The organism is Kineococcus sp. G2, assembly GCF_037154035.1.
Lineage (GTDB): Bacteria > Actinomycetota > Actinomycetes > Actinomycetales > Kineococcaceae > Kineococcus.
This window is the reverse complement of sequence record NZ_JBBBEM010000134.1, coordinates 1-46,297: the sequence shown is the minus strand read 5'-3', so window position 1 is coordinate 46,297 and position 46,297 is coordinate 1. Positions and strand designations below refer to the sequence as shown.

46 protein-coding genes are annotated in these 46,297 nt (G+C 76.1%); 18 read left to right on the top strand and 28 right to left on the bottom strand.

The window, feature by feature from the left end:
* Nucleotides 1–383: 383 nt before the first annotated feature.
* The 3 genes from V9U69_RS18435 to V9U69_RS18425 all read right to left on the bottom strand — a co-directional run bounded on the left by V9U69_RS18435 (nt 384) and on the right by V9U69_RS18425 (nt 3,492).
* The gene (locus tag V9U69_RS18435) at nt 384–2,003 is read right to left on the bottom strand and encodes a phospholipase D family protein (protein WP_337063320.1); all 1,620 of its coding nucleotides are present in this window, start codon (nt 2,001–2,003) and stop codon (nt 384–386) included.
* Nucleotides 2,004–2,103: 100 nt separating this feature from the next.
* A complete protein-coding gene (locus tag V9U69_RS18430) occupies nt 2,104–2,799 on the bottom strand; it encodes a hypothetical protein (RefSeq protein ID WP_337063319.1) in 696 nt (231 codons plus the stop codon).
* A 117-nt stretch (nt 2,800–2,916) separates the two neighbouring features.
* On the bottom strand, nt 2,917–3,492 hold the full coding sequence (locus V9U69_RS18425; RefSeq protein WP_337063318.1) for a hypothetical protein: 576 nt from the start codon (nt 3,490–3,492) through the stop codon (nt 2,917–2,919).
* A 68-nt stretch (nt 3,493–3,560) separates the two neighbouring features.
* Here V9U69_RS18425 and V9U69_RS18420 point away from each other — a divergent pair, with 68 nt between their 5' ends.
* Nucleotides 3,561–4,103, top strand: coding sequence for an SRPBCC family protein (locus V9U69_RS18420; RefSeq protein WP_337063317.1), 543 nt, complete (start codon nt 3,561–3,563; stop codon nt 4,101–4,103).
* A 63-nt stretch (nt 4,104–4,166) separates the two neighbouring features.
* On the opposite strand, the gene V9U69_RS18415 is transcribed toward V9U69_RS18420, so the two are convergent.
* Nucleotides 4,167–4,778: a GNAT family N-acetyltransferase gene (locus V9U69_RS18415; RefSeq protein ID WP_442907826.1), complete on the bottom strand. Its 612-nt coding sequence runs from the start codon at nt 4,776–4,778 to the stop codon at nt 4,167–4,169.
* A gap of 98 nt (nt 4,779–4,876) precedes the next feature.
* Entirely contained in the window at nt 4,877–6,571 is a 1,695-nt protein-coding gene (locus V9U69_RS18410) for an alpha-keto acid decarboxylase family protein (protein WP_337063315.1), read from the bottom strand.
* A gap of 103 nt (nt 6,572–6,674) precedes the next feature.
* Between V9U69_RS18410 and V9U69_RS18405 the strand changes: the two genes are divergently transcribed.
* The gene (locus tag V9U69_RS18405) at nt 6,675–7,133 is read left to right on the top strand and encodes an Lrp/AsnC family transcriptional regulator (protein ID WP_337063314.1); all 459 of its coding nucleotides are present in this window, start codon (nt 6,675–6,677) and stop codon (nt 7,131–7,133) included.
* Nucleotides 7,134–7,247: 114 nt separating this feature from the next.
* A complete protein-coding gene (locus tag V9U69_RS18400) occupies nt 7,248–7,547 on the top strand; it encodes a hypothetical protein (protein WP_337063313.1) in 300 nt (99 codons plus the stop codon).
* A gap of 77 nt (nt 7,548–7,624) precedes the next feature.
* Here V9U69_RS18400 and V9U69_RS18395 read toward each other — a convergent pair whose 3' ends face one another.
* A complete protein-coding gene (locus tag V9U69_RS18395) occupies nt 7,625–8,473 on the bottom strand; it encodes an aldo/keto reductase (RefSeq protein ID WP_337063312.1) in 849 nt (282 codons plus the stop codon).
* 244 nt (nt 8,474–8,717) lie between these two features.
* On the opposite strand from V9U69_RS18395, the gene V9U69_RS18390 reads away from it, so the two are divergent.
* Nucleotides 8,718–8,954 carry a hypothetical protein gene (locus V9U69_RS18390; RefSeq protein WP_337063311.1) on the top strand — a complete coding sequence of 79 codons (237 nt, stop codon included), beginning with the start codon at nt 8,718–8,720 and terminating at the stop codon, nt 8,952–8,954.
* Here the strand turns inward: V9U69_RS18390 and V9U69_RS18385 are convergent.
* Nucleotides 8,944–9,144 carry a hypothetical protein gene (locus V9U69_RS18385; protein ID WP_337063310.1) on the bottom strand — a complete coding sequence of 67 codons (201 nt, stop codon included), beginning with the start codon at nt 9,142–9,144 and terminating at the stop codon, nt 8,944–8,946. The genes V9U69_RS18390 and V9U69_RS18385 overlap by 11 nt on opposite strands.
* Before the next feature lie 158 nt (nt 9,145–9,302).
* Between V9U69_RS18385 and soxR the strand changes: the two genes are divergently transcribed.
* The gene (soxR, locus tag V9U69_RS18380; RefSeq protein ID WP_337063309.1) at nt 9,303–9,818 is read left to right on the top strand and encodes a redox-sensitive transcriptional activator SoxR; all 516 of its coding nucleotides are present in this window, start codon (nt 9,303–9,305) and stop codon (nt 9,816–9,818) included.
* Between the two features lie 28 nt (nt 9,819–9,846).
* Here the strand turns inward: soxR and V9U69_RS18375 are convergent, their stop codons facing one another.
* Complete coding sequence (locus V9U69_RS18375) at nt 9,847–11,823, bottom strand: diguanylate cyclase (RefSeq protein ID WP_337063308.1); 1,977 nt, start codon at nt 11,821–11,823, stop codon at nt 9,847–9,849.
* A gap of 83 nt (nt 11,824–11,906) precedes the next feature.
* Here V9U69_RS18375 and trmB point away from each other — a divergent pair, with 83 nt between their 5' ends.
* Nucleotides 11,907–12,614 carry a tRNA (guanosine(46)-N7)-methyltransferase TrmB gene (trmB, locus tag V9U69_RS18370; protein WP_337063307.1) on the top strand — a complete coding sequence of 236 codons (708 nt, stop codon included), beginning with the start codon at nt 11,907–11,909 and terminating at the stop codon, nt 12,612–12,614.
* A gap of 55 nt (nt 12,615–12,669) precedes the next feature.
* Here the strand turns inward: trmB and V9U69_RS18365 are convergent, their stop codons facing one another.
* The 9 genes from V9U69_RS18365 to V9U69_RS18325 all read right to left on the bottom strand — a co-directional run bounded on the left by V9U69_RS18365 (nt 12,670) and on the right by V9U69_RS18325 (nt 26,441).
* Entirely contained in the window at nt 12,670–15,285 is a 2,616-nt protein-coding gene (locus tag V9U69_RS18365) for a DEAD/DEAH box helicase (protein WP_337063306.1), read from the bottom strand.
* Between the two features lie 96 nt (nt 15,286–15,381).
* Nucleotides 15,382–16,893: a hypothetical protein gene (locus tag V9U69_RS18360; protein ID WP_337063305.1), complete on the bottom strand. Its 1,512-nt coding sequence runs from the start codon at nt 16,891–16,893 to the stop codon at nt 15,382–15,384.
* The gene (locus tag V9U69_RS18355) at nt 16,886–17,668 is read right to left on the bottom strand and encodes a glycosyltransferase (RefSeq protein WP_337063304.1); all 783 of its coding nucleotides are present in this window, start codon (nt 17,666–17,668) and stop codon (nt 16,886–16,888) included. Before V9U69_RS18355 ends, V9U69_RS18360 begins: the two co-directional genes overlap by 8 nt.
* A 10-nt stretch (nt 17,669–17,678) precedes the next feature.
* Complete coding sequence (locus V9U69_RS18350) at nt 17,679–19,901, bottom strand: SpoIIE family protein phosphatase (RefSeq protein WP_337063303.1); 2,223 nt, start codon at nt 19,899–19,901, stop codon at nt 17,679–17,681.
* Nucleotides 19,902–20,005: 104 nt separating this feature from the next.
* Entirely contained in the window at nt 20,006–20,455 is a 450-nt protein-coding gene (locus V9U69_RS18345) for an ATP-binding protein (protein ID WP_337063302.1), read from the bottom strand.
* Between the two features lie 210 nt (nt 20,456–20,665).
* Nucleotides 20,666–20,989: a rhodanese-like domain-containing protein gene (locus V9U69_RS18340; RefSeq protein ID WP_337063301.1), complete on the bottom strand. Its 324-nt coding sequence runs from the start codon at nt 20,987–20,989 to the stop codon at nt 20,666–20,668.
* 16 nt (nt 20,990–21,005) lie between these two features.
* Nucleotides 21,006–23,093: a HelD family protein gene (locus tag V9U69_RS18335; protein ID WP_337063300.1), complete on the bottom strand. Its 2,088-nt coding sequence runs from the start codon at nt 23,091–23,093 to the stop codon at nt 21,006–21,008.
* Between the two features lie 160 nt (nt 23,094–23,253).
* Nucleotides 23,254–24,027: an energy-coupling factor transporter transmembrane component T family protein gene (locus V9U69_RS18330; protein WP_337063299.1), complete on the bottom strand. Its 774-nt coding sequence runs from the start codon at nt 24,025–24,027 to the stop codon at nt 23,254–23,256.
* On the bottom strand, nt 24,027–26,441 hold the full coding sequence (locus tag V9U69_RS18325; protein ID WP_337063298.1) for an ATP-binding cassette domain-containing protein: 2,415 nt from the start codon (nt 26,439–26,441) through the stop codon (nt 24,027–24,029). Before V9U69_RS18325 ends, V9U69_RS18330 begins: the two co-directional genes overlap by 1 nt.
* A gap of 404 nt (nt 26,442–26,845) precedes the next feature.
* Between V9U69_RS18325 and V9U69_RS18320 the strand changes: the two genes are divergently transcribed.
* Nucleotides 26,846–27,262: an SSI family serine proteinase inhibitor gene (locus V9U69_RS18320; protein ID WP_337063297.1), complete on the top strand. Its 417-nt coding sequence runs from the start codon at nt 26,846–26,848 to the stop codon at nt 27,260–27,262.
* A gap of 47 nt (nt 27,263–27,309) precedes the next feature.
* A complete protein-coding gene (locus V9U69_RS18315) occupies nt 27,310–27,525 on the top strand; it encodes a hypothetical protein (protein WP_337063296.1) in 216 nt (71 codons plus the stop codon).
* Here V9U69_RS18315 and V9U69_RS18310 read toward each other — a convergent pair.
* On the bottom strand, nt 27,476–30,286 hold the full coding sequence (locus tag V9U69_RS18310; RefSeq protein WP_337063295.1) for a SpoIIE family protein phosphatase: 2,811 nt from the start codon (nt 30,284–30,286) through the stop codon (nt 27,476–27,478). The genes V9U69_RS18315 and V9U69_RS18310 overlap by 50 nt on opposite strands.
* Before the next feature lie 190 nt (nt 30,287–30,476).
* Between V9U69_RS18310 and V9U69_RS18305 the strand changes: the two genes are divergently transcribed.
* The gene (locus V9U69_RS18305) at nt 30,477–31,454 is read left to right on the top strand and encodes an epimerase (RefSeq protein WP_337063294.1); all 978 of its coding nucleotides are present in this window, start codon (nt 30,477–30,479) and stop codon (nt 31,452–31,454) included.
* A 17-nt stretch (nt 31,455–31,471) separates the two neighbouring features.
* Here the strand turns inward: V9U69_RS18305 and V9U69_RS18300 are convergent, their stop codons facing one another.
* Genes V9U69_RS18300 through V9U69_RS18290 form a run of 3 tightly spaced genes read right to left on the bottom strand, consistent with a single transcriptional unit; the run spans nt 31,472 to nt 33,596 of the window.
* Nucleotides 31,472–32,227, bottom strand: a complete 756-nt coding sequence (locus tag V9U69_RS18300) for a ThuA domain-containing protein (protein WP_337063293.1) — start codon at nt 32,225–32,227, stop codon at nt 31,472–31,474.
* Nucleotides 32,224–33,291, bottom strand: a complete 1,068-nt coding sequence (locus V9U69_RS18295; protein ID WP_337063292.1) for a Gfo/Idh/MocA family protein — start codon at nt 33,289–33,291, stop codon at nt 32,224–32,226. The genes V9U69_RS18300 and V9U69_RS18295 overlap by 4 nt, the downstream gene beginning before the upstream one ends.
* Nucleotides 33,292–33,338: 47 nt before the next feature.
* Nucleotides 33,339–33,596, bottom strand: coding sequence for a hypothetical protein (locus V9U69_RS18290; protein WP_337063291.1), 258 nt, complete (start codon nt 33,594–33,596; stop codon nt 33,339–33,341).
* A gap of 275 nt (nt 33,597–33,871) precedes the next feature.
* On the opposite strand from V9U69_RS18290, the gene V9U69_RS18285 reads away from it, so the two are divergent.
* Both V9U69_RS18285 and V9U69_RS18280 read left to right on the top strand, forming a co-directional pair.
* Complete coding sequence (locus tag V9U69_RS18285) at nt 33,872–34,084, top strand: helix-turn-helix domain-containing protein (RefSeq protein WP_337063290.1); 213 nt, start codon at nt 33,872–33,874, stop codon at nt 34,082–34,084.
* Nucleotides 34,085–34,107: 23 nt separating this feature from the next.
* The gene (locus V9U69_RS18280; RefSeq protein WP_337063289.1) at nt 34,108–34,686 is read left to right on the top strand and encodes a Clp protease N-terminal domain-containing protein; all 579 of its coding nucleotides are present in this window, start codon (nt 34,108–34,110) and stop codon (nt 34,684–34,686) included.
* Nucleotides 34,687–34,782: 96 nt separating this feature from the next.
* Here the strand turns inward: V9U69_RS18280 and V9U69_RS18275 are convergent, their stop codons facing one another.
* Nucleotides 34,783–36,207, bottom strand: a complete 1,425-nt coding sequence (locus V9U69_RS18275; RefSeq protein ID WP_337063288.1) for a glucose-6-phosphate dehydrogenase — start codon at nt 36,205–36,207, stop codon at nt 34,783–34,785.
* A 40-nt stretch (nt 36,208–36,247) separates the two neighbouring features.
* The gene (gene gndA / locus V9U69_RS18270) at nt 36,248–37,723 is read right to left on the bottom strand and encodes an NADP-dependent phosphogluconate dehydrogenase (protein ID WP_337063287.1); all 1,476 of its coding nucleotides are present in this window, start codon (nt 37,721–37,723) and stop codon (nt 36,248–36,250) included.
* A gap of 210 nt (nt 37,724–37,933) precedes the next feature.
* Here gndA and V9U69_RS18265 point away from each other — a divergent pair, with 210 nt between their 5' ends.
* Nucleotides 37,934–38,587: a YczE/YyaS/YitT family protein gene (locus V9U69_RS18265; RefSeq protein ID WP_337063286.1), complete on the top strand. Its 654-nt coding sequence runs from the start codon at nt 37,934–37,936 to the stop codon at nt 38,585–38,587.
* Between the two features lie 112 nt (nt 38,588–38,699).
* On the opposite strand, the gene V9U69_RS18260 is transcribed toward V9U69_RS18265, so the two are convergent.
* A complete protein-coding gene (locus tag V9U69_RS18260; protein ID WP_337063285.1) occupies nt 38,700–39,047 on the bottom strand; it encodes a hypothetical protein in 348 nt (115 codons plus the stop codon).
* Between the two features lie 28 nt (nt 39,048–39,075).
* Here V9U69_RS18260 and V9U69_RS18255 point away from each other — a divergent pair, with 28 nt between their 5' ends.
* The 4 genes from V9U69_RS18255 (at nt 39,076) to V9U69_RS18240 (ending at nt 41,451) form a co-directional block, all read left to right on the top strand.
* Complete coding sequence (locus V9U69_RS18255) at nt 39,076–39,258, top strand: hypothetical protein (RefSeq protein WP_337063284.1); 183 nt, start codon at nt 39,076–39,078, stop codon at nt 39,256–39,258.
* Between the two features lie 786 nt (nt 39,259–40,044).
* Nucleotides 40,045–40,335 carry a hypothetical protein gene (locus tag V9U69_RS18250; protein ID WP_337063283.1) on the top strand — a complete coding sequence of 97 codons (291 nt, stop codon included), beginning with the start codon at nt 40,045–40,047 and terminating at the stop codon, nt 40,333–40,335.
* 430 nt (nt 40,336–40,765) lie between these two features.
* Entirely contained in the window at nt 40,766–41,050 is a 285-nt protein-coding gene (locus V9U69_RS18245; RefSeq protein WP_337063282.1) for a hypothetical protein, read from the top strand.
* Between the two features lie 152 nt (nt 41,051–41,202).
* Complete coding sequence (locus V9U69_RS18240; protein WP_337063281.1) at nt 41,203–41,451, top strand: hypothetical protein; 249 nt, start codon at nt 41,203–41,205, stop codon at nt 41,449–41,451.
* Between the two features lie 186 nt (nt 41,452–41,637).
* Here V9U69_RS18240 and V9U69_RS18235 read toward each other — a convergent pair whose 3' ends face one another.
* The 3 genes from V9U69_RS18235 to V9U69_RS18225 all read right to left on the bottom strand — a co-directional run bounded on the left by V9U69_RS18235 (nt 41,638) and on the right by V9U69_RS18225 (nt 43,186).
* Nucleotides 41,638–41,862 (bottom strand): DUF4287 domain-containing protein, encoded by a 225-nt coding sequence (locus tag V9U69_RS18235; protein WP_337063280.1) that lies wholly within the window; start codon nt 41,860–41,862, stop codon nt 41,638–41,640.
* Between the two features lie 366 nt (nt 41,863–42,228).
* A complete protein-coding gene (locus tag V9U69_RS18230; protein WP_337063279.1) occupies nt 42,229–42,669 on the bottom strand; it encodes a hypothetical protein in 441 nt (146 codons plus the stop codon).
* A gap of 85 nt (nt 42,670–42,754) precedes the next feature.
* On the bottom strand, nt 42,755–43,186 hold the full coding sequence (locus V9U69_RS18225; protein ID WP_337063278.1) for a DUF6157 family protein: 432 nt from the start codon (nt 43,184–43,186) through the stop codon (nt 42,755–42,757).
* 741 nt (nt 43,187–43,927) lie between these two features.
* Between V9U69_RS18225 and V9U69_RS18220 the strand changes: the two genes are divergently transcribed.
* Nucleotides 43,928–44,437 carry a DUF1648 domain-containing protein gene (locus V9U69_RS18220; RefSeq protein WP_337063277.1) on the top strand — a complete coding sequence of 170 codons (510 nt, stop codon included), beginning with the start codon at nt 43,928–43,930 and terminating at the stop codon, nt 44,435–44,437.
* Between the two features lie 132 nt (nt 44,438–44,569).
* Here the strand turns inward: V9U69_RS18220 and V9U69_RS18215 are convergent, their stop codons facing one another.
* Complete coding sequence (locus tag V9U69_RS18215; protein ID WP_337063276.1) at nt 44,570–45,124, bottom strand: winged helix-turn-helix transcriptional regulator; 555 nt, start codon at nt 45,122–45,124, stop codon at nt 44,570–44,572.
* 123 nt (nt 45,125–45,247) lie between these two features.
* Between V9U69_RS18215 and V9U69_RS18210 the strand changes: the two genes are divergently transcribed.
* Nucleotides 45,248–45,823, top strand: a complete 576-nt coding sequence (locus tag V9U69_RS18210; RefSeq protein ID WP_337063275.1) for a hypothetical protein — start codon at nt 45,248–45,250, stop codon at nt 45,821–45,823.
* The last annotated feature ends 474 nt before the right edge of the window (nt 45,824–46,297 follow it).

Genomic DNA, 46,297 nt, shown 5'->3' with positions numbered 1-46,297 from the left:
GGCGCTGGTGCTCAGCAGTTGGGAGAACCGCTACCGACAAGAGCTCAGTGATCCCGTCACACGCGGTCCGTTGAGGCAGACCACGTGCAGAAGGGATTGAATCGAAGGTCGATCCGAGTTCGGCCACTTCGAAGACCGCAGCTTCACCGACGGGCATCGACACGTCACCTCGATCAACGCAGCCCTCCTGTTCTGCACTCTTGCTGCGCCTCAACCGAGACCCCGTGGCACAGCTCGGGCTCTCGCGCCGTGCTGCGCCGGCTCCACCGACTGCTGGTCACCTGGACCGGTAGCTGCGTCTCCTGTGGACAGCCCACCCCAGGCCACCCCTCGCACGGACCCGGCGAAGCACCAGTAGAGAACCAGGAGAACCAGGAGAAGATTCAGCGACGCCGGGGCGCGTTGGGGTCGAGGGCGAACCGGTAGACGGGGTCCGCCAGCACCCGCCGCCAGCGCGGGAGCACCGGGTCGCGGTGGACGCGCAGCCGCCCGGGGGGCCGCGGCCCCCGGCGGCCGCCGCCGTACCAGGCGTCCAGCGCGGATGCGCTGCGGTGCAACGCCTCCACGGCGGCACCGGGGTCGACGAGGTCGGCGTCGTCCGCGTCGTCCCGGTCGAGGTGCTCGCGCACCAGCTGCAGGCGCAGGTCGCGCGCGAAGCGGCGCGCGCCGTCGCCCAGCCCGGCCGGGTCGGCGGGCTCGCGCGGGTCGCGGACCTCGTCCAGGACGGCGACGGACAGCTCGGAGTCGTGCGTCCAGGAGCGGCGGTTGAGGTTGTCGCTGCGCACGCAGGCCCACACGTCGTCGACGACGGTGACCTTGGAGTGGACGTAGACCGGTTCGCCCCCGTGGTTCTCCAGGTCGAAGACGTGCACCCGCTCACCGCCGGCCGCCCGCAGCAGCCGCAGCGCGCGCCACTGCCCCAGCAGCAGCGGCGGGGCCGCGATGCCGCCGCGCTTGGGCTCGCGCGGGACGAGCACCACCAGCTGCAACCCCGGCGCGGCGCGCAGGGCGTCGGCGAAGACCCGCACCACCTGCGGCGACCAGAGGAACTGCTCCTCCACGTAGACGAGCCGGCGCGCCCGGCGCAGCGCCTTGGCGTGGGCGGCGGCGATGCTGAACTCCCCGTCGGGGGCGAACGGGTAGCGGGGCCGGCGCCGCGGGTAGGTCCGCAGCAGCTGCACCGCGCAGGAACCTCCCTCGCCCGGCACCGGCGGGGGTGCCGGTTGCTGCGGGGGCAGCGACGAGGACCGGCGCCGCAGCCGGCGCCCCGTGCGGCGCACCAGGTCGCCGAACGCCTGCCAGGGCAGCACCGACAGCGGCGCGCGGTCCTCCCACCGCTCCCGGAACACGGTCTCCACGTCCGCCACGACGGGACCGCGCAGCTCGGTGTGGATGTCGTGCCAGGACGGGTGGGTTCCGTACGCCTTCCCGAAGTCCAGCGGCTGCGGGTCCCCGGCGTGGTCGGCGTCGTCGCGGCGGCTGTACGCCGGGTCCAGGCTGCCGACGAAGGCGACGTCGTCGTCCGGGCGCCCGGCGCGACGGACGACGACGAACTTCTGGTGGTGGCTGCCCGAGTTGCGCACCCGCTGGTCCAGGACGACCTGCGCACCGCCCCGCGTGCGCTGGGCGAGGTGGCGGCGGCGGGTGGGCGACAGGCGCCCCAGCTCCCGCGGCGAGCGCCACACCAGGCCCTTGACCACGGCCCCGCGGCGGGCGGCGTCGGTGAGGGCCTGCGCCATCGTGGGGCCGTCCCCGGTGAGCCGCTGGTCCGGGTCGCCCTGCCAGTCGGCCATGAGCACGAGGTCGCCGGCGCCGGCGCTCGCCAGGGCGGCGGCCAGCTCGGGGAAGTACGTCGCACCGTCGACGAGCGGGCGCACCCGGTTGCCCCGGCTCCACACCGGCAGGCGCGTGGCGTCGTTGCCGCGCTCGGCCGCGGTGAGGAACCAGTCGCGGGGGAAGCCGTCGTGGGGGGAGCCGTCGTGGGGGGAGCCGTCGTCGTGCACCGCGCCATCGTGCCCGGGCGCGGCGGTCGCGGCCCGCCGGGAGCGCTCCCCCGCCGCGCGGGGTCCCCGCCCGCCGGGGGCACCGGCGGGCGGGGGGTGCTCAGACGGCGACGCCGCTCGTGCTGCCGCTCGTGCTGCTGCTCGGTGCTCCAGCGTCCGTCGCGCTGTCCGTCCCGCTGTCCGTCGCACCGTCGGCCGGGCCGCCGCGACCGTCGCGGCCACCGCGACCGCCGCCCGGAGCGCCGGGGAGCTCCGTCTCGATCGCCGCGGCGACCCGCTCGGGCAGGTCGGCGGCCCGCTCGTCGGCCTCCTCCTGCGTCAGCCGCCCGTCGGTGACGGCCTGCGCCAGCCGCTCCTCGCCCGCCGCCACCAGGGCGTCGACGAGCACCTGCTCCTCGACGCCCTCGTCGGCGGCGACGCTCGCCAGCGTGGCGCCGTCGGCCTGCAGGGCGGTGCGCAGCTCGTCGGTGCTCAGCCCCAGCGCCCCGGCCGCCGCCTCCAGGTCCACGCCGCGACCGCCGCCGTGCCCGCCCGGCCCGCGCAGGGCGTCGGAGGACTCCAGCGTCTGCGCGACCGCGTCGGCCTGCTCCTGGGTGATCGTGCCGTCGCCGACGAGCCCGGAGAGAGCGTCGGCGATCGCCTGCAGCCGGTCGCCGACACCCGTGGAGCCGGACGAGCTGGACGAGTCCGTGGTGGCGGCGGACGCGAGCGGTGCGCTCAGCAGCACGAGCCCCAGCCCGCCGGCGGCGACGGCGCCCGCGGTGCCCGCGGCGACGACCCTCTTGGTGATCCTCACGGTGTTCCCCCGATCAGGTGGTGCCGGGCGTCTCCCGGCTCCCTCCTGTGTCGGGCGGGCGGCTGTGGTGGGCCTGTGAGCAGGGCCTCACCCGGCTGCGAACCCGCGCCGGTCGGCTCAGACGAGGGCGGCGGCCTCCTGCTCCAGCGCCGCCAGGTCCACCAGGAGGCTGGCCGCGCCGTGCAGCCGGTCGCTGAGGGCGTCCACGCCCGGGGAGAGGATCGTCAGCTCCCCCCGCTCGGCGAGGTCGGCGAAGATGCCGTCGTTGCTGACGACGAGGAACTCCGCCGGGTCGGGGACCTCCGCGGCGGCGGCCAGCAGCACGTGGTCGGCCACGTCGGGCCCGGCGGCCACCGCCTTCGCGCGCGGCGCGAACTCCGCCAGCCACGGCCGCGAGCGCGCGACCGCGCCGACCTGCCCGGCGAGGGTGACGTGGTCGGCCTGCCGGGCCAGCTCCACCACCACGCCCAGCCGGGCGCGCAGCCGTCCCTTCACGGCGCGCAGGTTGTCCAGGTCCACCAGCAGCACGCGGGCGGCGCCCTCGGTGCCGGACCACACCGGGTAGTCCCGCGCGAGGAGGCGCAGCGCCTCGCCGAACGGGTCGGGGCCGGCCTCGTCCTCCTCCGGCGGCACGTCCGCCAGGCGGAACCACTCGTACTCGTCCCACTCGCTCGGTCCACCACCCAGTCCCACGGGGTGATCCTCGCAGGCCCGGCCCCCGGCGTCGCGGGAGCCGCCGGGTGCTGCGACAGGATGGGGTGGTGAGCGAGGACCCGGAACTGCTCGGCGGCGCCGTCCTGCACGGCGCTGAGCGCGCGACGCTGACCCTGACGCGCGAGTACCCGCACCCGGTGGCGGCGGTGTGGACGGCGCTGACGGTGCCGGAGGTGACGCGCCGCTGGTGGGCGGCGCTGCGGGCGGACCCGCGCCCGGGCGGGGAGTTCTCCCTGATGTGGCTCAACGGGGACCCGGGTGAGCTGCAGTGGTGGCCGGGCGAGGTGACGGCGCTGGACGCGCCGCGGCTGCTGGAGCACACGAACTCCGAGCACGGCCTGCTGCGCTGGGAGCTGGAGCCCGTCGACGCGGGGGCGCTGCGGGCGCGCACCCGGCTGCGGCTGACGAACGACCTGGAGGGCGAGGACGCCTGGGTGCCGATGTCGCTGGCGGCCTGGCACCTGCACCTGGAGGCCCTGGAGCGCGCGCTGGACGGCGGTGCGGTGGACTGGCTGGACTGGGGCGTGACGTCCAACGCCCGCCTGCAGCGGCTGCGCACCGCCTACGCCGCCGCCCTCACCACCCCCTGACCCCGCTCTCCCCCGCGGTGGTCGAGGAGGTCGCCACTGCCTCGACCACCGCGGCGGGCGGGGTCAGCGCGGGTCGCGGCGCATCGCCCACACGTGCGGGCCACCGCCGGGGACGTCCACCTCGCCGGTGACGCGGAAACCCAGGCCCGCGTAGAACGGCAGGTTGCCGGGCGCGGACGTCTCCAGCACGGCCGGCAACCCGGCCCGGTCGGCGTCCGCGAGGCCCGGCGCCAGCACCGCGCGGCCCAGGCCGCGGCCGCGCGCGGCGGGCAGCACCCCCACGGTGGCGAGCAGGAACGCCGGCTCACCGGTGCGCAGCGGGGCGCACGCCTCCTCGGCCGCCAGCGACGCCGCCCAGCGGTCCCCCGCCAGTTCCTCCTCGCGCGGCGCCGGGCCCGCCGGAACCTCGCCGGGCACGACACGGTCGGGGCGCAGCCAGACGGCGACGGCCGCGGTGCGGCCGGCGGGGCCCGGAGCGCTCCACACGTCGCCGTGCGGGACACCGACCTCGGTGAGGGTGAGGTGGAACAAGCCGGCCAGCCGCTCGCGGTGGCGGTCGGCGGCGACGGTCCACGCCGTCCACGCGTACCCGTCGAACGCCTCGGCCAGCACCTGCGCGGCCTCCCGGACCGCCGCCGCGTCGCCGGCCACCACCCTGCACGCTCCCCCGTCCACCACGCACCCGACCCTGCCACCACCCGCGGTGATCGAGGAAGTCGCCACTTGCTCGATCACCGCGGGTGGTGGCAGGGGCGGAGCCGGTGGGGATCGGGTCAGCGGATGCTGCGGGCCAGGCGGACCAGCGACTCGGGGGCGTCGTCGCGGGGCAGCACCACCTCGACGAGCGCGGGGCGGCCGGCGTCGGCGCGCACCTTCCCCAGCACCTCCACCAGCTCGGCGGGCGTGCCGGCGCGGTGGGTGGCGGTGCCCGGCGCGCCGAGCGCTGCGGGCAGGGCGGTCCAGTCCCAGGCGGTGATGTCCTGGTACGGCGCCTCCGGGCTGCGGATGGCCCGCTCGACCGTGTAGCCGCCGTTGTTCAGCAGCAGCACCGTCAGCGCGCGGGCCTCCCGGAGCAGCCGGCCCAGCTCCTGCACCGTGAGCTGCGCGGAGCCGTCGCCGATGACGAGGACCGTCTCGCGCTCCGGGGCGGCGAGCACCGCGCCCAGCGCGGCGGGCAGCGTGTACCCGATGGACGACCACACCGGCTGCCCCATCAGGTCGCAGCCGTCGGGCAGCGTGAGCTCCACCGCGCCGTAGAACGACGTGCCCGCCTCGGCGACGAGCAGCGTGCCCGGCGCCAGCCAGTCCTGCAGCAGCGGCCACAGGTCCGCGTGGGTCAGCGGGGCGTCGGGCTCCGCGGGCGCGTGCGCGGCGGCCGGCGCCACGGCCCGGCGCGGCAGCGGCTCCGGGCGCGGCCGGCGCGCCTCGAGGACCTCCAGCAGCAGCCGCAGGGCGGAGTCCAGGTGGACGCCGTGGAAGACGTCGCCGGCGATGCGGGCGTGGTCCAGCTGCAGGTCCACGGCGGCGTCGGGGTCGAAGCCGTGGGTGAAGGAACCGGTGAGGAAGTCCGTCATCACCACCCCGGCGAGCACCAGCGGGGAGGCGGCGTCGACGCGGGCGCGGGTCTCCTCCGAGCGGGAGAACTCCCCCGCGTACACGCCGAGGTTCGCCGGGTGCGACTCGTCCAGCAGCGCCTTGGACGCGGACTGCGTCGCCACCCGCACCCCGTTCTGGGCGGCGATCTCCCGCATCCGCTCCTCCAGGTGGCGCCGGTGCAGGCGCGGGCCGGCGAGGACGGTGACCTCGGGCGCGCCGTCGAGGAACTCCGCGAGCGCCCGCGCGAACTCCCCGCAGGCCTGCGCGTCGCTGCGCAGCACCCGCAGCGGCCGGGCCAGAGGGGCGGCGGAGACGCGGGCGATCGCGACGTCGGCGGGAACGCCCAGGTAGACGGGCTTGGAGGTGCTCACGGCCGTCAGCAGCGCCTGGTCGATCGCGGTGGCGGCCCCGTGCGGGCGCAGCACCACCGCTGAGGCCGTCACCTCGGCGGCGACGCGGGTGAAGTGGCCGAAGTCGCCGTCGGCGAGGGAGTGGTGCAGCAGGGTGCCGGCGGCCGTGGCGCGGGTGGCGGGCATCCCGACGACGTGCACGACGGGCACGTCCTCCGCGAAGCTGCCGGCGAGGGCGTTGACCGCGGACAGCTCCCCCACGCCGAACGTGGTGACGAACGCGGCGGGCCCGCGGCGCAGGCGTGCGTAGCCGTCGGCGCAGTACCCGGCGTTCAGCTCGTTGGCCGAGCCGACCCAGCGCTGCTCGCCGGCGGCGAGCAGCTCGTCGAGCAGGGCGAGGTTGAAGTCGCCGGGCAGGCCGAACAGGTGGCGCACCCCGAGCTGCGCGAGGCGGCGGGCGAGGTAGGTGCCCACCGTCACCGTCGTCGCGGCCGGCGGGGAGGTGGCGGCGTTCGCGGTCATGCCCGAGATGACAGCGCCCGGCGGCCGATGTGCGCAACAGCCGGTGGCGGAACTGGTCGATCCGCCCAGTTCTCCTGCTCCGGCTGGACGTAGGGTGGTCGCCGTGACCACTCTGGACGCCACCGACCGGCGGGTGCTGGCCGCCCTGGACGCCGACCCGCGCGCGACGGTGGCGCAGCTGTCCACGCAGCTCCGGCTGGCGCGCGGCACCGTGCAGGCCCGGTTGCAGCGGCTCGCGGCCGGGGACGCGCTGCGGCCGAACTCCACGCGGGTGACCGCCGAGGCGCTGGGGCTGCCGATGCGGGCCCTGGTGACCGCGGACGTGGAGCAGGACGAGTTCGACGACCTGGTGGCGGACGTCAGCCGCATCCCCGAGGTGATCGAGTGCGTGGGGATCTCCGGCGACTCCGACCTGCTCATCCAGGTCGCGGCGCGCGACGCCGACCACGTGTACGACATCACCCAGCGGATCACCCGCTGCCGGGGCATCCGGCGCACGTCCACGTCGATCGTGCTGCGCGAGCTGCTGGCGTACCGGACGGCGCACCTGCTGCGCGGCTGAACCCGCACCGCGCACGGCGCGCCGGAGGGGTGGTGGCGACACCCGAGCCCTCGACGGGTCCCACCGGACCGGTGGCGTGGTGATCACGCGATGTCGCGACGAGGGAGGTGCGCCGTGCAGACGGTGTGGTCCGTGTGGTCCGAGAACTTCCTGCTCCTGCTGCCCCTGGTGCTGCTCGCACCCCTGCTCCTGGGGGCGGCGGCCCGCTGGAGGCGGTCGCGGAACCACCCGCACGAGGTCCCCTCCGCGCCCCGCCGCCACGGCGGGCGACGCGTGGACAGCGCGGCCACCCCGGGGTGGGTGTTCGGTGCCGCGGGCGTCGACGGCTTCATCGGCAGCGGTGGCCTGAACTCGTTCGACGCCGGGGGCGCCGCCGGGGGTGCTGCCGGCGGGTGCGACGGCGGCGGCTGCTGACCCCGGCGGGGTGCCCGGTGACCGGCTCGGCCGGCGCACCGGGCACTCCCCGCGGGGCGGGGTGAACCCCCGGTCGATCAGGCGGGGGCGCCCACGTTCATCTGGTCCGGGTGCGAGCCCACGCGTCCGTCGGCGCGGTCCAGGCCGGCGATCTGCGCCATGTCCGCGTCGGAGAGCTCGAAGTCGAAGACGTCGATGTTCTCGCGGATGCGCTGCGGCGTCACCGACTTCGGGATCACCAGGTTTCCCAGCTGCACGTGCCAGCGCAGCACCACCTGGGCGGGGGTCTTGCCGTGCGCCTGCGCCAGGGCGGTGATGGTCGGGTCGTCGATGACGCCCTTGCCCGAGGACAGGGGGCTGTAGGCCTCGGTGACGATCCCGCGCCGGGCGTCGTCGGCCCGCAGCTGCGCCTGCTGGAGGAACGGGTGCAGCTCCACCTGGTTCACGGCCGGGACGACGTCCGCCTCACCCGCCAGCCGCTCCAGGTGGTGCGGCTCGAAGTTCGAGACGCCGATGGCGCGGGCGCGGCCGTCGGCGTAGATCTTCTCGAACGCCTTCCAGGTGTCGACGTAGGCGTCGGCCTTCGGCACGGGCCAGTGGATGAGGTACAGGTCGACCGCGTCCAGGCCGAGCCGCTCCAGGCTGGCGTCGAAGGCGCGCAGCGTCGAGTCGTGGCCCTGCTCCGCGTTCCACAGCTTGGTGGTGACGAACAGCTCGTCGCGGGCGATGCCGGAGTTCGCGATCGCGCGGCCCACACCCGCCTCGTTGCCGTAGATCGCAGCGGTGTCGATGTGGCGGTACCCCGCCTCCAGCGCGGTCTCGACCGCGGGGACGACCTCGTCGTCCCCGACCTGCCAGACGCCGAAGCCGAGCTGCGGGACGGTCACGCCGTTGTTGAAGGTGAGCTGGGGAACACTGGGTGCCATGCCGGTCAGCCTAGGCAGGGGGCCGCGACGCCGCAGTGCGAGAGCGCTCTCGCCGGGGGCGGCCACCGGCCGGGACCACCTCGCTGCGGTGCGCGGCGCAGGTGGCGTGGCGCGGTGGCTCCACCGCTCCCGCTCCCGGCGCGGTGGGCCCGTCGCGGCCGGCCGGCACCCGGCCCGGTGCGGCAGCGCCACCCGGCGCAGGTCGAGGACGTGGCCGCCGTGGTCGAGCACGTCCACCAGCACCGTGTTCGCCCGCGAACTCGCGGCGGCCGGCGCGCGGGTCGAGCACCGCGTGCTGCCGGAGTCGTCCCACGGTCTCCTGAACCGCCCGCACGAGGAGGCGTTCACCACGGGCGTCGAGGCGATCGCCGGCTGGCTCCAGTCCGTGCCCGGACGAGAACCGCTGCAGCGCAGCGGTTCTGGCGGGGCAGCACCCACCCCACCCGCCGCCCGGCCCGCTGCCGGTGGCGTCACGGCGTGACCGCCGCGCCGCACGGGGGCGCGGCGCACGCGTCGGTCACGGCGCCGGGTCCGGTGCGCCGCTGCGCGCGGTCGGCGGCGCGCTGCGCCAGGCGCTGCGCGCGCAGCAGGCGGGCCGCGTGGACGCGGGCGGCCTCGGCCCGCCGCTCGGCCAGGCGCGCCTGCACCAGGTACTCCTCGACGTGCGGCACGGGGTTCCTCCAGGGGTTCGGTGGCCGGGTTCCGGGGTGGCGCGAGGCGGGTTCGCGCCGGTCGCGTCGCCTACGCTGGCGCCTCAACCACGGTTGAGGTCAAGCCCCGGGTTCCGCTCCCGGGCGCGGGCCGGCCGGCGAGGAACGGGGAGGACGAGGTGGGCGATCGACCGGGAGCAGCCGGGGACCCGCCGCGCGGGCCGCGGCGCCGGGCCGAGGAGCTGCTGAGCGTCGGGGAGGTCGCCGCGCGCAGCGGCGTCGCCGTCTCCGCCCTGCACTTCTACGAGCGCAAGGGGCTGATCTCCAGCCGCCGCGACGACCGGAACCAGCGCCGCTACCCGCGCGGCGTGCTGCGCCGGGTGGCCGTCGTGCGCATCGCGGTGCGCCTGGGCATCCCGCTGTCCACCGTCGCGCACGCCCTGCGACGGCTGCCCGACGAGCGCACCGCCACCGCGGCGGACTGGCGGCGGCTGTCCGCGGACTGGCGCACCGAGCTGGACGAGCGCATCGAGCAGCTGCAGCGCCTGCGCGACGACCTGGACGGCTGCATCGGGTGCGGGTGCCTGTCCCTGGGGCGCTGCTCCCTGATCAACCCGGGGGACCGCCTCGGGGCCGACGGACCCGGGGCCCGCACCCTGGACGTCTCGCTCGACCGCCCGGCGCGCGGCGGCTGACCGCGGAGGGGCCCAGCGGCCCCGGGCGTCAGGCGGCGACGGTGGCGTCGCGGCCGGCGAGCTTGCCGCGGTACAGGGCGGCGTCGGCCACGGCCAGCACCTGCGCCGGCGACTGGCCCGGTTCCCACTGCGCCAGCCCCACCGTGCAGGTCTGCCCGTGCGGGACGACCGCGCGCACACGGTCGGCGACGAGCACCGCGTCGGTGACGTCGCAGCCGGGCAGGGCGAGCACGAACTCCTCCCCGCCCCAGCGCGCCAGCGTGTCCACCTCCCGCAGCTGGCCGGCGGCGGCCGCCGCGAAGCCGCGCAGCAGCTCGTCGCCGGCGAGGTGACCGCGGCTGTCGTTGTAGGCCTTGAACCGGTCCAGGTCCAGCAGCGCGAACGTCAGCGGCTCACCGGTGCGGGCGGCGCGCGCCACCTCCACGGCGGCGACCTCGTCCCACCGGCGGCGGTTCGCCAGGCCGGTCAGCGCGTCCCGCTCCGCGGCCCGCTCCAGGCGCGCCAGCAGGTCGGCGCGCTCGACCGCGTGGGCGGCCTCACCCGCCAGCGTCGCCAGCGCCTCGGCCACACCCGGGGCGAGCTCGGCGACCCGGTGGCGCCAGATGACGGCGAGGACGCCGACGGGTTCGCGACCGCGTCGCAGCACCGGCTGCCACACGGCCGAGACGGTGCCGCACGCCTCGACGACGGCGCGGCTGGCGCGCGGGTGCGCGGGGACGTCCGCCTCGAACAGCTGCTCGCGCCCCAGGTAGGCGTCCAGCACGAGGCTGGTGTCGCGGCGCGGGTCGAGCCGCAGCTCCACCCCGTCCAGGCCGAGGGAGGCGGTGACGACGAGGACGCCGTCGGCGTCCGGTTGCGCCAGGTAGGCGGCGTCGGCACCCGCCAGGTCGCGCACCGCCTCGCAGATCACCGCACCGGGGTCACCGGCGGCGGCGACGGCCGCCGACGCCCGGGCCAGGGCCTGCACCTGCTCCGCGTGCTCGGCGAGCCTGCGGTGGGCGGCGGCCAGCTCGGTGTGGGCGGCGCGCAGCGCGCTCTCGCGCGCCTCCGCGGCGGTGACGTCGTGCAGGGCGACGACGACCGCGAGCACGGTGCCGTCCTCGCCGCGCACGGTGCGCCCGGAGCACACCGCGGTGACGGGCTCGCGACCGGGCACGACGACGCGGATGCGCGCGTCGCGCACGGCGCCCTCGCGCAGCGCCCGCGCCAGCGGCAGGTCCTCGGGCGCCAGGGGGCCGCTGCCGTCGGCGGCGTGCAGGCCGTACGCGCCGGCGTGCCCGGCGAGGTCCAGGTCGCCGTCGGCGTCCCGGCCCAGCAGGGCGCGGGCGGTGTCGTTGAACATCAGCAGGCGGCCGTCGGGCCCGGCGACGACGATGCCGACGTCGGCGCTGGCGAGGACGGCCTGGGTGAGCTCCTCGCGGTGCGCGGACTGCGCCATCAGCAGCTCAGCCAGGTCGCGCTGCTCCTGCGCCTCGGCGGCCAGCAGCGCGCTGCGCCGGGCCTCGCGGCGGCGGGCCAGCAGCGAGACGGCGACGGCGGCGAGGTCGCGCAGGTGCTGCAGCTGCGCGTCGTCGAGAGCGCGGTCGGCGGGGTCGAACACGCACAGGGTGCCCAGGGCGTGCCCGTCGTCGGTGACGAGCGGCGCGGAGGCGTACAGGCGCACCCGCGCGATGCGGCCGTCGACGTGGGGCTTGTCCCGGTACGCCGGGTGCAGGCGGGCGTCGGGGACGTGCACGAGCTCACCGGTGCGGAAGGCGACCGCGCACATCGAGTCCTCGCGGGCGAGGTCGCGGCGGGGCGCGCCGGCGGCGCTGAGCTGACGCTGCCGGTCGGCGTCGATGAGGTTGACGGCGGCGCCGGAGGTCCCGGTGAGGGCGGCGGCCAGGCGCACGACGGCGTCGAGGTCCGCGAGGTCGCCGCGGTCCGCGGGGTCGCCGCCGGACCCGTCGGCGGGGAGGTGCTCCCGCAGCGCGACGAGCCGGGCGAGCTCGCCGTCCGGTTCCACCTCCGGGGCTTCGGCGCCGCGACGGGCGTCCTTGAGCCCCGGGCACCTGCCCGGGCGGTCGCGGCGTGACCGATGATGGCCCGGTGACGCCCCGACCCAGCGCCGCCGGTGCGGTGGACGACACGCTGCGCTCCTACAAGCTGCGGCGCGGCCGGATGGGCGCCGCCCGGAACCACGCCCTCCACGCCCACCGGGACCGGTTCGCCGTGCCCGACGGGGACGGCCCGCTGGACCTGCCGGCCCTGTTCGGTCCCGGCACCCCGGTCGTGGTGGAGATCGGGTTCGGGATGGGCCGCACCACCCTGGAGATGGCCGCGGCCGACCCCGGCACCGGCGTGCTGGCCACGGACGTGCACACGCCCGGGGTCGCCGCGCTGGTGCTGGGCCTGCACGAGCGCGGGCTGGGCAACGTGCGGGTGGTGGAGGGCGACGGTCACCGGCTGCTGCGGGAACGGATCGGCCCCGGCAGCCTGGCCGGGGTGCGGGTGTACTTCCCCGACCCGTGGCCCAAACCGCGCCACCACAAGCGGCGCCTGGTCGACCCGGGTTTCGCAGCGCTGGTGGCCGACCGGCTCGCCCCCGGCGGGCTGCTGCACTGCGCCACGGACTGGGAGCCGTACGCGCAGCGGATGCGCGACGTGCTGGAGGCCGAACCCGGCCTGGTGCTGGAGCGGGTCGCGCACGAGCGGCCCGCCTGGCGGCCGCTGACCGCGTTCGAGGCGCGCGGCCTCGCCCGCGGTCACGTCGTGACGGACCTGCTCGCCCGACGTCCCGGCCCGCCGGCGCCCTGACCCGCCGGAGGCGTCACCGCCCGCCGGAGGCGTCACCGCCGGCCGCCGGCCCGGCTCACATCCGCAGCAGACCCGCCACCTGCAGCACCGCCGCGCCCGCCTCGTCGGAGGCGTCCAGGTCCACCTCCGCCACGACCGCCCAGTCGCGGTCGCCGGCGGGGTCGTCCACCACCTGGCGCACGTACCAGCGGCGCGGGGAACCCTTGGGGTGCGGGCCGGAACCGTCGTCGACCTGCAGCAGGTGCGGGCCGCGCGCGTCCGGGCCGGTGCCGATCGCGTCGTGCTCGTCGTAGTAGGCGTCCAGCTGGTCGGCCCAGGTGTCCTCGTCGGGGGAGCCGTCGAGCTTCGCCAGCGCCTCGGGGCGGTCCAGCGCCGCCAGCTCCACGAACCGGAACACGGCGTTGCGCACCAGCACCCGGAACGCGCGCGCGTTCGCGGTGACCGGCGGGGCCTCGTCCTCGGCGGGTGCCACGGCGGCCACGACGTCGGCGTCGTCGCCGGCGCGCAGCTTCTCCCACTCCGCCAGCAGGCTGGAGTCGGTCTGCCGGACCACCTCACCCAGCCACTCGACGACGTCGGTGACCTCCTCGGTGCGGGCGTCCTCCGGCACCGTCTGCCGCAGCGCCTTGTAGGCGTCGGACAGGTAGCGCAGCACCAGGCCCTCGGAGCGGGCCAGCTGGTAGAACGCCACGAAGTCCCCGAACGTCATGGCCCGCTCGAACATGTCGCGCACCACCGACTTCGGGCGCACCTCGTAGTCCGAGACCCAGGGGTTGCCGGTGCGGTACGTCTCGTACGCCGCGCGCAGCGTGTCCTCCAGCGGCTTGGGCCAGGTGACGTCCTCCAGCTGCGCCATCCGCTCCTCGTACTCCAGCCCGTCGGCCTTCATGCGGGCCACGGCCTCGCCCTTGGCCTTGGACTGCTGCGCCAGCAGCACCTTCATCGGGTCGTCCAGGGTGGACTCGATGGCGGAGACCACGTCGAGGGCGTAGGTGGGCGAGTCCTTCTCCAGCAGGTCGTCGACCACGGCGAGCGCGAACGGCGACAGCGGCTGGTTCAGGGCGAAGTCCAGCTGCAGGTCGCCGACGAGGCGCACCTGCCGCCCGTCGGCCAGCGGCTCGGGCAGCGTCTCCACGACCCCGGCGTCCAGCAGGGCGCGGAACAGCTCCACGGCGCGGCGCACGTGCTGCAGCTGCCGCTTGCGCGGCTCGTGGTTCTCCAGCAGCAGGTGGCGCATCGCCTCCACCGGGTTCCCGGGGCGCTGCAGGACGTTCAGCAGCATGGAGGTGGTGACCTTGAAGTGGGAGGTGAGCTGCTCGGGCTGGGCGTCGACGAGCTTGCGCATCGTCGCCTCCGACCAGGAGACGAACCCCTCCGGCGCCTTGACCCGCTGCACCTTCTTCAGCTTCTTCGGGTCGTCGCCGGCCTTGGCGACGCGGCGGGCGTTCTCCACCTCGTGCTCCGGCGCCTGCACCACGACGGTGCCGGCGGTGTCGAACCCGGCGCGGCCGGCGCGGCCGGCGATCTGGTGGAACTCGCGCGCCCGGTAGTGGCGGGTGCGGCGGCCGTCGAACTTCGTCAGTCCCGCGAACAGCACGGTGCGGATGGGCACGTTGATGCCGACGCCGAGGGTGTCGGTGCCGCAGATGACCTTCAGCAGCCCGGCCTGGGCGAGGGTCTCCACCAGGCGGCGGTACTTCGGCAGCATCCCGGCGTGGTGCACGCCCACGCCCATGCGCAGCAGCCGGCTGAGGACCTTGCCGAAGCCGGGGGCGAAGCGGAAGCCGCCGATCGCCTCGGCGATCGCGTCGCGCTGCTCGCGGGTGGCGACCTTCGCGCTGGTGAGGGCCTGCGCCTGCTCGACCGCGGCCGCCTGGGTGGCGTGCACGACGTAGACGGGGGCCCGGTCGGTGACCAGCAGCTCCTCCACCGTCTCCTGCAGCGGGGTGGTGGCCCAGGAGTAGTGCAGCGGCACGGGCCGCTCCACGGAGGTGACGACGGCGGTGGGCCGGCCGGTGCGGCGGGTGAGGTCCTCGCGCAGCCAGTCGACGTCGCCGAGGGTGGCGGACATCAGCAGGAACTGCGCCTGCGGCAGCTCGATCAGCGGCACCTGCCACGCCCACCCGCGGTCCGGCTCGGCGTAGAAGTGGAACTCGTCCATGACGACCTGGCCGACGTCGGCGAACGCGCCCGAGCGCAGCGCCACGTTCGCCAGCACCTCCGCGGTGCAGCACACGATCGGTGCGCCGGCGTTGACGGAGGCGTCGCCGGTCATCATCCCGACGTTCTCCGCGCCGAACGTCTCCACCAGGGCGAAGAACTTCTCGCTCACCAGCGCCTTCAGCGGCGCCGTGTAGAAGGAGCGGATCCCGGCGGTCAGGGCGGCGGCGTGCGCACCGGCGGCGACCAGCGACTTGCCGGAGCCGGTGGGGGTGGCCAGCACGACGTTGGAGCCGGAGACGACCTCGATGAGGGCCTCCTGCTGCGCCGGGTACAGCTCGATGCCGCCGTCCGACACCCACCCGGCGAACGCCTCGAACACGGCGTCGGGGTCGTCGGCGGCGGCGCTGCCGGGGGCGGGCAGCCGGTCGGTCAGGCGGGAGCGCGCGGAGGTCTCCAGCAGCTCCTCGGACTCGCCGGCGAGCGGGGACGGGGCGGGGGTGGTGGCCATGGCGTGGCCCATCGTCGCACCCCTCCCCCCTCCCCGCCGTGATCAGGCGCGGGTGAACGCTCGACCGTGCACGACCACGGCGGGGAGGGGGCCGGCTCAGGCCGCGCGCGCACCGGCCGCGGCCCACCGCCGCAGCGCCACGCCCAGCGCCAGCACCGTCAGCAGCGCCGACCACGCCACCCACGGGCCCACCTCGCGCCGGTACCCCAGCGTCACCGCCTCCACGGCCGGGGACATGCCGTCCACCAGCCCCGGCACGTACGCCAGCGCCAGCAGCGTCAGCCGCACCGCCACCACCCGCTCCAGCCACCCGCCCGCCACCCCCGCGGGCACCACCAGCGCCAGCGGCCCCCACAGCAGCACGTCGTACCAGGGCAGCTCGTACGGCGCGGCCAGCAGGTAGCCCAGCGCCAGCACGGTGGTCACGCCCGCCGCGCACCGGCGCCAGCGGTCGGGGGTGAACGGCAGCGCCGCGCCGCGCCCCACCAGCAGCGGCCACCACAGCACCGCCACCACCGCCATGAGCGCCAGCGTGCCCGGCAGCAGCACCGAGCGCGGCACGCCGGCGTCCACCAGCGGCCGCCACACCGTCGCCAGCGACACGTACCGGCTGGCGGTGCGGGTCTGGTCGTAGGCGTGCGCACCCGCCCACAGGTGGGCGGGCACCAGCAGCACCAGGGCGCCGGCCACCCCCCGCAGCAACCAGAGCGCGCCCGGGCCGCCGCCGCGGCGCGCGGCCCACCACGCCAGGAGCACCCCGGCGCCCACCGCCCCGTACGGGAGCTTCGTGCCGACCGCCACGCCCAGCGCCGCACCCGCCGCGAACGGGTACCGCGGCGCCAGCAGCAGCACCCCCACCGCCGCCGCGCCCGCCAGCACGTCCACGTGCGCACCGCCCAGGCCGACGGTCAGCAGCAGCGGGTTCGCCGTCCACAGCACGTGCGCGCGCGAGCGCAGCGCCGGCTGCCCGCGCAGCGCGACGTGCAGCCCGGCGGCCGCCGCCGCCCACGCCACCAGCAGCACCAGCTGCCAGCACCACACGGTGGCGCGCACCGACTCCCCGCCCGCCAGGGACGTCACGGCGTGCACGGCGGTGACCACCGGCCCGTACACCGACGTCGTCGAGCGCCACGGGTCGCGCACCGCCGAGGCCACCGGGTCCGCACCGCCGGCGAAGGCGTCCGGCGCCTGCGCGTACGGGTCGGCGCCCAGCGCCGCGATGCGCCCGTACGCCGCGTAGCTGAGGTGGTCGGCCGAACCCACCGGCGGCACCAGGGCCGTCACGGCCGCGCCGGCGGCGGCCAGCAGCAGCAGGCGCCGCGGCCGCCACCCCCGCCCCACCGCGACCAGGCCGGTGAGCAGCGCGACACCCCCGGCGAGCACGGAGACGGCCAGCAGGGCGCTGACCAGCGCGGACGACGGCCGCAGGCCCAGGTCCACCGGCAGCGCGCCGGACCCCAGCCCGGGCACCGCCGCGGAGGGCCCGGCCACGGCCACGGCCAGCCAGCAGAGCAGGGCGAGCGCCGCGGCACCGCCCGCCGCGGCGGGCAGTCGGCGGGGCGCCGCGGCCACCGCGACGGCGCACGCTCCCCGGCGCGCCTCAGCCACCGGAGCGGCGCTCGGGCAGCAGCGCACCGGCCGCTCCCCGGCGCAGCAGGGCCAGCGCCACGTCCCGGTACTGCGCCGCGCGGTGCAGCTGCGCGCGCAGGTCCGTGCCGGTGACCCGGTGGTGCAGCTCGCACGGCACCTCCACCACCCGCAGGCCCGCGCGCAGCAGGTCGATCGTCAGGGCGGTCTCCACGCCCCACCCGCGCGCCAGCGGCTGCGCCGCCTCGAACGCGGCGCGGGTCAGGCAGCGCATCCCCGACAGCGGCTGCTGCGGCGACCAGCCGGCGGCCGCCAGCGTGCCGCGGCGCGCCAGGCCCACGACGAGGCCGCGCCCACCGCCGGCGGTGGCCTGCTGCGGCAGGACCGCGATCGTCATGTCCGCCTCGCCCGCCAGGACCGGGCCCGTCAGCGGCACGGTGGCCGCCGCGCTGGCGGCCAGGTCCGCGTCGACGAACAGCAGCGGCCGCGGGCCGGTGCCGGGCCGCGGGTGCGCGGCCTCGTGGGCGGCGACGGCGCGGGCGCCGGTGGTCATCGCCGCGGCCTTGCCGCGGTTGCGCTCGTGGGCGACGACGACCGCCCCGGCCTCGCGCGCCAGCCGGGCGGTGCCGTCGGAGGAGCCGTCGTCGACGACGACGACGAGGTCGGCCACGTCCAGCGCGCGCAGCGCGGTCACGGTGGCGGCGATCCGCTCGGCCTCGTCCTTGGCGGGCACCACCACGGCGACGGTGGGCGACGGGGTGGGACCCGGCTGCGGGGACGGCTGCGACGGCGGCACGCTGGCGAGGCTAGAGCACGCCGGTGCGGCGCACCGCGAGGACGGTGAGGTCGTCGTCGCCCGGCTCCCCGCGCGTCAGGGCGCCCACCAGGCCGTCGACGAGCTCCGGCAGCGGGTCGGCGCCGCACCCGGCGACGTGCCGCAGCGCAGCGGCCAGCCCCACGTCCAGGGACCGCTCGCGCGTCTCCACCAGGCCGTCGGAGAACAGCACCAGGTCGTCCCCCGGCCCCAGCCGCAGCGGCAGCACGCCCCCGCGGGAGCACGCCCCGGCGCCGTCCAGCAGCGCCACCCCCACGGGCGGCCCGGCCGGCACGTCCAGGTAGCGGGCGGTGCCGCCGGTGCGCAGCAGCGGCGGGGGGTGCCCGGCGGAGGCGGCCAGCGCGGTGCCGTCGTGCGAGAGCAGCACGTACGCCAGGGTCACGAGGTCGTCCGCCCCGGTGGCGGCGGCGCACGCGTCCAGCCCGCGCAGCACGGCGGACGGGTGCGGGTCCACCAGGGCCAGGGCCCGCACCTGCGCGCGCACCTCGCCCATGACGGTCGCGGCCCGCGCTCCCCTGCCCATGACGTCGCCGAGGACCGCGGCGACGCACCCGCCACCGACGGCGACGAGCTCGGCCCAGTCGCCGCCGACGTCCACGCCGGCGCTGGTGGCGGTGGCCCGGTGGGCGAGCAGCCACGGCACGCGCACCAGGGGCCCGGGCTTGAGGGCCTCCTGCAGCACGCGGGCGGTGCTGCGCTCGCGCTCCAGCAGCTCCACCCGGTCCAGCGCACCGGCGACCTGCCCGGCCAGGGCCAGCAGGAAGGAGCGCTCGTCCTCGTCGAGGACGCCGGCACCGGCGGCGCAGTCCTCCGCGGAACCGACGACGAGGCCGCCGAGGTGGCGGCGCGGCGTGGCCAGCGGCAGCACGGCCCAGGCGGCGTCGCCCTCGGCGAGCGCCTGCAGGTAGGTCGGGCGCACCCAGGCGGGCAGGGACGCGGCGCCGGCGGCACCGGCGGCGTACCAGCCGCCGGCGGCGGCGCACGCCTCGACGTCGCGCAGCAGCTCGACGGCGGTGCGGTCGTCGCGCACCAGGTGGTCGCGCCGGCCGTCGCGCCGCAGGCGGTGCACGGCGACGGCGCCGCGCGGGCCGCGCTCCTCCTCGAGCAGGGTCAGGCTCGCGCGGGTGGTCCCGGGCAGGTCCAGGCAGGCGCGCAGGGCGGCGTCGACGACGCCGGCGCGCGTGGTGGCCGTGGACAGGGCCGCGGTCAGGGCCTGCAGGGCGCGGGCCCGGCGGCGGGCGCGGACCCGCTCGTCGACGTCCTCGACGGCGCCGACCCACTCCAGGACGGGGCCGGCGGGGTCGTCGGGGTCCACGGGCACCGGCTGCGCGGTGACGGCCAGCCAGCGCCAGCCGGCGGGGGTGCGCACGCGCAGGCGGGCGCCGGCGGTGCGGCCCTCGCGGGCGGCGGCGGTGGCCTCGGCGAGCAGGCCCGGCAGGTCCGCCGGGTGCACGTCGGCGGTCCAGCCGGTGCCGAGCAGGTCGCCGTCGCGGCCGGTGAGGGCGCGCCAGCCGGGCAGGTCGCTGGTGAGGCCGCGCCCGGGGGCGGCGGTGAACACGTCGAGGCGACCGGCCTCGGCGAGGGTGCGGTAGCGGTGCTCGGCGCTCCGGGCGTCGCGGGCGGCGGCGCGGACGGCGTCGAACAGGCGGGCCCGCTCCACGGCGCTGGCGCACTGCCCGGCGAGGGTGGCGGCCAGCAGCTGCTGCACCTCGTCCAGGGAGCCCTCGCGGAGCAGGCCCACCCGCAGGACGCCGATCAGCCCGGCGTCCGTCAGCAGGGGCAGCACCGCCCAGGACCGTTCCCCGGCGGCCACGAGGCGCTCGTTGAGGGGGTCGTCGAAGCGGGCGGCGAGCTCACCGGGCGAGCGCAGCAGCACCGGGGCGCGGGTGCGGGCGGCCTGCGCGCTGGGGGCGGAGGCGCTCAGCGGCAGGCGGGGCACCGGCCCGGCGGGCAGGGGCCCGGTGCCGCCACCGGCGGGCACGAGGGCGGTGCCGTCCTCGTCGAGGAGGAAGACGCCGCAGGTGGAGGCGCCCAGGGCTTCGCGGACGGTGTCGAGGACGGCGTCGACCGCGTCGCGCACGGTGAGGGCGGCGGCGAGGCGGGCGGTGGTGCGCTCCAGCAGGCGCAGGTCCGCCACGTCGAGGTGCGGGCGGGGCGCGGGGACGTGGGCAGCGGTGACCGGAGCGCGGTCCACTCGCCCTCCCCCGGGTGTAAGTGCCGGTCCTCTCCAGCGCCGTTCCCAGTTTATCGCGCTGAGCGATCGGAGTCTCCCGTTCCGTGACCGGACGGGTGGGGTGCTCAGTGCGGGTGCAGGCGGGTGGGGCCCCCGAACGACGCCCACACCGTGCGGCTGAAGTCGTCGACGTTCTCCACGACCCCCCACTCGTCGGCGAGGCCCTCCACGATGCGCAGGCCCCGCCCGGACGTGGACCCGTCGTCCACCGAGCGGGGACTCACCACCCGCCCGGGGGCGCCGCCGTCCGTCACGGCGATCTCCACGTGCGCGCCGCCGTCGCACGTGACCAGGCACCGCACGTGGATGCCGCCGTCGCCCAGCGGGCGCGCGTGCCGCACCGAGTTGCCCACGATCTCCGAGACGACGATCTCGATCTCCGCCGTGGCCTCGGCGTCCAGGCCCGCGCCGTCCAGCACGCAGCGGACGGCGCGCCTGGCCCTGGGGACAGACGCCGCGTCGTGCTCGAACGACGACCAGTGCGTCGCCGGCACCGGGCCAACACCCGTCGGCATCCGTCCTCCTGACCCAGCCGCCACCTGACGGCACCGTAGGTACCCGGGCCGCTCAGCGGCCAAACCTGCCCGGCCGCGGCTCCCCCACCAGGGTGCTCCGGACCACCCGTCCGGCCCAGCAGCGACCCGCCGGGAACCGCAGGAGCGCGGTGGTCGCCCTGCGCCCCGCCACCCGGCCGAGGACCCGACCGGGCCCCGCCCCCACCGGGATCAGCGCACGAAGGGCTCGTCACCCGTCTCGGAGACCATGGGACGGCCGGCGTCCGCCCACGCGCCCATGCCGCCGTCGACGTTGACCACGTCGTAGCCGTTCTGCGCCAGCCACTGCGCCACCCGCAGGGAGCGGCCGCCGGCGCGGCACACGACGTGCAGCTCGCCCGCGGGCAGCTCGGCCAGGCGCTGCGGCACCTCCCCCATGGGGATGTGCAGGGCGCCGTCGGCGTGGCCGGCGACCCACTCGTCGTCCTCGCGGACGTCGAGGATCGTGGCGTCGGCGGGGACGGCGGCGGCGGGGACGGAGGGGACCTCGGGCATGGCGGGAGCCTACGGCTCAGCGCAGCTGCTCGGGCAGGGGCCGGGCGTGCACGACGGTGAGGGCGGACACGGCGCGGGTCAGCGCCACGTACAGCCGGCGCAGGCCGGTGCGCTCGTCGGGCTCGCCGGCCACGACGTCGGCGGGTTCGAGGACGACGACCCGGTCGAACTCCAGGCCCTTGACGAGGGTGGCGGGCACGAGGGACACCCGTTCGGGGAGCCCGTCGTCCTCGTGCACCGCGTCGAGGCGGGTGGCGGGAACGCCGGCGGCGGCGAGGGCACCGGCTGCGGCGTCGGTGGTGGTGTCGGCGACGACGAGGCCGATCGAGCCGTCCCCGCGCAGCAGGTCCGCGACGACGGCGACGGCCCGCGCCAGCGCGTCCTCCCCCGCGTCCGCGTCGACGGCCAGGACGTCGAGGCGGCCGGGGTCGGGGCGCACCGAGCGCGGCACGCTCAGCTCGGGAGCGATGGCGGGCAGCAGCCGGGCGGCGTAGTCGATGACGGCGGAGGGCACGCGGAAGCCGCGGTCGAGGACCTCGACGTGGCCGCCGGGCTTGCCGAGGTGCTCGAGCACCTCGGGCCAGGAGCGCGCCGACCACGGGGTGGTGCCCTGCGCGATGTCGCCGAGGACGGTGGCGGCGCCGGTGGAGCAGCGCCGGCCCACGGCGCGCAGCTGCATCGGGGAGAGGTCCTGGGCCTCGTCGAGGACGACGTGGGCGCGCGAGGGGGTGCGGGTGAGCTGGTCGGCGATCTCGTCGATCAGGACGGCGTCGGCGTCGCTCCAGCGGGCGGTGCCGGCGCTGCGCGGGGGCCTCTCCCACAGCAGCAGCTCCCGCCCGGCGTCGTCGAGCACACCGCCGGAGCAGGCGGTGAGGAACTCCGCATCGGACAGCAGCCGGTGCAGGACCTTCGCGGCGTCCTGGGCGGGCAGCAGCCGGTTCACGGCGCGCTTGACGTCGGCGCTGCGGGCGACGGCGTCCTGCACGGCGTCGTCGGGGGAGTCGCCGGCGGCCTCGAACAGCTGCAGGACGGCGTGGGCGAGGCGCTGCGGCAGCAGGGCGCGGGCGGCCCCGTAGCGGATGCCGCGGCCGGCGAGGTCGTCGAGCAGCTCGCGCACCCGGTAGCCGGGCACCCGCCAGCGCCGGGAGCCGCGCGGCAGGACGAACGCGCCGCCGTCGAGGACGTGCGCCGGGTCCCCCACGGCGGACCACACGGCGCGGCGGGCGACCTCGGCCATGCGGGCGTCGCCCTTGAGGGCGGCCACGGCGGCGGGTTCGGCGGCGCGCACGGCCACGTCCTTCCGCCCGCCGCCGGGGGCGGTGACGAGGCCGGTGACGGTGCGCTGCTCGACCCGCACCTCCCCCAGCGCGGGCAGGACCGCGCCGATGTGCTGCAGGAACGCGGTGTTGGGGCCGACGACGAGGACGCCCTGGCGGGTCAGGCGCTCACGGTGCGCGTACAGCAGCCACGCGGCGCGGTGCAGGCCGACGGCGGTCTTGCCGGTGCCGGGGGCGCCCTGCACGCACACGGTGGTGGCCGCGTCGGCGCGCACGAGGGCGTCCTGCTCGGGCTGGATGGTGGCGACGATGTCGCGCATGGGCCCGGAGCGGGGGCGCTCGATCTCGCGGGCGAGGATCGCGGAGGCGCGCTCGTCCTCGCCGGGGGCGGGGTCGGTGAGGTGCTCGTCCTCGTGGGCGGTGAGCCGGCCGTGCTCGACGCCGAAGCGGCGGCGCAGCCGGACGTCGCCGCGTTCGGCGCGGCTGGCGCGGTAGAACCCGCGGGAGACGTCGGCGCGCCAGTCCACGACGACGGGGTCGCCGGCGGCGTCGGTGACGTGGCGGCGGCCGATGTGCAGGACCTCGCCGGAGTCGTGGTCGGTGCGGCCGAAGAACAGGGCGGTGGCGGGGTCGTCCACGAGGCTCGCGGCGCGGCGGTCGAGGACGCGGGCGAGGGCGGCGTCGGCGATCGGGTCGCCGCCGTCGGCGGTCAGGGACAGCGTGTGCTCGCGCATGCGGACCAGTTCGGCGCGGGCGCGGTCGAGGTGGCGCTGCTCGGCGGCGAGCACGTCGGGGGTTCCGGGGGTTCCCCGGGCGGGGGCGGGCACGGTTCCTCCTGGGTTCCGGGGAGCCCGGGAATCCTGCCAGAATCGTTGCACCGCAACAACGTTGCGATCACGGACCGGTTCGCGGGAGGATTCTCAGGGGACGAGCCGAGGAACCCGAACCGGCGAAATCGCCCAGGTTACCCGCGCACGAGCGCTCCCGTCAGCCCCCCAGCGCGATCGGGGTCGCGGGCAGCGCCCCCCAGCGGGCCAGGGCCGCGCCCGCCACCAGGGCGAGGGCCACCACCACCACGGCGACGTCCGCGACGCCCGGCCGCCCCAGCTGCGGATCGCCCGCGAAACCCCGCAACCGCATCGTCGCCATCAGCAGCGGCCCGCGCCGCACCACGCCGAACAGCAGCGGCAGGGACACCTGCAGCGCGTCGCGCACGAACCGCAGCGGCCGGCGCGCCTGCAGCCGGACCCCGCGCAGGCGCATGTGCTCGGTGAGCTGCACCGCCTCCGTCAGCGTCGTGTACAGCAGGCGGTAGCACAGGCCCACCGCGAACGAGACGACCGCCGGCAGGCCCAGACCGCGCAGCCCACGGGCGGTGTCGTCGGGGTCGAGCGCGGAGAACACGCTGACGCTGAGCAGGATCGTGCCCGTCCACGCCAGCACCAGCCGCGCCTCCGCGCCGGCCGCGGTCACCAGCCCCCCGAGGTCCCCGGCGGTCAGCGAGCCCCACCCGCCGATGACGATCAGGGCGATGAACGTGGGCACGTGGATGCCCCACAGCACCAGCAGCCAGCGCCACGGGGTGCGCGCCAGCACCGCGGTCACCAGCCCGGCGACGACGGGCACCAGCATCCACTGCGTGCTGGGGGCCACGAAGACGAAGACGAACAGCAGCGCCAGCACCAGCAGCTTCACGCGCGGGTCGCGGCGGTTCACGACGGTGTCGCGACCGGTGTAGAGGACGGGGACGCGAGCGGACATCAGGCCTCCCGGGCGGGTGCGGTCGGGGCCGGCACGGCGGGGACGGCCGGCGCGGTCGAGGAGGTCGCGGGGGCGGACAGGGCCTCGACGAGGTCGGCCACGGTGCAGGCCCGCACCCCGACGGCCTCGCCCAGGACCCCGGCGCGCGGCAGCTCCAGCCGCCGCGAGGTCAGCAGCTCGCGCCGGTCACCGCGCAGCACCTCGCGCAGCGGTCCCTGCACGACGACGGCGCCGTGGTGCAGCAGCGTCACCGTGTCCACGACCTCGGCGAGCGCCTCCACGTCGTGCTCCGTGATCAGGACGGCCGCCCCGCGCGCGCGCAGCTCGGCGACCGCCGCGCGCACCCGCGCCGCGGTCCCCGGCCCGAGCCCGGTGAACGGGGCGTCCAGCACCACCACGGACGGTTCGACCACGAGCGCGGCGGCCAGCGCGACCAGCCGCCGGTGCGCCCGCGGCAGCAGGACGGGGTCGGCGTCGAGCACGTCCTCGGGCAGCCCCACCAGCCGGCGGGCGGCCTCGACCCGCTCGGCGACGGCCTCGGTGCGCCCGCGCTCGCGCAGGGAGAACGCGATCTCGTCGCGCACGCGCCGCCGCGACAGGGCCTGGTCGGCGCCCTGCGGCACGGTGGCGACCCGCAGGGCCAGGTCCGCCGGGTGCACGGCGGTGACGTCCTGGTCGTCGACGGCCACCTGCCCGGCCACGGGGTCCAGCAGACCGGCCAGGATCCGCACCAGGGTGCTCTTGCCGGCACCCGTGCGACCGACCACGGCGTGCACCTCCCCCGGACGCACCTCCAGGTCGACGCCGCGCAGCGCCGGGGAGCGGTCGGGGTAGGCGAAGTCCAGGCCGCGCACCCGCACCCGGGGGGCGTCGTGCGCCCACGGCGGCTCGCCGCCGGCGTCCGCACCCCGGCGCCCGGCACCGCTCCCGCCGCCGCTCCCGCCGCCGTTCCCGCCGCCGTTCCCGTGGTGCGCCGGCCGGTGCCCGCGGACGAGGTCGGCGAACTGCTGCGGCGTCAGCGGGGAGCCCGCCAGGCCCAGCTCGCGCGCGGCCGTCAGCTCCACGGGGGCTGCCAGGTCCGCCAGCTCGCGCACCCGGTCGTCGACCAGCAGGTCGCTGAGCGTGCCGTCGGCGACGACCCGGCCGGCCGAGAGCACGACGAGGCGCCGCGTGGCCTCCGCCAGCAGCGCGACGTCCTGCTCGACGAGCACGACGGTGGCACCGGCGGCCTCCTCGCGCAGCACCCGCATCAGGCGCTCGCGGTGCTCGCCGTCGAGGTGGCCCATCACCGCGTCCAGGACGAGGACCCGCGGGCGGGTGGCGAGGGTCGCGGCCAGGGCCAGCAGGACCTGCTGCCCCTCGGCCAGCTCCCACACCCACCGGCGGGTCAGGTCCTCGGCGCCCAGGCCGACGGCCTCGAGCAGCCGGCGCGCCTCGCGCTCGGCCTCCTGCGGGCGGGCGCCGCGGGTGCGCAGCGGCTCGGCGACCTCCGAGATCGCCCGCAGCTGCGTCAGCTGCCCGCCGGGGTCGTCGAAGACGATGCCCACGCCGCCCTCGGCGCGCACCTCACCGCTGACGCGCCCGCCGGTCACGTCCGGCAGCAGGCCCGCCAGCGCCAGCGCCAGCGTGGTCTTGCCGGCTCCCGGTGGGCCCGCCAGGCCGACGACCTCACCCTCGGCGAGGCGCAGGTCCACCGCGTCGAGGGCGGGCACGTCGCTGGTCGGGTAGTGGAAGGTCAGCCCGGTGGCGGTGACCGCCCACGGCCCGCCGTCCTCCCCGCGGGCGGCGCGCGCGCGGGGCTGCGGCGCTCCCCCCTGGGCGGCGGGCCGGGCGCGCGGCACCGGGGGGACGCGGTCGCGGTACCGGTCGGCGCCGCGGGGCTCGAAACCCAGGTACCGCTCGATGCGCCCGTAGAGCACCGGCACCAGGCCGAGGACGGGCAGCACCCCCAGCAGGACGCCGTCGCCGATCGTGTTGCCCACCGCGGACCACACGGCGATGCCCACCAGCTCGGAGTCGAACACCAGCAGCGACGCCGCCTCGATCACCGCGTGCACGACGGCCGCCAGCAGCGTCGCCACGACCAGCCGCGGCTTGCTCAGGGGCCGGTCGCCGACGACGTACCCGGCGAGGGTGAACGCCGCCAGGTACCCCACGGCGCCCAGGGCGTCGTCGATCTCGTAGCCCTCGAGCATGTCGCGCATGAACTCCCCGCCCATGGCGCCGACCGCCACCGCGAGCACGGGGCGGCCCCGCGGCACCAGCACCGCGAGCGCCACGGGGATGAAGAAGGGTTTGGCGTCGATGTCGACCGGGATCTCCGGGACGGCCTCGAGGATCGTCAGGGCCAGGAAGAAGATCGTGGCGCACAGGACCGCCACGATCGTCGTCCTCGCCGAGTTGCTCTCGCTCATCGCCGAGCTGCTCTCGCTCACGGGGGACCTCACGGACGAACCACCACCGTCGGGCTCTCGGTGCGCGCACGCGCACCTCGGGGCTTTCCGGACGTGTTGCACCTCCCCGGTTCCCGCGGCGGGTGAACGCGGGGCGCGGACCCGGTGGCGCCCGGGTGGCGACGCGGGGAAACCGCGGTGCCGCACCTCGCGGGAGCGGGGGGCCGTCCCGGCGGGAACCGGCACGGGCGCCGGCACGTCCCACCACGGGCGGTGACCGAGGGGCGGTCGGCGAGCGGTGCACGGGGCGGGGGGCGACGATGGTCGGCACGGTGCGACGGCGAGCGCCGGGCGCGGTGGTCCTGGCGGCCCTGCTGCTCGCGGGCGGCGCCGGGTGCGGTCAGCAGCAGGCGGGGGGACAGACGGTGAGCAGCACACCCAGCGCGTCGGGCACGTCCGGCGCCGCGACGGCGCCCGCACCGTCCGGGCCGGCGTCCCTGACGGTGACGGTCGACGACGGCGCGGGGGGCACCAGCACGTGGACCCTGGAGTGCGCGGCCGACGGCACCGCGAGCGGGACCCACCCGGACCCGGCGGCCGCGTGCGCGGCGCTCGCCGCGGCGGGGGAACCGTTCGCCCCGGTGCCGCCGGACACGGCCTGCACGCAGGTCTACGGCGGCCCGCAGCGCGCCACCGTCACCGGCACGTGGGCGGGGCGGGAGGTGGACGCGCGGTTCACCCGCACGGACGGCTGCGAGATCGCGCGCTGGGACGCGGTGGCGGCGCTGCTGAGCCCCGGCGCCGCCGCGGCCGGGCCGGAACCGCTCGCCGAGCCGTCCTGACCAGCGGCGGACCGCGACCACCGACGACACGAGACGGAGGGGCACCCGTGCCCGCTGACGAGCAGGCGCGCTTCGAGGCGCTGCGCCGCACCGCGAAGGCGAAGGGCTGGACCCTGGAGGCGCCGACGGCGCGGCACCCCGGCTACCTGCTGACCAGCGGCCGCCCCGGGGCGGCGGACGCGCGCATCGCCTTCGGGGAGAACGGCCCCGTGCTCACCCTCGCCGAGGCGGAGCGGTGGCTGCGGGAGCTGCCGAAGGGCTGAGCCCGGCCTCGGCCCGCACGATCGGCGGCACGTCCGGCTCGTCGGGCACGTGCGGCGGCACCCGGTTCGGGCCGGCCTCGGACGGGCGCGGCCGGTCCTGCGGGTGCAGGCGGACGGCGACCACGGCCACGTCGTCCTCGGCGGCGGGCGGCAGCATCCGCCGCAGCATCCGGTCCACCAGGGAGTCCAGGTCGAGGTCCTCGGCGGCGAGCTCCTCGAGGACCTCCTGCAGCGCGACCAGGCCCTCGTGCAGGGGCTGGTCGCGGCGCTCGACGAGCCCGTCGGTGTAGAGCACCACGGTGGAGCCGCGCTCCAGCAGGACCTCGCTGTCGCGGCGCTCCGCGTCGGGCAGCACGCCCAGCAGCAGGTCGGCGTGCACCCCGGCCAGCGGCAGCACCGAGCCGTCGGGGTGCACGACCATCGCCGGCGGGTGGCCGGCGCTGGACCAGCGCAGCCGGGTCACCCCGCGCCGCCGCTCGTCGGCGCTCTGCTCCAGGCGGGCGACGACGGCGGTGGCGGTGGTGGTGATCTCCAGGTTGGCCATCACCCGGTCCGTCCCGGCCAGGACCTGCGCCGGGGAGTCGTCGGCCAGCGCCCCCAGGGTCCGCAGGACGGTGCGCACCTGGCTCATCGCGGCGGCGGCCTGCGTGTCGTGGCCGACGACGTCGCCGATGACGAGCACCGTGGAGCCGCTGGGCTGCATGAACGCGTCGTACCAGTCGCCGCCGACCTGCGCGGCCTCCGCGGCGGGCAGGTAGCGCACCACGATCTGGCCGTGGTCCGGTTCGGGCGGCTCGGACAGCAGGGAGCGCTGCAGCCCCTCGGCCAGCTCGCGCTGCTGGCGGTACAGCCGGGCGGAGTCCAGGGCCAGGCCGGCGCGGTCGGCGACCTCGGCGGCCGTGAACATCTCCTGCGTGCTCAGCGGTGCGCGGCCGGGTCCGGTGAACACGGTCAGCAGGCCCACGGTCCGCCCGCGCCCGCGCAGCGGGAAGATCGCCGCCCCGCTCGGCGCCAGCTGCGCCAGCAGCTCGCGCGCCCGCCCGCCGGGTTCGAGCACCGCGGTGACGGCGCGGGTGGCGTCCGGGACCGGCACCGGCCGGGCGTGGCGCAGCGCCCGCCACAGGAAGGCCGTGTCCGTCAGCTCGTCCAGGCGGTGCTCGGAGTACTCCTGCACCAGCGGCAGCAGGGCCTCGTCGCGGTGCCAGCAGCCCGCGTCGCGCAGGCCCCGGCGCAGCTGCCCGGGGCGCCCGGCGGCCGTGCTGGCCCGCACCCCGGCCGGGGTGCTGGCCGGGGCGTCGTCGTCGACGACGCTGACGACGCACCAGTCGCCCAGCGCGGGCACGACCAGCTGCGCGAGGCTGGCCACGGCCAGCTCGGCCTCCAGCGCCCCGGACAGCTCCCGGGAGACCGCCGCCAGCAGCTCCTGGCGGGCCGCGGCCTCCTCCGCCGCCCGCCGGGCGGCCTCGGCGGCGTCCTGGGCGCGCTTGCGGGCGGTGACGTCCAGGAAGTACAGCGCCAGCCCCCGGTTCGGCTCACCGCCGTCCGGCACGACGCGCACCTCCACCCACACCTCCAGCGGCGCCGGGTAGTAGGCGTCGAAGACGACCGTCTCCCCCGTGGCCGCGGCGTGCCGGTACCGCTCCTCGAAGACGGTGCCGACGGCCGCGGGGAAGGCCTCCCAGACGTCGCGACCGAGCAGCTGCTCGCGCGAGGTGCCGGTGATGCGCGCCGCCTCGGCGTTGAGGTAGGTGACGCGCCAGTCGGCGTCCACGGCCAGGTAGGCGACGGCCATGGAGTCGAGGACGTGCTCGACGTGGGCGCCGGCCTCCCGCAGGCTCGTCACGTCGTAGGCCGCGCCCAGCAGCCGCGCCGGGGCGCCGTCGGGCCCGGGCAGCGTCGCGCCGCGCGCCACGACCCACCGGTACCCGCCGCCGGGGTGGGCGAAGCGGTGCTCGGCGTGGTACTCGCCGCCGCTGTCGACGGCCTCCCGCACCGCAGCGGTCGTCGCCTCGAGGTCGTCGGGGTGGAGGTTCGCGTAGACGTCCCGCACGGTGCCGCCGAACGTCTCCGGGGTCAGCCCCGCCAGCTCCAGCAGCCGCTCGTTCGCCGTCAGGGCCCCGGTGGCGAGGTCCAGGTCGAACGTGCCGAGCTCGGCGGCGCCGATCGTCAGCTCCAGCAGCGCCCGGTTGGAGGCGTACTCACCGCTGAGGGCGATCAGCTCCAGCTCGGCCACCGCGGCGGCGGCCACCTGCTGCAGCAGCGCCACGTCCTGCTCGCTCCACGACCGCGGCGCGGGCTCGAAGACGCACACCGCGCCCACCACGTGACCGCCGTCCACGGTCAGCGGGGCCCCCAGGTAGGACCTCACCACCCCGGAGGTCACGGCGGGCAGGTCCGCCACCCGCTCGTCGGCGGTGGTGTCGGCGATCGCCAGCGGGGCGCCGGAGGCGGCGGTCCGGGTGCACAGCCACTGCGCCAGCGGTTCCTCGCCGAGCGCACCGGCGGCCGGCTGGGGGCCCGCGGTCCCGGCCACGCGCTGCACGTCGCTCAGCAGCGAGACGCGCCCGGAGCCGGCGCCCAGCAGCCGGGCGGCCAGGTCCGCCAGCCGGTCCAGCCCGGCCAGGGTGCCGGTGCCGGGGTGCAGCCGGCGCGCCGCGGCCACCCGGGCCCCGTCCGCCGTCAGCGCCCGCACCGCCGCCTCGGCGGACCGGTCCACGGGCTGGTGCACGGGCTGGTCCCCGGGGGACGGGTCCTGCGGCACGCTCGGGCCTCCTGACGCCAGGTGGTTCCTCTGGCGTCACGCCAGCTGCACGGGTGGGCCCCCATCATCCCCGATCCCGGCGCCACCTCCGTCCCCCTCCCCTTCGGTGATCAAGGAAGTTGTCACTTCCTTGATCACCGAAGGGGAGGGAACGGGCCCGCCGGGAGCGGGCGCGGCCTACCCTCGGCAGGTGAAGATCGTGGTCCCGGGCGGGACGGGCCAGGTCGGCGGCGTGCTGCGGCGGGCCCTGGCGAAGCGCGGCGACGAGGTGGTGGTCCTCAGCCGCCGGCCCGAGCGCCTCCAGGACGGCGTCCGCCACGTCGTGTGGGACGGGCGCACCCTCGGCGCGTGGGCGGCCGAGCTGGACGGCGCCGACGCGGTCGTGAACCTCGCCGGCCGCACGGTCAGCTGCCGCTACACCGACGCGAACCTGCGCCAGATGATGGACTCGCGCGTCGAGTCCACCCGCATGGTCGGGGAGGCGATCGCCCGCGCCGCGCGGCCGCCCGCGGTGTGGGTGCAGATGAGCACCGCCACGATCTACGCCGACGCCCGCAGCCGCCCCGACGGGCTGCCCCACGACGAGGCGAACGGCGTCCTCGGCGGCGAGGAACCCGACGTCCCCCTGTACTGGGAGTACAGCGTGCGCATCGCCCGGCGGTGGGAGCAGGCGCAGACGGACGCCGACGTGCCCGCCACGCGCCGCGTCGCGCTGCGCACCGCGATGGTCATGACGCCGGACCGCGGCGGGATCTTCGACTACCTGTCGTGGATGGCCCGGCTCGGGCTCGGCGGCCCCGTCGCGGGCGGCGGGCAGTTCGTGTCCTGGATCCACGGCGACGACTTCGTGCGGGCCGTGCTGTTCCTCCTGGAGCGCGAGGACCTCGACGGCCCGTTCATCGTCGCCGCACCCCAGCCGCTCCCGCAGGGCGAGTTCACGCGCTCGCTGCGCCGGGCGTGGGGCCGCCGCCTCGGCCTGCCCGCGACCCGCCTCATGGCCGAGGCCGGCGCGCTCGTCCTGCGCACCGACACCGAACTGCTGCTGAAGAGCCGGCGGGTCGTGCCCGGCCGCCTGCTGGAGGCGGGTTTCACCTTCGCGCACCCCTCGTGGGACGCGGCAGCGGTGGACCTGGTCCGGCGGGCGCGGACGGTGCGCCGCCGGGACTGAGAGGACCCCGCCGGGGGTCACCCGGCGCCGAACCACTCCCGGGAGGGGTTGCTGACGTCCGGGACGTCGCGGCCCGGCTCGTCGGGCGCGGCCCAGCGGACGCCGTTGGCGAGGACCTGCTGGACGTGCGGGTGGTGGTAGACGGGGTACTCCTGGTCACCGGGGCTGAAGTAGAAGATCCGCCCGCGACCGCGGGTGAACGTCACGCCGGAGCGGAACACCTCCCCCCCGGCGAAGGAGCTGATGAACAGCAGGTCGTCGGGGTCGGGGATGTCGAACAGCTCCCCGTACATCTCCTGCCGGTCGATGACGATCGGGCTGGGGATCCCGCGGGCGATGGGGTGCGAGGGTTTCACGTTCCACACGAGTTCGCGCTCGCCCTCGTTGCGCCACGCCAGCGAGCACGTCGTCCCCATCAGGCGCGTGAAGATCTTCGAGTAGTGCCCGGAGTGCAGCACCAGCAGGCCCATGCCGCCCAGGACGTGCTGCCGGACCCGCTCGACGACGTCGTCGGCGACCTGCTCGTGGGCGGCGTGCCCCCACCACAGCACCACGTCGGTGCTCTCCAGCACCTGCTCGCCCAGGCCGTGCTCGGGGTCGGCGAGGGTGGCGGTGGAGACCTCCGCGTCCGGCAGCAACCGCCGCAACCCGGCGGCGATGGCGCCGTGGATCCCGTCGGGGTAGTACTCGCCGATGTCCGGAGGGTTCCGGTTCGCCTCGTGCACGCCCTCGTTCCACACGAGGACGCGCAGCGCCCGCTGCGTGCCGCTCACAGCTCCTCCACCCGCTCGACGTCCTCGACCCGGCCCGATCCCACCGAGCGCGCCGCCGCCTCCGCGATCGCGAGGCTTCCCAGGTTCGCCCGGCCGGTCACCTCCGGGGCGGGACCGCCCCGCACGGCGCGGGCGAACTGCCGCAGACCCGCGGAACGCCCCCACACGTCCGGCGCCGGCAGCTCCACCGGTTCGGCCTCCCCGCCGCCGCGGCTGAGGGTGACGGCGTCGTCGCCGGGGCCGTCGCCGCCGCGGCCGGTGAAGGTGATGCGGCCGTGCTCGCCCTCCAGGGCCCACTCGCCGTCCCAGGCGGTCTGCGGCCCGCGGCTGACCCAGCTGCCGCGGTAGCTGGCGACCAGCCCGCCGGTCATCTCGATCGTCAGCACCGCCGACGCCTCCTGCTCGAACCGGCTCCACGGCGGGTCGGTGACCTTCGCGTACACGCGCACCGCCTCGCGGCCGGTGACCATCCGCAGCAGGTCGAAGTGGTGGACGGCCATGTCGAACAGCAGCGGGTGCGGGAACGCGTAGTGCCGGTTCGTCTGCACCGGTGCGTCGTTGGCCCAGCGGCGGAAGTCGACGTGGACGACGGAGAGGTCGCCGATCGCGCCGTCCGCCACGAGCTCGCGCACGGCGCGCGGGGCCGGGTAGAACCGGTAGTTCTGGCTGACCTGCAGCACGAGACCGAGCTCCTCGGCGCGCTCGACGGCGGTGCGGGCCTCGGCGACGGTGCCGGCGAAGGGTTTCTCGACGAGGACGTGCAGGCCGGCGTCCAGCGCCTCCAGCGCGAGCGGAACGTGGAACTGCACGGGGGCGGTCACCACGACGCCGTCGGCGGCCACGGACCGCGCGGCCTCGCTCAGCGACGTGAAGCACGCGGCGTCCGGCAGGCCCAGTTCGCGCTGCGCGGTGCGCAGCGTGGGTCCGTGCGCGTCGACGATCGCGACGCGCTCCACCTCGGGGACCCGGGGGATCGCGTTGCGCTCCCAGTCCCGGCCCCAGCCGCCGAGGCCGACGTGCAGGAGGCGGGTGCGGGGGGCGGTTGTCGTGTCGGCGTCGACCACGTCCGCGACGCTACACCCCGCACCGGCGGGCGCCAGGGGCTCCGGGGTCAGGCGGCGCGGGCGCCGGCGCGGCGGGTGCGGTGCTCGTCCAGGTGCACGACCGGGGCGCGCGAGGCCCGCTCGGCGCGGTCGGCCTCGACGGCCAGGCGGCTCGCCTCGCCGAACCCGGCGCCGCGCGGCGCGACCAGCAGGCGGCCGTCCCGGCGCCCCTCCTCGGCGGCCCGGCCGGCCAGCGCCGCGGCCAGCAGGACCCCGATCCCGGCCAGCGCTCCCACGACCACCAGCACCCCCGTCAGAACGTCCACGGCGATCCCCTCCTCGGCACCGGGGCGGCCCGCCCGTCCCGGTGTCCCCAGGGTGCGCTGCGGAGGGTGTGCGGCGGATCGGTCCGGGGTGTGAAGTCCCCCGTCATCCCCCGGGTGGACCACGTCCCCCACGCGGCGCACCCGCCCCCGCACTCCCCTGCCCCGCACTCCCCCCTCGGTGATCAAGGAAGTTGCCACTTCCTTGATCACCGGAAGGGAGAGGAGGGGCGTCAACAAGGGTTGACGGGAGCAGGGTCGTCAACACATGATGACGCATGGCCGAACCGGACACCCTCGTCACCGCGGGCAGCGATCCCGACCCGGCCGTCGGCCTGCGGGCCGTCGCCGCGCTGCGCCGCCTCACCGAGCAGCTCGAACGCCTCCAGGTCGACCGCGCCCGGGAGCTCGGCTGGTCCTGGGCCGACATCGCCGGCGCCCTCGGGGTGTCCAAGCAGGCCGCCCACCGCAAGCACTCCACCCGCGACTGACCCGAGAACCGCAGGAGGACACCGTGTTCGAACGCTTCACGCCCCGCGCCCGGGAGGCCGTCGTCGGCGCCCAGCGGGTCGCCCGCGAGCTGGGGCACCGCGAGATCGGCGACGACCACCTGCTGCTGGCGCTGCTGGACGTCGGCGGCGTGGGTGCCGACGTGCTGCGCGCGGCCGGCGCCGACGCCGCTCGCCTGCGCGAGGAGGTCGCCCGCGAGCGCGGCCCGGAGGAGGACGCCGACGCGCTGCGCTCCCTCGGCATCGACCTGGACGCGGTCCGCTCCCGCGTGGAGGAGACCTTCGGGCCGGGGGCCCTGGAACGCGCGGGGCGCCGCCGCCGCGGCTGGCTGCGCCGGCGACTGCCGGGCGGCGGGCCGCTCAGCGGCCACGTGCCCTTCACGCGGCCGGCGAAGAAGGCGCTGGAGGAGTCCCTGAAGGCCGCGCTGGGCTTGAAGCACAACCACATCGGCACCGAGCACCTGCTGCTGGGCCTGCTGCGCGCGGACGGCCGCGCCGCGCGGGCGCTGACCGCCACCGGCGTGCCCCTGGACGCCGGCAGCGCGCGCGACGCCGTCGTCGAGGCCCTGCGCCGCTCCGCCTGACCCCGCCACCCCCACCCGCCCCTCCCCACCCGGTGATCAAGGAAGTTGCCACTTCCTTGATCACCGGGTGGGGAGGGGGTGTGCTCCGAGGGGGGGTCAGTGCTGGGTGAGCCAGCCGTAGGGGGCGGCGAGCTCGTCGGCCGCCTCCGGGCCCCAGGTGCCCGGCTCGTACGGGTGCAGCTCCCCGCGCTGCTCCAGCAGCGGCGTCACCACCCGCCACGCGTCGCGCAGGCCCGCGGAGGTGGTGAACAGCGCGCGGTCGCCGATGAGCACGTCGCGCAGCAGCGCCGCGTACGGCGGCAGCGGTTCCGCGTCGGGCAGCTCGGCCAGGTCCAGGTGCAGCTTGCCGGGCACCAGGTCGTCGGAGACGCCGGGACGGCGGGCGGTGACGCCCGCCCACACCGTGCCGTTGCCGGACAGCGTGAACGTGATCGTCTCCGGCTCGTCCGTGCGCTCCCCCGCGCCGTGCTGCAGCGCGGTCGGCGGCCGCAGCACGAGGGTGACGTGCTGGTGGGACTCGGCGAGCTTCTTGCCGGTGCGCAGCACGAACGGCACCCCGCGCCAGCGGTCGTTGTCCACCCACACCCGCGCCGCGACGAACGTGTCCGTGCCGGACTCGTCGTCGACGTGCTCCAGGTGCCGGTAGCCGCTGGACTGCCCCAGGACCACCTCGGCCGGGTCGATGGGGCGCAAGCAGCCCAGCACCGCCTCGCGGGCCTCCTGCAGCGCGTCCGGGCCCGGGCCCGCCGGCGGCTCGGCCGCCACCTCCGCGGCCACCTGCAGCAGGTGCGTGACGAGCATGTCCAGGGTGGCGCCGGTGGCGTCGTAGAACTGGGCCCGCTCGTCCACCCCGAGGGTCTCGGGCACGTCGATCTGCACCTGGGCGACGTGCTCGGCGCTCCACACCTGCTCGAACAGCCGGTTGGCGAACCGCAGCACGTGCAGCTGCTGGGTGGCCTCCTTGCCGAGGAAGTGGTCGATGCGGAAGACCTGCTCCTCCTCGAAGACCGACAGCACCAGCTCGTCGAGCCGCTCGAACGACTCCGGGGAGGTGCCGTACGGCTTCTCGTAGACCACGCGCGCACCCTCGGCCAGGCCGTGGGCGGCGACGGCGCGCGTGTAGTCCTCGAACGTCGACGGCGGCAGCGCCAGGTAGTGCACGAGCTGCGCGTCCTCGCCCAGTTCACCGCGGACCCGCTCCAGCACGTCCAGCAGCTCACCGGGGTCCGACTCGCTGAACCCGCCGCCGGCGAAGCGCAGCCCGGCCGCCACGGTGTCCAGCACGTCGTCGTCGAGGTCCTTGCCGAACTCGCGCAGGCCGGCGACCACGTGCTCGCGGTAGTCCTCGTCGCTCACGGGGCGGCGGCCGCTGCCGATGAGCGCCCAGCGCTCGGGCAGCAGGCCCGCCTTGGCGAGCGCCGCGAAGCCCGGCATGACCAGGCGCTTGGCCAGGTCGCCGGTGGCGCCGTACAGGACGAACACCGTCGCGGGGGCGGCCTGCCCGCCGGGGGCGTCGCTCATCGTGTCCTCGCTCTCAGTGCTCTCGGGGTCTCGCGGGGGCTCAGGCGGGGTGCTCGGCACCGTCACCGGCCCACTCGACGTGGAAGTCGCCGTCGCGGTCGACGCGCTTGTAGGTGTGCGCGCCGAACAGGTCGCGCAGGCCCTGCACGAGCGCGGCCGACGAGCGCGGCCGGCGCAGCCCGTCGTAGTAGGCCAGCGCGGAGGAGAAGCCGGGGGCGGGGATGCCGTGCTGCACCGAGTGCGCCACGACGCGCCGCCACGCCTCCTGGCCGTTCGCGACGGCGTCGGCGAAGTACGGGTCCAGCAGCAGCGAGGGCAGGTCCGGCTGCTTCTCGTAGGCCTCGCGGATCCGGTCGAGGAACTTCGCGCGGATGATGCAGCCGCCGCGCCAGATCGTCGCCATGGCGCCGGGGTCGATGCCCCAGCCGTACTCCGCCGAGCCGGCCTTGATCATGTCGAAGCCCTGCGCGTAGGCGACGACCTTCGAGGCGTACAGCGCCGCGCGCACGTCGTCGACGAACGCGTCCGCGTCCGTCTCGGCGACGAACGGGCCGTCCTCGGCTGGGCCGGGCAGGACGCCCTGGGCGGCCCGGCGCTGGTCGGTGTGCCCGGACAGGGCGCGGGCGAACACGGCCTCGGCGATGCCGGAGACGGGGGTGCCCAGGTCCAGGGCGGTCTGCACCGTCCAGCGGCCGGTGCCCTTCTGCTCGGCGGCGTCGAGGATGACGTCCACCAGGGCCACCCCGTCCTGCGTGGGGTCGTCCTTGGCGAGCACCTGCGCGGTGATCTCGATGAGGAAGGACTCCAGGTCGCCGGAGTTCCAGGAGGTGAACACCTCGGCGAGCTGCTGCGGGGTGCGGCCCAGGCCGTGGCGCATCAGGTCGTACGCCTCGGCGATCAGCTGCATGTCGGCGTACTCGATGCCGTTGTGGACCATCTTCACGAAGTGGCCGGCGCCGTCCGGGCCGACGTGCGTGGAGCACGGCGTGCCGTCCACGGAGACGGCGATGTCGGCGAGGATCGGGCCGAGCTTGGCGTAGGCGTGCTCGGAGCCGCCCGGCATGATCGACGGGCCCAGCAGCGCGCCCTCCTCACCGCCGGAGACCCCGACGCCGGCGAAGTGGATGCCCCTCTCGCGCAGCGCCGCCTCGCGGCGGCGGGTGTCGGCGAAGTGGGCGTTGCCGGCGTCGACGATGATGTCGCCCTCGCTCAGCAGCGGCGCCAGCTCGTCGATGACGGCGTCGGTGGGGCCGCCCGCCTTCACCATGACGATCACGGTGCGGGGGGAGGTCAGGGAGTCGACGAAGTCCTGCGCCGAGTACGCCGGGACGAAGGTGCCCTCGTGGCCGAACTCCTCCACGAGCGCCCTCGTGCGCGCGTCGCTGCGGTTGTGCACCGCGGTCACGTACCCGTGCCGGGCGATGTTGCGGGCGAGGTTGCGCCCCATCGTCGCCAGGCCCGTCACACCGATCTGGGCCTTCACCTGCTCAGCCGCCTGCTGCGTGGTCTCGGTCACCCGCGGGAGTCTTCCACGGCCGGGGGCCGCCCCATCACCCCCCGGCACCGGGGGGCGTGACGGCGGCGAAAACTCTTCCTCACCGCGCGGCGGCGCGGCCGTGAGGGCGCACCGGCCCCGCGGGGCGGGCGCGCCGGGCACCTGCGAGGCTGGGACGGCACCGTCGAAGCACCGGCGCCGCCCGCCGCAGCCACCGGAGACGAACAGCCCGTGAGCGCCCGAAGCGCCGAGGACCCCACCCCGCCCGCACCTCGTCGTCGCCTGCCGCCGCCGGTGCGGGTCGTGCAGTTCCTCGCCGGCCTGTCGCTGTGCGCGGCGGGCGTGTGGGGCTCCCTGCAGGTGCAGCTCGGCGTCGCGTCCTGGGACGTCCTGCACGCCGGCGTCGCCGACCGCACCGGCCTGTCCTACGGCACCGTCGTCGCCGCCGTCGGCGTGCTCGTGGTCGTCCTGTCGCTGTTCCTGGGGGTGCGGCCCAGGGTGGGCACCCTGTTCAACGTCGTGGTGATCGCGGTGGCGCTGGACGCCCTGCTGGGCTCGCCGTGGCTGGACGGCCTGCACACCGCCCCCGTCGCGGTGCGGGCGGCCGTGCTCGCCGCCTCCGTGCTGGCGCTGGGCTTCGGCGGCGCCCTCTACATCGGCGCCGGGCTGGGCAGCGGCCCGCGCGACAGCCTCATGGTGGCGTGCCACCTGCGCGGCTGGCCGGTCGGCGCCTCCCGCGTGGTGATCGAGGTGGCGGTGGTCGCGGTCGGCTGGCTGCTCGGCGGGCCCGTCGGGGTGGGCACGGTCGTGATGGCGTTCGCGCTCGGGCCGGTCACGCAGCTCGCGTTCCGGGTGCTGCGCCAGTCGCCCGCGGCGGGCACCTGAGCGCACCGGCCCGGGGGTGGACCGCGCGGTGGTGGGCGCCTCCAGCCGTGCGGCACCGGTGGTGCGCGGTGGGCCGGCGACGTCGCCGGCCCGACGGTGGTCCGTTCCCGGATCAGCGGGTGCGGGACCGCTGCGGGGTGTGGTGGTGCCTGGTGGACCACCTGAGCCAGTAGCCGGCCACGACCGCGGCTCCGGTCAGCGTGGCCAGCACGATGCCGGTGCGTGCTCGCGGGTACGCGAACAGCAGCAGCGACAGCGAGATCGCACCGCCCAGCACCAGCAGGGCGGCGATGGTCCTCTGCAGCACGGTCTCGTTCCCCTCCTCGGCGGAGCTGCGGTCGTCCTCGACGCGGCCGGGACGGTGCCCGCCGGCCCGCTGCCGCGGTCGTGCTCGCGGCGGTGCCGGCGCCGCGTCCGCGTGCACCCCGACCGCGATCCGCGGGTGCACGACCCTGCCCACCGTAGGCGCCTCCGCTGCAGCCGTCACGGTGGAGCAGGGGCAGGTCGCGGGCGGTGACGTCATCGTCAGCGCCGGTCTCCCGCAGGACCGCGTCGCCGTCGAGACCTCCTTCGAGCCCCTCGCGCACGCCGCGGTGTGCTCCTCGGCGAGGTCGACGCGCAGCAGCGGCCTGCTCGGTCCGATCGTGGTCGCGCGCCCCTCTCGGCGCTGATGACCGAGCGCGCGTGCCGTGCGCAGGGTCGCCGGGTACGAGTTCCGGAGAACCTCCGCCGCTGGTGGGACCACGTCGCAGGCCCCGGAGCCGGACCGCTGGAGAACGCCGGCAGCGTCGGGTTCGGTGTGGCCGGAGCCGTGCTGGCCCCGCGGCTGGCGGATCCCGACGTCCGCCGACCTGGCGGGAAGGTTCTCCGGGACGCGCTGGTGCGGGTCGTGGCGCTGGACCTGCGGGGTGGGTCGTGGTGCAGCAACACCCCTGCCGCGGCGCGCTGGTCCCACCGCCCTGGGCGGGGACCGCGTCAGCGCCTGGTCTTCTGCGCCGCTCACCTGCACCCCTTCGTCATCGCCCGGCTCGACGGTGCGTCGGCTGGGCGGCTGCGGTGGAGGCGCGCCTTCCTGGAGTACGCCTACCTGCTGGTGTCGGCTACCGCGATCGAGGGTGCCGGTGAGCCGCGCGCGCGTCGGGTCGTGGGCGTGCTGGCGACGGCGGGCGGAGTCCTGGTGGACCGGACGCGTGGTGGGAGCCTCGCCGGGCGTGGAACGGGCCGACGGGTCACGGCGTCCGAGGGACGTGCGACTCCGTCGAGCTCTCGCGGTCACCGGTGCGCTGGCCTTCTTCTGCGCAGCGCTGGGCACGGCGCCCGCGGTCCTTCCGGTGACGTCCGCAGCGGCCAGCTGCGTGGGACCGCGACTGGTGGTCGGCTCGGACCCTGCCGCGGCGGAGCCCACGGCTCAGGAGAGCCCGGCGCCGGTTCCCGTCCCGGGCAGCGGGGAACTGCAGGTGTCCGGGCGGTGGTTCCACGAGGGCTGCGACGACACCGGTGCTGCCGGTGCGGGCTGCGCTGGGCCGACCACGACCTCGCAGAGCCCGATGGAGGACGTGGACCTCGTCCTGACGCAGGGGGAGGCGTCGTGGACGCTGGGCACGGCGGATGCCGCCGGTCGCGCCGAGCAGTACGCCGTCGGCTGGCAGGTCCGCCTGCCCGAGGACGTCGCGCCGGGCCCGGCCGTGCTCAGCGCCGCCGGCGCCGAGGTTCCGGTGCTGGTCGGCGGCTCGGCGCCGGGTGCGTGACGGCGACGCCGAGGCGTGGCGCGTCGCTGGTGCATCGCGACGTTCGAGACCGTCTGGGACGGCGGTGGCCGGCGGGGAGCGGTCGTTCCCGGTGAGCGGCCGCTGGTCGTGACCGGCGCACGGGACCAGTCCACCTCTGCTGAGTCGCTGATCAACGTGCGTCGGGTCACGACGAGGCGGAACTCAGGGGGGCCTGGTGAGCAGCCGTTCCAGCTGCTCCAGGAGAGGGTCGCCACAGCTCTCCAGTCCGATGCGTCGGCGTCCTCTCGATCTCGGCGAGAGCGCGGGATGTCTGCGGGATGACCGCGCACACGGAACGCACCTCTCAGCAGCGGCGCCCAGCACGCCCGCCCCTGGTCGCTGAACAGGTCCGGCGCCTCGCCGCGTTCGATCGCCCAGCACCGGGCTGACGCTGCGAGCATGGGCGGCGGTGATCGAGCGGGTCGAGGCAGGAGGGGTCATGTCGGTGAGCGCGGTGTTGTCCCGTGTCGGGCTGGTGCTGGTGCACCTGGGGGGCGCGCTGGCCCTGCTGGCCGTCTGGTCCGACGCCACGCTGGATCCTGGTGCGGGCGCCAACATCGGTGGGGCCCTGGCCGTCGTGGCTGGTGCGGGTCTCTTCGTCGTCGGGGTGCTCCTCGAGGCCAGCGCCTCGATCACTCGCGTGGTGAGCCGGGGCCGTGATCGCCGTCATGGTCGGGTCGCAGCCGCCCGCTGAGGATGACGGGCTGTCCGTGAGCGTCCACGACACCGGCGCGACCGGGTGCTCGATGCGCCGTTCAGGGGCGTGTCAGGGTCATCCCTGAGGCGCACCGGGCTCCGTTCGCCGATCGTCGGGCGGTCGGAGTCGGGTGGCGTGGAGGAGCGACGGTGACGGACGACAGCACCCCTGAGGGCGGCACGGCCGAGGAGGCCCTGCTGGTGTCCTTCGGCGTGGACTGCGGTGAGGTCGTGCCCGGCCGGCACCTGCACCTGCGTGGCCTGCGCGATGAGGGGCACTGGCCCGACCGGCTGGGCAACCGCCTGCCCGACCACGTGCACGGCAGCTGGCACACGGTCTCCCTGGCCTGGGAAGTGCTTCCTGCGGTGCGCGAGGCCGCGACGCATCCAGCGACGTGATCGAGGGCTCACCGCACCCGATCGGGCGGGTCGTCATCGACCTGGGCGCGAGATCGGCGCGCTGGGAACGCGACGCATCCGCGCACTGACGACTGCACGACCATCGGCAGGTGCGGGCGCCCTGGCCAGCGGCAAGACCGTGAAGTCGTTTCGGCTCGCGGGGCGCCGTAGCCGACCCTTGGCGGGTCAGGCGTGCTCGTCCTCGGCCAAGGTGGCGGCCACCAGCGCGTTGGCGTGTCCGTGCCCGAGGCCGTGCTCGCTCTTGAGCCAGGTGACCAGGTCCATGTGCCGGGCCGCGGGGTGCTGGGTGCGGTGCTCGCGCAGCAGGTGCTGCCAGTGCGCGATCGGATGTCCGTACTTGGCTTCGATCGATGGGAAGTAGGACGTCGGTCCCTTGGTGCTCTCGGGCACGAGGCTCTCCGGTGGCTGGTTGCGGGTGCCGTTGACGATGAGACCGCCCGGAGCCTGCGAAGTGATCGCTGCTGGTCGAGTCGGTGTCGTCGTGAGCTGTCACGATCGCGCGCCCACCGCGGGATGACCGTGCGTTCGGAGCCGCGGCGGACAGCGGTGCTGCAGGCGGGAGCGAACACGCCGGCGTGGGCCGTCGCTGCTCAAGCATGTCGGTGGTGGTCTGCAGCGAGACCGTCCGGCACCCCGCGGTGATCTTGCACCGTTGAGGGCTCAACGGTGCAAGATCACCATCAGGGAGGACGTCACGACATCGGCAGGACCGCACGATGTCTGCGGGATGACCGTGAGGTCCCCAGCGCTTCGGACTCAGGCCAGCACCAGCACGCTGCGTTGTGCGGCGAGCTCTTCATCGCTGGGGTCGTGCCCGGCAGGGATGGCCATGGCGATCTGCGCCGGAGTGATGCCCGCCGCGAAGGCGGCACGGAAGAGAGCACCCACCTCGGCGGGGGCCTCCACCAGGCGCATCTGCACCGCGCTCAGCTGCCCGGCGCGGAGCAGCTCTGCGGCTGCACCGCCGCGGAAGTTCAGCCGCCACGGTGCGTCGGTGAAGACCAAGCATTGTCCGGCGACCTCGTGCACGCCGACGGGAACTTCGAAGCGCCGGCCGCTGCGCCGGCCGGTGACTTTCAGCACCGCCACCGGCAGGCGTGCGCCGAGCCGGGTCGGCACCAGCCGTCGCACCAGGGGGTTGGCGATGTGCTGGACGAGCCAGCGGGGTGGGCGCCGGTCGTGGATGTGCTGGCTCATGATCGTCCTGTCCTGTCTTGTCCCGCGCCGCCGTGCTGCCTCGGTATTGGTGTCGGTGCTGGTGCCGGTAAGGGTGGAGGCAGGTTCAGCCGGCCCGTCGTGAGCGCATCGCCTTCAGCTGGGTCAGGGAGGTGTCCTGGCTCAGGCGGGTGTACTCACCCGAGTCCACGGGGTGGGCGGTGATGCGGCCTTGGTCGTCGTAGTGCAGGCCCCAGCCGTAGGTCTTGCCCAGCGGGGAGGCTCGCAGGCAGGCACGCGGTTGGGCGAAGTACTCCGCGAGCATCCGCTGCAGCTCCTCCTGGGGCAGGTCCTCCAGGGCGTTGACGTCCTCGCGGGCTCGGAGCTGGGGTGAGGAGGCCAGCAGCACTTCCTCCTGGGTGTAACGACCCGGGCGCGTGGTGAGCATCGCGTGCTGCAGACCGGCCACGGTGGGCTTGCCACCGCGTTCGGGCGGTGTCTCGCCGGTGCTTGCTCGGCAGTCCTCGGCCACGGAGATGAAGGTGTCGCGGTAGCCCATGCCCGTTCCTACCGCGCCGGACCGACACTCCGGTAGGGGCGGACATCGGCAGAAGCTGACGTCCCGACCAGCGCGATGACCGGGCATCGGCGTGGCGCGGCCGAGCATCTTCTCGGGCGACGTGCACCTGCACGCGGACTTCGCCTGGCATGGTCGACAGGTGACTCCTCGCGCGGTGCCCGAGACTTCGCTGCGACAGCCTCCCTTCGATGCCGTGGTCGGTCGGGGCTTGCTGCGAGGAGCGCTGTGCGGGGCGGTGCTGGGGCTCCTGCCAGGCCTGGCGCTCGTGGGGTCGGGGCTGCAGGACGGCGCTGGAGGGCTGGAACTGGGAGCGGGTATGGGCCTGGTCGGCGCGGTGCTGGGAACCGTGTGCGGGCTGCTGGCCGCCGGTGGCGCCCTGGCGGTGCTGGCGGTGGCTGAGCGTCGTGAGCGTCGCCGGGACTGGGGGTGGAGCGTGCTGGCTTCGGTGGGGGCGGCAGCGGTGGCGGTGCTCGTCTTCAGCGTGGGCTGGTGGGCAGCCAAGGGGATGGCGCTGCCTGCCGCGGTGCTCGCGCCCGGTGCTGTCGTCTGCGCTGCGGTGGCGCTGCGGCAGGTGCGTCTGCTGGTGCGCCCCCCTGGGGTGACCGCCGCAGGTGATCGGTCCTGGTGCGCGAGGCGGGTGCTGCGGCACCCTCGTGGTCCGAGGAGTCCTGTTCTCACGCGTCGCGGCCACCGCGAGGTGGTTTCGGTAACGTCGCGGCCGTGTTCCACAAGGCTGCACCTCTCGCCTTCGCCGTCAGCACCGTGCTCGCTGCAGCGGCTGTCGTGGTTGCGGCGGTGGTGCTGCCGGAACGGGTTCCGACGTACTTCGGTGCGGACGGTGAGGCCGGCAACTGGAGTTCGCGCGCTGAGGCGGTCACGTTCCTGGCCCTGGTCACCGCGGGCATGGCCGGCCTGTTCGCGGTCACGGCGCGGTGGGTGCTGCGGATGTCCGTGGAGTGGGTGAACGTCCCCCACAAGCAGCGGTGGATCGAGGCCGGCCTGGAGGGGGAGCTGCGTCGTCGGTTGCGTGAGGACGTGCTCCTCTTCGGTGCGAGCACCAACGTCCTGGTCCTGTCGGTGACGATCGCCGTGGTCCAGGCCGCGTTCTCGGGGACCGACGCCCTGCCCGTGTGGTGGTTCGTCGTGTTCGTGCTGTGGTTCCTGCTCACCGTCGCCCACGCCGTGCTCATGCACCGGGTGCGATACCGCTTGGACCGCACCGGCGGCTGACGCCTGTGAGGTGCGGGCCACGCGGACGTCCACCGACCGGCGGTGTGACCGTGAAGTCGTTACGGGCATCACCCGACGATCGCGGTGCCGGGAGAACCGGTGGCATCGGGCGCTCGTCACCCAGTGAACGTTCTACCTCTCGTCGACGGCGTTGCCGGTGGGGGTGGGCGGTGGTTCGGCGTGCGTGGTCCCGGCGGTGGGCAGGTAGTTCCCGATGAGCACGGTGCCGGGCGAGGCTCGCCCGCCCGGGCCGGGCACCGCGACGACGTCGTCGGCGTGCACCGGCTGTCCGCAGTGCGAGCAGTGCACCTGCGGGGTGAAGGAGTGCGCGCAGGCGCGGTGCTCGAAGGCGATGGGGGGCCCTGCCGGCGGTGTGGCCCAGCGATCTCCCCACGCCGTCAACGCCATCAGCACCGGCACCAGTTCACGCCCGGCCGCGGTGAGCACGTACCGATCGCGCGGCGGACGCTCCCGGTAGCGCTCACGCTCGACGACGCCGCCCTCGATGAGGGTCTGCAGGCGGGTGGTGAGCAGGTTGCGCGAGATGCCCAGGTCCCGCACGAGGTCCTCGAAGCGGCCCACTCCCAGGTACAGGTCGCGCAGGATCAACGGCGACCACCAGTCGCCGACGACCTGGAGGGACTGAGCCAGGGAGCAGTGCATCTGGGCGAAGCTGGTCTGGCGCACTCCACCACCCTTGAGGGTTTCGGCATTGAACTCACTCTGGCAGCGTGCTGATCTCCAGTCGGGCTGGCCTGGTGTCCACGCACATCCAGCAGCGCCGGCGCCGGTCGTCGATGAGGAGCGGGCGTGGAACAGGCACAACCAGGGGTCCAAGCACGCCCGCAGGACCACGGACTGGGGCAGGCGGTCGAGCAGCGCGGGGGCATCGATCCCCGAGGTGAGCAGGCGATCGCTCGCTGGATAACTGCCGGTGAGGCTCGTGATGCTGCTGCGGCGGTCAGTGCGCTCAATCAGGACGTGCAACTGATCTCGCCGATCACCGAGCGGTTCGTCTTCACCGGGCGGGCGCAGGTGCAGAACCTGCCGGAGGTGGCGCTGGAGGCGATCGAGGACATCGTCTACACCGATCAGGTCCTCCAGGGCCGCACCGCGGTCCTCTTCTACGAGGGGAAGGTTGCAGGCGTGAGGCTGCACGAGGCACAGCGCCTGCGTCTGGACGCTGATGAGCTCATCAGCGAGATCACCTTGTTCATCCGTCCACTACCGGCGCTGACCGCCTTGATGCGTCGTCTGGGTCCCGAACTGGCCCGCCGCAACGGTCAGCCGGGGCTGGCTCGTGTCATCCCCTTGGCCAGCGGTGCGCTGCGTTCCATGGCCAGCACCGGAGAGAACAGGATCGTGCTGCGGACAGCGCCGCGCTGAGCGCAGCACGCTTCGAGGGTGCACGAGGGCGTTGTCTGCGAGCGCCACGCCCGCCACGCCGCGCCGTCACCGCCGGGCGCCGACGCGCGGATCGCGGTACGGCCGTGAAGTCGGGCCACTGCGTCCGAGTTCCTCGCGCCCGAGGTCGGTCTGCTCCTGCTGGCCCGGCAGACGGGTGGAGGTGGCGTTCATGCATGAGCACCTGCAGCCGGTGCCGGCCTGGTCGCGGCAGGACGTCGATCGAAGCTCGGGTCGGTGATCGCGCGCCGAGTGCGGATGTTCGGCGGTGACGCCGGTGCGCGGTGGGCAGCACGAGGTGGGTGCGCAGTGCGACAGCACCACGTGGATGCACGGCCGAGCCGCTGGAGTGCTGGTCAGGACCGTGCCAGGAGCAGCAGCAGCGGCAGCGGCAGGCACAGGACCGCCTGCGGCACCGCCACCAGCAACACGGTGACGCGGACGTTGGCGCGCCGC

Excerpts from the sequence above, each read along its gene's own strand:
- V9U69_RS18410 (WP_337063315.1), bottom strand. The coding sequence starts at position 6,571 with ATGACCGCGAACGCCGCCACCTCCCCGCCGGCCGCGACGACGGTGACG.
- V9U69_RS18395 (WP_337063312.1), bottom strand. The coding sequence starts at position 8,473 with ATGGCACCCAGTGTTCCCCAGCTCACCTTCAACAACGGCGTGACCGTC.
- V9U69_RS18365 (WP_337063306.1), bottom strand. The coding sequence starts at position 15,285 with ATGGCCACCACCCCCGCCCCGTCCCCGCTCGCCGGCGAGTCCGAGGAG.
- V9U69_RS18345 (WP_337063302.1), bottom strand. The coding sequence starts at position 20,455 with ATGCCGACGGGTGTTGGCCCGGTGCCGGCGACGCACTGGTCGTCGTTC.
- V9U69_RS18340 (WP_337063301.1), bottom strand. The coding sequence starts at position 20,989 with ATGCCCGAGGTCCCCTCCGTCCCCGCCGCCGCCGTCCCCGCCGACGCC.
- V9U69_RS18330 (WP_337063299.1), bottom strand. The coding sequence starts at position 24,027 with ATGTCCGCTCGCGTCCCCGTCCTCTACACCGGTCGCGACACCGTCGTG.
- V9U69_RS18325 (WP_337063298.1), bottom strand. The coding sequence starts at position 26,441 with ATGAGCGAGAGCAACTCGGCGAGGACGACGATCGTGGCGGTCCTGTGC.
- V9U69_RS18285 (WP_337063290.1), top strand. The coding sequence starts at position 33,872 with ATGGCCGAACCGGACACCCTCGTCACCGCGGGCAGCGATCCCGACCCG.
- V9U69_RS18275 (WP_337063288.1), bottom strand. The coding sequence starts at position 36,207 with ATGAGCGACGCCCCCGGCGGGCAGGCCGCCCCCGCGACGGTGTTCGTC.
- V9U69_RS18230 (WP_337063279.1), bottom strand. The coding sequence starts at position 42,669 with ATGAGCCAGCACATCCACGACCGGCGCCCACCCCGCTGGCTCGTCCAG.
- V9U69_RS18225 (WP_337063278.1), bottom strand. The coding sequence starts at position 43,186 with ATGGGCTACCGCGACACCTTCATCTCCGTGGCCGAGGACTGCCGAGCA.